The organism is Marinobacterium mangrovicola, assembly GCF_004339595.1.
GTDB lineage: Bacteria > Pseudomonadota > Gammaproteobacteria > Pseudomonadales > Balneatricaceae > Marinobacterium_D > Marinobacterium_D mangrovicola.
Genome location: NZ_SMFU01000012.1, coordinates 1 through 57671 on the forward strand (window position 1 = coordinate 1; position 57671 = coordinate 57671).

The 57671-nt window shown below is 58.3% G+C and carries 53 protein-coding genes (1 of these 53 running past the window's edge); 26 read left to right on the plus strand and 27 right to left on the minus strand.

Annotated elements, in window-relative coordinates:
• Positions 1 to 187, plus strand: a 187-nt coding sequence (locus CLV83_RS22715; protein ID WP_207894953.1) for a hypothetical protein, incomplete at its 5' end; no start/stop codon positions are given.
• Between the two features lie 4 nt (positions 188 to 191).
• Here CLV83_RS22715 and tatC read toward each other — a convergent pair.
• The 9 genes from tatC to CLV83_RS18535 all read right to left on the minus strand — a co-directional run bounded on the left by tatC (position 192) and on the right by CLV83_RS18535 (position 7239).
• The gene (tatC, locus tag CLV83_RS18495) at positions 192 to 953 is read right to left on the minus strand and encodes a twin-arginine translocase subunit TatC (RefSeq protein ID WP_132296091.1); all 762 of its coding nucleotides are present in this window, start codon (positions 951 to 953) and stop codon (positions 192 to 194) included.
• Positions 946 to 1314: a Sec-independent protein translocase protein TatB gene (gene tatB, locus CLV83_RS18500; RefSeq protein ID WP_132296094.1), complete on the minus strand. Its 369-nt coding sequence runs from the start codon at positions 1312 to 1314 to the stop codon at positions 946 to 948. Before tatB ends, tatC begins: the two co-directional genes overlap by 8 nt.
• A gap of 9 nt (positions 1315 to 1323) precedes the next feature.
• Positions 1324 to 1578: a Sec-independent protein translocase subunit TatA gene (gene tatA / locus CLV83_RS18505; protein ID WP_132296097.1), complete on the minus strand. Its 255-nt coding sequence runs from the start codon at positions 1576 to 1578 to the stop codon at positions 1324 to 1326.
• Between the two features lie 50 nt (positions 1579 to 1628).
• Positions 1629 to 1961, minus strand: coding sequence for a phosphoribosyl-ATP diphosphatase (locus CLV83_RS18510; RefSeq protein WP_132296100.1), 333 nt, complete (start codon positions 1959 to 1961; stop codon positions 1629 to 1631).
• On the minus strand, positions 1954 to 2415 hold the full coding sequence (gene hisI, locus CLV83_RS18515) for a phosphoribosyl-AMP cyclohydrolase (RefSeq protein ID WP_279387538.1): 462 nt from the start codon (positions 2413 to 2415) through the stop codon (positions 1954 to 1956). The genes CLV83_RS18510 and hisI overlap by 8 nt, the downstream gene beginning before the upstream one ends.
• Positions 2416 to 2455: 40 nt before the next feature.
• Positions 2456 to 4087, minus strand: a complete 1632-nt coding sequence (gene ubiB / locus CLV83_RS18520; protein ID WP_132296106.1) for a ubiquinone biosynthesis regulatory protein kinase UbiB — start codon at positions 4085 to 4087, stop codon at positions 2456 to 2458.
• A 62-nt stretch (positions 4088 to 4149) separates the two neighbouring features.
• On the minus strand, positions 4150 to 5715 hold the full coding sequence (locus CLV83_RS18525; RefSeq protein ID WP_132296109.1) for a GGDEF domain-containing protein: 1566 nt from the start codon (positions 5713 to 5715) through the stop codon (positions 4150 to 4152).
• A gap of 138 nt (positions 5716 to 5853) precedes the next feature.
• The gene (locus CLV83_RS18530) at positions 5854 to 6477 is read right to left on the minus strand and encodes a thiol:disulfide interchange protein DsbA/DsbL (RefSeq protein ID WP_132296112.1); all 624 of its coding nucleotides are present in this window, start codon (positions 6475 to 6477) and stop codon (positions 5854 to 5856) included.
• A 159-nt stretch (positions 6478 to 6636) separates the two neighbouring features.
• Positions 6637 to 7239, minus strand: a complete 603-nt coding sequence (locus tag CLV83_RS18535) for a c-type cytochrome (protein ID WP_132296115.1) — start codon at positions 7237 to 7239, stop codon at positions 6637 to 6639.
• 189 nt (positions 7240 to 7428) lie between these two features.
• On the opposite strand from CLV83_RS18535, the gene yihA reads away from it, so the two are divergent.
• On the plus strand, positions 7429 to 8058 hold the full coding sequence (gene yihA / locus CLV83_RS18540; RefSeq protein WP_132296118.1) for a ribosome biogenesis GTP-binding protein YihA/YsxC: 630 nt from the start codon (positions 7429 to 7431) through the stop codon (positions 8056 to 8058).
• Positions 8059 to 8323: 265 nt separating this feature from the next.
• On the opposite strand, the gene polA is transcribed toward yihA, so the two are convergent.
• Entirely contained in the window at positions 8324 to 11062 is a 2739-nt protein-coding gene (gene polA, locus CLV83_RS18545; RefSeq protein WP_132296121.1) for a DNA polymerase I, read from the minus strand.
• A gap of 127 nt (positions 11063 to 11189) precedes the next feature.
• On the opposite strand from polA, the gene CLV83_RS18550 reads away from it, so the two are divergent.
• The 3 genes from CLV83_RS18550 (at position 11190) to uvrD (ending at position 14780) form a co-directional block, all read left to right on the plus strand.
• A complete protein-coding gene (locus CLV83_RS18550; RefSeq protein ID WP_132296124.1) occupies positions 11190 to 11471 on the plus strand; it encodes a DUF2782 domain-containing protein in 282 nt (93 codons plus the stop codon).
• Between the two features lie 9 nt (positions 11472 to 11480).
• Positions 11481 to 12455 (plus strand): homoserine kinase, encoded by a 975-nt coding sequence (locus CLV83_RS18555; RefSeq protein ID WP_132296127.1) that lies wholly within the window; start codon positions 11481 to 11483, stop codon positions 12453 to 12455.
• 105 nt (positions 12456 to 12560) lie between these two features.
• Positions 12561 to 14780 carry a DNA helicase II gene (uvrD, locus tag CLV83_RS18560; protein ID WP_132296130.1) on the plus strand — a complete coding sequence of 740 codons (2220 nt, stop codon included), beginning with the start codon at positions 12561 to 12563 and terminating at the stop codon, positions 14778 to 14780.
• A 358-nt stretch (positions 14781 to 15138) separates the two neighbouring features.
• Here uvrD and urtE read toward each other — a convergent pair whose 3' ends face one another.
• The 5 genes from urtE to urtA all read right to left on the minus strand — a co-directional run bounded on the left by urtE (position 15139) and on the right by urtA (position 20790).
• Complete coding sequence (gene urtE, locus CLV83_RS18565) at positions 15139 to 15837, minus strand: urea ABC transporter ATP-binding subunit UrtE (protein WP_132296133.1); 699 nt, start codon at positions 15835 to 15837, stop codon at positions 15139 to 15141.
• Positions 15837 to 16661 (minus strand): urea ABC transporter ATP-binding protein UrtD, encoded by an 825-nt coding sequence (gene urtD / locus CLV83_RS18570; RefSeq protein ID WP_132296136.1) that lies wholly within the window; start codon positions 16659 to 16661, stop codon positions 15837 to 15839. The genes urtE and urtD overlap by 1 nt, the downstream gene beginning before the upstream one ends.
• Positions 16658 to 17818, minus strand: coding sequence for an urea ABC transporter permease subunit UrtC (gene urtC / locus CLV83_RS18575; RefSeq protein WP_132296139.1), 1161 nt, complete (start codon positions 17816 to 17818; stop codon positions 16658 to 16660). The genes urtD and urtC overlap by 4 nt, the downstream gene beginning before the upstream one ends.
• A gap of 3 nt (positions 17819 to 17821) precedes the next feature.
• The gene (gene urtB / locus CLV83_RS18580; protein ID WP_132296142.1) at positions 17822 to 19423 is read right to left on the minus strand and encodes an urea ABC transporter permease subunit UrtB; all 1602 of its coding nucleotides are present in this window, start codon (positions 19421 to 19423) and stop codon (positions 17822 to 17824) included.
• Positions 19424 to 19551: 128 nt separating this feature from the next.
• Entirely contained in the window at positions 19552 to 20790 is a 1239-nt protein-coding gene (gene urtA / locus CLV83_RS18585) for an urea ABC transporter substrate-binding protein (RefSeq protein ID WP_243642450.1), read from the minus strand.
• 337 nt (positions 20791 to 21127) lie between these two features.
• On the opposite strand from urtA, the gene CLV83_RS18590 reads away from it, so the two are divergent.
• The gene (locus CLV83_RS18590) at positions 21128 to 22003 is read left to right on the plus strand and encodes an ankyrin repeat domain-containing protein (protein ID WP_165900352.1); all 876 of its coding nucleotides are present in this window, start codon (positions 21128 to 21130) and stop codon (positions 22001 to 22003) included.
• Between the two features lie 15 nt (positions 22004 to 22018).
• Positions 22019 to 23746: a hypothetical protein gene (locus CLV83_RS18595; RefSeq protein WP_132296151.1), complete on the plus strand. Its 1728-nt coding sequence runs from the start codon at positions 22019 to 22021 to the stop codon at positions 23744 to 23746.
• Positions 23747 to 23764: 18 nt separating this feature from the next.
• On the opposite strand, the gene CLV83_RS18600 is transcribed toward CLV83_RS18595, so the two are convergent.
• Positions 23765 to 24676, minus strand: coding sequence for a response regulator transcription factor (locus tag CLV83_RS18600; protein WP_132296154.1), 912 nt, complete (start codon positions 24674 to 24676; stop codon positions 23765 to 23767).
• On the minus strand, positions 24673 to 28062 hold the full coding sequence (locus CLV83_RS18605) for a hybrid sensor histidine kinase/response regulator (RefSeq protein WP_132296157.1): 3390 nt from the start codon (positions 28060 to 28062) through the stop codon (positions 24673 to 24675). The genes CLV83_RS18600 and CLV83_RS18605 overlap by 4 nt, the downstream gene beginning before the upstream one ends.
• A gap of 247 nt (positions 28063 to 28309) precedes the next feature.
• Between CLV83_RS18605 and CLV83_RS18610 the strand changes: the two genes are divergently transcribed.
• Complete coding sequence (locus CLV83_RS18610; RefSeq protein ID WP_132296160.1) at positions 28310 to 29644, plus strand: DASS family sodium-coupled anion symporter; 1335 nt, start codon at positions 28310 to 28312, stop codon at positions 29642 to 29644.
• 121 nt (positions 29645 to 29765) lie between these two features.
• Here CLV83_RS18610 and CLV83_RS18615 read toward each other — a convergent pair whose 3' ends face one another.
• Positions 29766 to 30173, minus strand: coding sequence for an acyl-CoA thioesterase (locus CLV83_RS18615; protein WP_132296163.1), 408 nt, complete (start codon positions 30171 to 30173; stop codon positions 29766 to 29768).
• A gap of 220 nt (positions 30174 to 30393) precedes the next feature.
• Between CLV83_RS18615 and CLV83_RS18620 the strand changes: the two genes are divergently transcribed.
• From CLV83_RS18620 to phoU, 6 genes are all read left to right on the plus strand, one after another.
• Complete coding sequence (locus tag CLV83_RS18620) at positions 30394 to 31437, plus strand: substrate-binding domain-containing protein (protein ID WP_243642441.1); 1044 nt, start codon at positions 30394 to 30396, stop codon at positions 31435 to 31437.
• Positions 31438 to 31600: 163 nt separating this feature from the next.
• On the plus strand, positions 31601 to 32989 hold the full coding sequence (gene pstC, locus CLV83_RS18625; protein WP_132296166.1) for a phosphate ABC transporter permease subunit PstC: 1389 nt from the start codon (positions 31601 to 31603) through the stop codon (positions 32987 to 32989).
• Positions 32982 to 34253, plus strand: a complete 1272-nt coding sequence (gene pstA, locus CLV83_RS18630) for a phosphate ABC transporter permease PstA (protein WP_132296169.1) — start codon at positions 32982 to 32984, stop codon at positions 34251 to 34253. The genes pstC and pstA overlap by 8 nt, the downstream gene beginning before the upstream one ends.
• A gap of 11 nt (positions 34254 to 34264) precedes the next feature.
• On the plus strand, positions 34265 to 35164 hold the full coding sequence (gene pstB, locus CLV83_RS18635; protein ID WP_243642442.1) for a phosphate ABC transporter ATP-binding protein PstB: 900 nt from the start codon (positions 34265 to 34267) through the stop codon (positions 35162 to 35164).
• 110 nt (positions 35165 to 35274) lie between these two features.
• Positions 35275 to 36882 (plus strand): methyl-accepting chemotaxis protein, encoded by a 1608-nt coding sequence (locus CLV83_RS18640; RefSeq protein WP_132296172.1) that lies wholly within the window; start codon positions 35275 to 35277, stop codon positions 36880 to 36882.
• Positions 36883 to 37042: 160 nt separating this feature from the next.
• Positions 37043 to 37804 carry a phosphate signaling complex protein PhoU gene (gene phoU / locus CLV83_RS18645; protein WP_132296175.1) on the plus strand — a complete coding sequence of 254 codons (762 nt, stop codon included), beginning with the start codon at positions 37043 to 37045 and terminating at the stop codon, positions 37802 to 37804.
• 51 nt (positions 37805 to 37855) lie between these two features.
• Here the strand turns inward: phoU and CLV83_RS18650 are convergent, their stop codons facing one another.
• Positions 37856 to 38437 (minus strand): DUF1415 domain-containing protein, encoded by a 582-nt coding sequence (locus CLV83_RS18650; RefSeq protein ID WP_132296178.1) that lies wholly within the window; start codon positions 38435 to 38437, stop codon positions 37856 to 37858.
• Positions 38438 to 38525: 88 nt separating this feature from the next.
• Here CLV83_RS18650 and CLV83_RS18655 point away from each other — a divergent pair, with 88 nt between their 5' ends.
• From CLV83_RS18655 to phoR, 4 genes are all read left to right on the plus strand, one after another.
• On the plus strand, positions 38526 to 39047 hold the full coding sequence (locus CLV83_RS18655; protein ID WP_132296181.1) for a chorismate--pyruvate lyase family protein: 522 nt from the start codon (positions 38526 to 38528) through the stop codon (positions 39045 to 39047).
• A 76-nt stretch (positions 39048 to 39123) separates the two neighbouring features.
• The gene (gene ubiA / locus CLV83_RS18660) at positions 39124 to 40008 is read left to right on the plus strand and encodes a 4-hydroxybenzoate octaprenyltransferase (RefSeq protein ID WP_132296184.1); all 885 of its coding nucleotides are present in this window, start codon (positions 39124 to 39126) and stop codon (positions 40006 to 40008) included.
• A gap of 105 nt (positions 40009 to 40113) precedes the next feature.
• Positions 40114 to 40809 (plus strand): phosphate regulon transcriptional regulator PhoB, encoded by a 696-nt coding sequence (gene phoB, locus CLV83_RS18665; RefSeq protein WP_104005290.1) that lies wholly within the window; start codon positions 40114 to 40116, stop codon positions 40807 to 40809.
• A gap of 84 nt (positions 40810 to 40893) precedes the next feature.
• Complete coding sequence (phoR, locus tag CLV83_RS18670; RefSeq protein ID WP_424399132.1) at positions 40894 to 42153, plus strand: phosphate regulon sensor histidine kinase PhoR; 1260 nt, start codon at positions 40894 to 40896, stop codon at positions 42151 to 42153.
• Between the two features lie 15 nt (positions 42154 to 42168).
• Here phoR and cysZ read toward each other — a convergent pair whose 3' ends face one another.
• Both cysZ and CLV83_RS18680 read right to left on the minus strand, forming a co-directional pair.
• Entirely contained in the window at positions 42169 to 42945 is a 777-nt protein-coding gene (gene cysZ / locus CLV83_RS18675; protein WP_132296190.1) for a sulfate transporter CysZ, read from the minus strand.
• Between the two features lie 9 nt (positions 42946 to 42954).
• Positions 42955 to 43188 (minus strand): hypothetical protein, encoded by a 234-nt coding sequence (locus CLV83_RS18680; protein ID WP_243642443.1) that lies wholly within the window; start codon positions 43186 to 43188, stop codon positions 42955 to 42957.
• An 87-nt stretch (positions 43189 to 43275) separates the two neighbouring features.
• Here CLV83_RS18680 and CLV83_RS18685 point away from each other — a divergent pair, with 87 nt between their 5' ends.
• Entirely contained in the window at positions 43276 to 44217 is a 942-nt protein-coding gene (locus CLV83_RS18685) for an NADP-dependent oxidoreductase (protein WP_132296193.1), read from the plus strand.
• Between the two features lie 15 nt (positions 44218 to 44232).
• Here the strand turns inward: CLV83_RS18685 and CLV83_RS18690 are convergent, their stop codons facing one another.
• From CLV83_RS18690 to CLV83_RS18700, 3 genes are read right to left on the minus strand one after another with little or no spacing between them, the layout of a single operon-like run.
• The gene (locus CLV83_RS18690) at positions 44233 to 44709 is read right to left on the minus strand and encodes a hypothetical protein (RefSeq protein WP_132296196.1); all 477 of its coding nucleotides are present in this window, start codon (positions 44707 to 44709) and stop codon (positions 44233 to 44235) included.
• 19 nt (positions 44710 to 44728) lie between these two features.
• Entirely contained in the window at positions 44729 to 44989 is a 261-nt protein-coding gene (locus CLV83_RS18695; protein ID WP_132296199.1) for a hypothetical protein, read from the minus strand.
• The gene (locus CLV83_RS18700) at positions 44989 to 45597 is read right to left on the minus strand and encodes a YjaG family protein (protein WP_132296202.1); all 609 of its coding nucleotides are present in this window, start codon (positions 45595 to 45597) and stop codon (positions 44989 to 44991) included. The genes CLV83_RS18695 and CLV83_RS18700 overlap by 1 nt, the downstream gene beginning before the upstream one ends.
• A 303-nt stretch (positions 45598 to 45900) precedes the next feature.
• On the opposite strand from CLV83_RS18700, the gene CLV83_RS18705 reads away from it, so the two are divergent.
• The 7 genes from CLV83_RS18705 (at position 45901) to CLV83_RS18735 (ending at position 55601) form a co-directional block, all read left to right on the plus strand.
• Entirely contained in the window at positions 45901 to 48153 is a 2253-nt protein-coding gene (locus CLV83_RS18705; RefSeq protein ID WP_165900353.1) for a putative bifunctional diguanylate cyclase/phosphodiesterase, read from the plus strand.
• Positions 48140 to 50071, plus strand: a complete 1932-nt coding sequence (locus tag CLV83_RS18710) for a sensor histidine kinase (RefSeq protein ID WP_132296208.1) — start codon at positions 48140 to 48142, stop codon at positions 50069 to 50071. Before CLV83_RS18705 ends, CLV83_RS18710 begins: the two co-directional genes overlap by 14 nt.
• A gap of 3 nt (positions 50072 to 50074) precedes the next feature.
• Positions 50075 to 50656, plus strand: coding sequence for an LOG family protein (locus CLV83_RS18715; RefSeq protein ID WP_132296211.1), 582 nt, complete (start codon positions 50075 to 50077; stop codon positions 50654 to 50656).
• Between the two features lie 45 nt (positions 50657 to 50701).
• Positions 50702 to 51628 (plus strand): phosphate/phosphite/phosphonate ABC transporter substrate-binding protein, encoded by a 927-nt coding sequence (locus CLV83_RS18720; RefSeq protein WP_165900354.1) that lies wholly within the window; start codon positions 50702 to 50704, stop codon positions 51626 to 51628.
• Positions 51625 to 53760: a putative bifunctional diguanylate cyclase/phosphodiesterase gene (locus tag CLV83_RS18725; protein ID WP_132296217.1), complete on the plus strand. Its 2136-nt coding sequence runs from the start codon at positions 51625 to 51627 to the stop codon at positions 53758 to 53760. Before CLV83_RS18720 ends, CLV83_RS18725 begins: the two co-directional genes overlap by 4 nt.
• On the plus strand, positions 53757 to 54683 hold the full coding sequence (locus tag CLV83_RS18730) for a hypothetical protein (protein ID WP_132296220.1): 927 nt from the start codon (positions 53757 to 53759) through the stop codon (positions 54681 to 54683). The genes CLV83_RS18725 and CLV83_RS18730 overlap by 4 nt, the downstream gene beginning before the upstream one ends.
• Positions 54684 to 54746: 63 nt before the next feature.
• A complete protein-coding gene (locus CLV83_RS18735) occupies positions 54747 to 55601 on the plus strand; it encodes a DNA ligase (protein WP_132296223.1) in 855 nt (284 codons plus the stop codon).
• A 175-nt stretch (positions 55602 to 55776) separates the two neighbouring features.
• Here the strand turns inward: CLV83_RS18735 and hisF are convergent, their stop codons facing one another.
• The 3 genes in view from hisF to hisH are tightly spaced (at most 41 nt apart) and all read right to left on the minus strand, a layout consistent with a single transcriptional unit that may run on beyond the window.
• Positions 55777 to 56550 carry an imidazole glycerol phosphate synthase subunit HisF gene (gene hisF / locus CLV83_RS18740; RefSeq protein ID WP_132296226.1) on the minus strand — a complete coding sequence of 258 codons (774 nt, stop codon included), beginning with the start codon at positions 56548 to 56550 and terminating at the stop codon, positions 55777 to 55779.
• Positions 56551 to 56582: 32 nt separating this feature from the next.
• Entirely contained in the window at positions 56583 to 57320 is a 738-nt protein-coding gene (gene hisA / locus CLV83_RS18745) for a 1-(5-phosphoribosyl)-5-[(5-phosphoribosylamino)methylideneamino]imidazole-4-carboxamide isomerase (RefSeq protein ID WP_104005306.1), read from the minus strand.
• 41 nt (positions 57321 to 57361) lie between these two features.
• On the minus strand, positions 57362 to 57671 hold the 3' portion of the coding sequence (hisH, locus tag CLV83_RS18750) for an imidazole glycerol phosphate synthase subunit HisH (RefSeq protein WP_132296229.1). The gene runs 341 nt beyond the window's last position; the window shows 310 of its 651 coding nt (coding positions 342-651); its start codon lies off the right edge, out of view; it ends in the stop codon at positions 57362 to 57364.

Sequence of the window (57671 nt, forward strand, 5' to 3'; positions counted from 1 at the left end):
TTGGAAAACCGCCTCGCTGGTCGTCTGCAGCCCCGAAGGGTGTGTCGTCTCAAGCGAGGAGGCGCATTCTACAGACCTGCCGGAGGGAGTCAACAACCTTTTTGAAAAAACTTTCAAAAAGGTTAAAACAACAAAAAACGGCCGGATCCTGAAAGGAATCCGGCCGTTTTCTCAATCTGCCTTTTAAGCGATCAGCTATCAGCTTCCGGTTCCGTTTCGCCCTGGGGACGACGACCTGTGAAGCGGGCCATCAACAAGCCCAGCTCAAACAGCAACCACATGGGACCTGCAAGCAGACTCTGGGAAATCACATCCGGAGGAGTCAGCAGCATACCCACAACAAAACAGCCAACAATCACGTAAGCGCGCTTCGATGCCAGGGACTTCACGTCGGTAATACCGGACCAAACCATCAACAGAGTGGCGATGGGGATTTCAAAAACGATACCGAACGCGAAGAACAGCTTGAGCACGAAGTTCAGATAGCTGCTGATATCGGTCATCATGGCCACGTTTTCCGGCCCGGTACTGGTAAAGAAACCAAAGATCAGCGGAAAGACCACAAAGTAAGCGAACGCTATGCCTGCATAGAACAGCAGAATACTGGAGAGCAGCAGCGGGATCGCAAGACGCTTTTCATGCTGATAGAGGCCGGGTGAGATAAACGCCCAGGCCTGATGCAGAAGAAAAGGAATTGCAATGAAGATCGCCGCCACCAGCGTCAGCTTGAACGGTGCGAAGAACGGTGAGGTTACATCCGTTGCGATCATACTGGTGCCTTCCGGCAGCAGTGCGGTCAACGGTGCAGACAGCCATTCGTAAAGATCGTTGGCGAAATAAAACAGTGCCAGAAAGATCAGGAGAACAAGAAAAACACTGTGCAGCAGTCGTTGGCGCAGCTCGACCAGGTGCGAAATCAGCGGCTGCTCTGGATCATGGTGGGTGTCAGTCATCGGCGGGGGACTTCTTCACGCTATTCGCTTGTTCGGCATCATCGCCTGTTGATTTCGCTTCAGGAGCGGACTGGCCAGAGGTGGCTGACGCTGACTTGGTCTCTGCCTCATTAAAGGCGAACGGCTTGCGCATCTCCGCCAGCTCTTCGTCGAGCTTTTCTTTTTCCATGGCGGTGGTGCGCCGCAGCTCCTCAACACGCAGCTCTTCGTTGATCTCGCGCTGAATGTTGTTAACGGAGCGGCGAATACGACCCAGCCAAAGGCCACAGGTTTTAGCTGCCAGCGGTAGCTTCTCGGGCCCAAGCACCAGCAGGGCCACTACACCTATTACCAGCAGCTCGGCAAAGCCGATATCAAACATGCGTCGGCCTTATTTGTCTTCAGACTTCTGCTCGGTTTTAGCTGCGGTCTGATTGTTGTCGGTAAAGTTTGCATCATCCTTATCAAGCGACTTCTTGGCCTCGTCCTGCTTCGCGGACTCATCGTCATTCATCGCCTTCTTGAAACCTTTCACCGCGCTGCCGACATCGCCGCCGAGGTTACGCAGTTTCTTGGTGCCGAACAGAAGGATGATAATTCCCAGTACGATTACCAGCTGCCAGATACTGATTCCACCAAAACCCATAACTACTTCTCCACTGTCGAGCGGTTACTCGAACCTTGATAATTAAACCGTTACTTGTCTGTCCTGGAGGCTTTCTCTTCCAGCCCGGATAGATCGAAGCGGCGTGCCAGTTCGTTTAGCACCGCTTCCGGTGTTTCACCGAGATGCGAGAGAGCAACCAATGAATGAAACCACAGGTCAGCGGTTTCATAAACCAAATCGCTGTTATCTCCGGACAGTTTTGCATCCTTGGCGGCCAGAATCGTTTCGGTCGCTTCTTCGCCGACTTTTTCCAGAATCTTGTTCAGCCCCTTGGCGTGCAGGCTGGCCACATAGGACGAATCCGGTGCAGCCGATTTACGCTGTTCAAGCACTTCGCCAAGCTGCTTCAGAACATCACTCATGGTTACTACCCTGCTTGTCATAGATGGCGCTCGGATCTTTGCGAACCTCGTCGGTGACCTGCCACTCTCCCTGCTCATCGAGTTTACGATAAAAGCAGCTTTCGCGGCCGGTATGACAGGCGATGCCTCCAAGCTGCTCAACCTTAAGCAGAATCACATCGCCATCGCAGTCAAGACGCAGCTCATGGAGTTTCTGCACATGCCCGGACTCTTCGCCCTTGCGCCAGAGTTTAGCGCGGGAACGTGACCAGTAGATGGCGCGCTGCTCCTGATAGGTCAGCGACAGTGATTCTCGATTCATCCACGCAACCATCAGTATACGCCCGGTATTCACATCCTGAGCAATAGCTGGCACCAGACCCTTCTCGTCCCACTTGATCTCTTCCAGCCAGTCGTTATTCATCTGTTTTTCCGTGTCTCTGTCGTTCGCTGTGAACGGCGAAGGATAACCGATGATCCCAACCCCGACCACTATTCGTACAGTAGTGACAGCTTCAGCTACGCCAGAGCACTATCAATCCCAGTGCGCCGCTGAGCCAACCATACCAGGGCAGCTGTTCAATCAGCACCTGGCCTTCCGGCAGCGCGCTCGCCACCCCAAAACCGAGCAGTACCGCAGCAGCCAGAAAACCTCGCCGGGTGCGTTGCCGGCCACTCTTATCCTTTTCGACCTGACGCTGCAGCAGTAACTGTTGTGTTTCATCCAGGCGGCGCATCTGCTGCAGGCTGTCATATACCAGCTGCGGCATATGCGGCAGCTTATCGAGCCAGTCCGGCGCCTGCTGCTTCATCTTTCTATAGACCGCCTTCACCCCCATCCGTTCGCGCATCCACTTCTCGAGGAACGGCTTAGCGGTCTTCCACAGATCCAGATCAGGATAGAGCTGACGCCCAAGACCTTCGATATTGAGCAGGGTTTTCTGCAACAGCACCAGCTGCGGCTGCACCTCCATATTGAACCGTCGCGCCGTCTGGAACAGGCCCAGCAGTACCATGCCGAAGGAGATATCTTTCAGTGGCTTCTCGAAGATTGGCTCACAGACACTGCGGATCGCCGTTTCGAATGCGTTCACATTGGTATTCGCCGGTACCCAACCGGAGTCGATATGCAGCTGGGCCACCTGACGATAGTCACGCTTGAAGAACGCCAGGATATTGCGCGCCAGATAGCTCTGATCTTCCGGCGACAGCGCACCGATAATACCGAAATCGATGGCGATATAGCGTGGGTTATCCGGGTCTTCGCAGGCCACAAAGATGTTGCCCGGGTGCATATCCGCGTGAAAGAAGCTGTCACGGAACACCTGGGTAAAGAAGATCTCCACACCCCGCTCCGCCAGCAATTTCATATCCACATCACGCTGCTTAAGCTGTTCCACATCGGCCACCGGCACACCGTAGATCCGCTCCATCACCAGCACCTGCTGGCGGGTCAGATCCCAGAACACCTCCGGCACATAAAGCATTTCCGAGCCTTCAAAGTTGCGTCGCAGCTGAGAACCGTTGGCCGCCTCCTTACGCAGGTCCAGTTCATCGAAGATGGTCTGTTCATACTCGTTAACCACCTCGACCGGACGCAGGCGGCGCCCTTCAACCCAGAGTTTTTGCACCAGGTGCGCCAGCATGTAGAGAAGCCCCACGTCCTGACGAATCACCGAGGATATGCCCGGGCGGATCACCTTAACGACCACTTCCTGTCCGTTATGCAGGCGTGCGCCATGTACCTGGGCTACCGAGGCTGACGCGATGGGGTCGACCCGAAATTCGGCGAACAGCTCTCCCACCGGCTTGCCCAGAGAACGCTCAATGATCTCCCGCGCCTGCTCACTGGCAAAGGGCGGCACCCGATCCTGCAGACGAGCCAGTTCCACCGCGAGGTCATCCGGTAAAAGATCACGCCGCGTCGACAGCATCTGACCAAATTTGATAAACACAGGCCCCAGGGCTTCGAGTGCGAGACGCAGGCGCTCACCACGAGGAGCTCGCGCACGGATAAACCAGCGCGACGGCAGAAACAGCAGGAAGAAACGCAGATAACGCGGTATCGGCGCTTCCTGAATAAAGGTGTCTAGACGGTAGAGCGCGATGACGCGCGCGATCCTGATCAGGCGAAAAACGGTTCGCACGAAGAAAACTCCGGTAAAGGCGAAAAACGAAGGGGATTATCCAACACCCGGGGTGGTCCAGGCTAATCGATCGACTCAACGACCTGATTACGCCCCCTTTCCTTGGCTTGATAAAGGGCGGTATCCGCCCGGGAAAACAGCGATTCAGGCAGATCCCCGGTGTGAACCTCTGCCACGCCCAGCGATATTGTCACCCGCACAGGCTCTCCGCGAAAGTTAAAAGGACTCGCGGCAACCGCTTCACAGAGTTTCTCCGCCGCTGCTCTCGCATCCGACAGTCCGGTGGAGGGAAACACAACGACAAACTCTTCACCGCCGTAGCGGGCGATAAAATCGCTGCTTCTGAGATTTTTCTGCAGTACCTTGGCGACCAGACGAAGAACCTTATCTCCTGCCAGGTGGCCATACTGGTCATTAATCATCTTGAAGCGATCGAGATCGATAACGGCGACCGAAAATTCGGTGACATAACGATCCCAGCGCTGCAGCTCCGCCGCGATACGATCATCATAGGCCGCACGGTTGGGCATTCCGGTAAGCGGATCGGTGCGTGCTCGCAGCTGCTCCTCTTCCATACGGGATTTCACCCGACCGGTCTCGACCTCCATCTGATCGACTTTCTCAAGCAGCGACTGATAGCGCAGCTGCATGCGCTGCTCTCGGGCGATCTCCTGCTCCCGAAACTCATCCATGGTCTGCACAATCGAGGACAGCTGCTGCGAAACTTCCCGCTTCAGCTCGGCTAACTCAGTGGAGGTACGAACGCTCTGGTGCAATCGATCGACATCATCCCGTACCCTGACGTCCATCGCCTGCTGGGCAGCGAAAGCGCCTCCCTCCTCGGCATGGCTCTGGGTCAGGAAATCCTGAACATACGCCAGCTGCTCGTTGAGGTTCAGCAGGTAATGCTCAAACTCTTCATGTTCAATACCGGTCGACAGCCTCGCGAGCTGAACCAGCTCCGCCATCACTTCCGGTATGTCCGCGGTTTTAACGCCCTGCTCCACCCGCTCGATCAGCTTGCGTGCCAGTGCGATCCCCGAGGACTCAACATTGAGGGCCTCAATCAACTGCAGCATTTCCGCTGCCACACGGCTTTCCAGCAGTTCGAAGTCGATATCCGATACATCCTGCCTGTCGCTCAGTGCATAAGCACCGTCAGCCGTTTCGGGTAGCAGACCTTTCTGCAGTTCTACGATTTCAAGTAGCAGCGTGGAGAGTTTATGGAGGTGCAGCGTCGCTTCGGGAATCCGCCGCTCAGTACTCTTTAGGACATTGATAAACGGTTCGCTATCGCTGAGCTTGCGCAACTGCCCAAGCCAGCGTTCCAGCCCTGCCCGCAGCTCCCGGGCAACCGAGGAACGCTGACCCTCGAGGAGATTGACCTGTTTTTCGATCTGTCGAAAAGTCCGGTCAATACGCTGATCCTGATTATTGGCTGAAAGCCGTTCGCTAAGCTGCAACAGCTCCTGGTCGAGAGCAGGCACCTGCCCTTTGAGGCCTTGCGCTAGCTGAGTCGCCAGCCATTGACCACGTTGCTCAGCCTGCTCCTTCGACTGGGTAAGCTGCGCGTAGTCTTTAGCCAGCGCCTCGTATTTCTCTTTCCAACCGTCCTGCTCTGAAGTCACCGAGCTGCTCCAATTTAAAACGACCGCCGCCGCCAGTCCCAACAACGCTCAAGCAATATATCATGGCGACTTTGTAGAAAAGAAAAAACCGCTCACAAAGGAGCGGTTTTCTGCGTTGGATCAGTGCTCGAAAAGCGTTTAATCGCGCTCTTTGTTCACCAAGTAGTCAACAACTTTCAGCATCTGCTCATGGCCACCGGCACTACCCGCTGTGATCAGGTATTTGCCATCAACGATCATGGAAGGAACACCTTCAATCTGGTAGCCGCGTGCTTTAGATTCGCCCTGCTTCAACTTCATGTTGACCGCGAAGGAGTCGTACTGCTTGCGGAATTCATCCGGATCTACGCCGTAATCTGCGTAGAAATCGGCCAGATCATCCACAGAGCGCATACGTTTGCGCTGCAGGTGAATCGCGTCGAACATCGCCTTGTGGGTTTCGTCGACCTTACCGAGCAGCTCGGCAGCGTAGTAAGCGCGCGCCAGCGGCTCCCAGCTGCGACCGAACACCACAGGAATAGTGACCAGCTTCACATCTTCAGGCTGTTCCGCCTTCCAGTGCTCAAGCAGCGGTTCGAAGTTGTTACAGTGCGGACAGAGGTAACCGAACATCTCGACCACTTCCACCACGCCATCATCAGTACTGGTCGGAACCGGCTGTGCCAGCCGCTTGTACTGAACACCTTCCTGGTAAGCTGGGTCAGCTGCCCAGGCGGTAATAGAGAAACAAGCCGCAACAATCGCAAGCACCCATTTCTTCATAAGTCATGATCTCCGGTTAGAAAAGCTTGAAAGCAAAGACTGACATCGGCGACATAAGTTCCCCAGCCTTTAACTTCCAGTACTTTTCTTGCAGTAAGAAAGAGCTAAGGCAGCCGAAGCTGCCTTAGTGTAAATGCCGAATGCTGACCAAGCTATTAATCAGTGCAGGCCCTGAACGTACTGGGAAACGGCTTTCATTTCCTCTTCGTTCAGCTTAACAGCGATATCCTGCATCATGCCGGACGGGTCGTTGTTGCGCTCGCCCGATGCAAACTTGTTCAGGCTGCTTTCAACATAAGTGGCGTGCTGACCGCTCAGGGACGGGAAGCCAGCCGCATTGTTGCCTTTACCGTTCGGAGAATGGCATGCGGTGCAGGCGGCTACGCCCTTATCGGCGATACCGGCACGGTAGATCTCCTGACCTGCCGCTACCTGATCAGCTGCTGCCTGACCGATCTGAACATTCTGGCTTGCAAAGTAGGCAGCGATGTCTGCCAGGTCCTGCTCGCTCATGGCATCCAGCATACCGGTCATTTCGACCACGGTACGCGCACCACCCTTGATATCGTTCAACTGCTTGAGCAGATAATTTTCGTTCTGCCCGGCCAGTTTCGGAAAGTTGGGTGCAGGACTGTTGCCGTCAGCGCCGTGGCATGCAGCACAGACTGCGACTTTCTGCTGACCTGCCGCTGCATCGCCTGCCGCATGGGCAACGCCGGTGATACCGAGGCTTACCAGTAAACTGATCAGAATTTTGTTCATGGATTAACCCAGACCCCTGTAAGACAAATTGTGTTAGTTTTCGCCGGTAATTTCGGCGAAAACATCCATAGTCGTGTTATCCCTGACTGGAGCGCAAGCCAGATCGCGGGTAAAATTGGCGGCATTATAAACCAATAACCCTACAAACTGGAACGTATATGTTCGTAGGGGGCGAGACAGCGAATCCAAATGTCCTCCACCGAACCAGTCATCCGTTACAACTCCGCACGCTACCTCACCAGCGCATCCAAACTCAATCAGTGCCCGGAAGATGAGGGTGCCGAAGTCGCCTTCGCCGGACGTTCAAACGCAGGCAAGTCCAGCGCCATTAACGCGCTGACTCATCAGGGGCAGCTGGCACGCGTTTCGAAGACACCCGGGCGCACCCAGCTGATCAATTTTTTCGATTTGAACATTGAGGGAATGCGCCTGGTCGACCTGCCGGGTTACGGTTACGCCAAAGTACCGATCGCCCTGAAACAGCACTGGCAGAAGCATCTCGACGCTTATCTGCAGCACCGTGAATGCCTCCGCGGCGTGGTGCTGGTGATGGATATCCGCCATCCGATGAAAGAGTTCGATGAGATGATGGTGAACTGGTGCGAGGCCACCGGTGTGCCCCTGCATGTACTACTGACCAAGGCTGACAAGCTGAAGAAAGGGCCAGCACAAAGCACCCTGCTGTCGCTGAGAAAATCGCTCAAGGAAGCGCTGGGCGACAAGGTCTCTGTGCAGACCTTTTCATCGCTGAAAAAGAGTGGCGTTGACCAGTTGAGAGAGCGCCTGGACAGCTGGTTTCTGCCCGACGAGGCCGAATAAAAACAGCGCTTCGGCTGATTCAGATCAATCAGCCAATCGCTGATCGGGCCAACCTGAATTTCAAACAGTCTCAGATAAAAGAAAACCCCGGAACCGTGAAGGGGAAGAACGGTGCCGGGGTCAGTCGATTTGTCATGACAGGGAAGCCACTTTTCTAACTCGCTACGTCCTGAACTCGCGCGACTTCCAATTACTGAGAGCGTGCAGCGACAGTAAAGTTCCGCCGCTGATCAAAAAATTGATAAATTTGTTCAAAAAACAGGCATCAGTGTGCCTGTTCCCAGTTCTCGCCCGCTTCAGCCTCCACCAGCAGAGGCACATCCAGACTCGCCGCCTGCTCCATCAGCGGATGAACCTTGGCCATAAACGCCTCAACTTCTGACTCGCGCACCTCGAACACCAGTTCATCGTGTACCTGCATGATCATGCGGGCATCGAAGCCGCTGTCGGTGAGCCAGTCATCCACTTTGACCATCGCCTTCTTGATGATATCCGCTGCGGTTCCCTGCATGGGGGCGTTGATCGCGGTACGCTCCGCCGCCTGACGGCGCATCGGGTTACGCGCGTTGATCTCCGGCAGGTAGAGACGACGGCCAAAGATCGTCTCGACGTAGCCCTGTTCACGGGCGCGTTCACGAGTGTCATCCATGTAGCGCTGCACACCGGGATAGGTTTCGAAGTAGTGATCGATATAGGTCTGGGCATCTTTACGGCCTACACCGATCTGCTTCGCCAGACCGAAGGCGGACATGCCGTAGATCAGGCCGAAGTTGATCGCCTTGGCGCTACGGCGCTGATCGGTGGTCACCTCGTCCACCTTCACCTTGAACACCTCGGCCGCCGTGGCCCTGTGGATATCTTCGCCCTGGGCAAAGGCATCCAGCAGCCCCTTGTCACCAGAAAGGTGAGCCATGATACGCAGCTCGATCTGTGAGTAGTCCGCCGCGACGATCTTGTAGCCTTCAGGGGCAATAAACGCCTGGCGAATACGACGCCCTTCGGTGGTACGCACCGGGATGTTCTGCAGGTTCGGGTCGGATGAGGAGAGTCGCCCCGTCGCCGTGTTAGCCTGATGATAGGAGGTGTGAATACGGCCGCTGGCCTTGTTGATCATCAGCGGCAGCTTGTCGGTGTAGGTGGACTTAAGCTTGGACAGGCCACGATGCTCGATAATCACCTTGGGCAGTGGATAGTCCAGCGCCAGCTCCTGCAGCACCTCTTCCGCGGTAGAGGGAGCACCTTTGGGGGTTTTCTTCTTCACCGGCAGGCCCTGCTTCTCGAACAGGATCTCCTGCAGCTGCTTGGTGGAGCTGAGATTAAACGGGCCGCCCGCCAGCTCATGGGCTTCCAGCTCCAGCTCCGCCAGACGTTTTTCGATCTCCTTGCTCTGCTTCGCCAGTAGCGTCGCATCCACCAGCGCGCCGTTGCGCTCGATACGCGACAGCACCGGTACCAGCGGCAGCTCGATATCGTGCAGCACCTTGATCAGGTCACCTTCGGCTTCCAGTTTCGGCGTCAGGGTTTCATGCAGGCGCAGTGTAATATCGGCATCTTCCGCCGCGTAGGGCGAGGCCTGTTCCAGATCGATCTGGTTGAAGGTGAGCTGTTTCTTGCCCTTGCCGGCGATGGTCTCGAAGCTGACCGTCTCATGATTGAGGTAACGCTGCGCCAGGGAATCCATATCGTGACGGCTGGCGGTGGAGTTCAGCACGTAGGACTCCAGCATGGTATCGGAACCGAGACCACGGATCTCGATGCCGTATTTCGCCAGCACATTCATATCGTACTTGATGTGCTGGCCGATCTTTTTCAGCTCTTCATCTTCGAGCAGCGGTTTCAGCTGCGCCAGCACGGCGTTGCGATCCAGCTGATCCGGCGCGCCGACATAATCATGGGCCAGCGGCACATAGGCGGCCTTGCCCGCTTCCACGGCGAAGGAAACACCGACCAGTTCCGCTTCCATATAGTTGAGGCTGGTGGTTTCGGTATCGAAAGCGAAGCTGCCCGCTGCGCGCAGTTTGTCCAGCCAGCGATCCAGCTCCGCCTGCTCCAGCACCGTTTCATACTCGGTCTCGATAGCGGCAACCGGTTCCTCGGCTGCAGCCAGACCTTCATCTCCCGCCTCTTCCAGCTCACGCACCCAGGTCTTGAACTCGAAACGTTTAAACAGCTCGATCAGCTTGTCGCTCTGAGGTGCCGGCAGGGTGATATCGCCCAGGCCCACATGCAGCTCCACATCGGTCTTGATGGTGGCCAGCATGTAGGAGAGCTCCGCCATCTCGCGATTCTCTTCCAGCTTTTTCGGCATCGACTTGGCGCCACGGAAACCGAGATCCGGAATCGTATCCAGATTCTCGTACAGATCCTTGATGCTGCCGATCCCCTGCAGCAGCGCCAGCGCGGTTTTTTCACCCACGCCCGGTACGCCCGGAATGTTGTCCACCTTGTCACCCATCAGGGCGAGATAGTCGATAATCAGCTCCGGCGGGATACCAAACTTCTCCTTCACCCCATCCACATCCATCAGGGTGTCGGTCATGGTGTTGATCAGCGTGACCTTGGCGTCAACCAGTTGCGCCATATCCTTATCGCCGGTGGAGATCACCACGTCACAGCAGGAGGCTTCCGCCTGGCGCGCCAGCGTGCCGATCACATCGTCGGCCTCGACCCCCTCTTCAACGAACATCGGAATACCCATGGCGCGGATAATGTCGTGAATCGGCTCGATCTGGTCGCGCAGATCATCCGGCATCGGGGGGCGTTGCGCTTTATACTCGGGGTACACTTCGTCGCGGAAGGTTTTGCCCTTGGCATCAAACACCACTGCCACCGGGCTGTCCGGATACTGTTTAAGCAGACTGCGCATCATCGAGGTCACAACACGTACCGCGCCGGTGGGGAAACCCTCCGCCGTTCTCAGGTCCGCCTGCTGGGAAGCAAAAAACGCCCGGTATAAATAGGAGGAGCCGTCAACTAGAATAACGGGTGGTTTCTGTGCGCTCATCGGTGTATCCATCGCCAGTTGGGTGTAGATCGGGACTTGTTCGGCCCGTCGCAAAGGCCCACAATCATAGACAAATCAGGCCGCTTCGACCAATGCGGGACGGCCACAGCTAAACAGGAAGATAGCGATGAAAAAAGCGATTCTACTGGCAGGTCTGCTGGCATTGGCGCCGGTGGCCCATGCGGAGGTCGTCACCGATACGGAAACCACTGAGCCTGAAATCAGCATCTCCCACGATGGTGACGCTACCTATTACGAATACTCCGTGAATGGAGAGATACGTGAAATCAAGGTTGTACCCAAGGTGGGCAAACCCTACTACCTGGTACCGGCCGATGGTTCCGATGAATTTATCCGAGCTGGCGAGTCTCAGCTCCTGATCCCTAAATGGGTTATTTTTCGCTGGTAATTATCCACTGTGGCAGTCTATACCCCCGTATCCGAGGCACAGCTCGACAAGCTGCTGGCCGACTATGACCTGGGCCGCTGTATCGACCTGAAAGGGATCGACGGCGGGATCGAAAACACCAACTACTTTGTGACGCTGGAGGCTGACGGAAAGCAGACCCAGTACGTCCTCACCCTGTTTGAGGAGTTCAGTTACGAGGAGATGCCTTTCTTCGTCGAGCTGGGCAAATGGCTGGCGGAGCGCGGCGTGCCCGTGCCCTATGCCATTGAGGACCGCAACGGCATCGGCCTTAAGCAGTTAAACGGCCGTCCGGCGTTTCTGCAGCCGCGTTTCCATGGCGGCCACGTAGACCAGCAGGACCTGACCCCGGCCCACTGCGCCAGTATCGGCGCCGCGCTGGCCAAACTGCACCTGGCCGGCAAGGACTTTTTCCTCACCCGCCAGGCACACCGTGGCGTGTTCTGGTGGCGTCGGGAAAGCGCCAACATCCTGCCGCGTCTGAGCGCCGAGGATGCCGCGCTGCTGAGCGAAGAGGTTCGCCTGTTCGATGAACTGCGTGAACAGCACGGTGAAGAGATGCCGATGGGTATCATCCACGGCGATCTGTTTCATGATAATGCGCTGTTTGTCGGCGAAAATGTGGATGCGATCCTGGATATCTACAACGCTGCCACCGCTTACCTGCTGTTCGATCTGGCCATCGTCGCCAACGACTGGTGCGTCAACCCGGATGGCAGCATCGATGCCGCCCGCGAGCGTGCACTGCTCGACGCCTACGCGGCGGTTCGCCCATTCGAAGCGATCGAAAAGCAGGTCTGGCCGCAGCTTTGCCGTACCGCTGCCATGCGTTTCTGGCTTTCCCGCCTGATCCCCTGGCTCGGCATCAGCCAGGCTTCGCGTCAGGGTGGCGAGATGAAACTGAAGGATCCGGATGAACTGAAACGGATTCTGCTGGGTCGCATCAAGCAGCCTTCCAGCCTCTGAATCGGGCCCTTCGGGGCCCTTTTCCTGTATACTTAGCCAGTATTTCACAACTTCGTTATACTGCGCTTTTTCCTTTCTACTCTCTTACAAAGCTGCACAGACCCAATGGACGTTACCCACATCATCGACTCGCTCAACGATGCCCAGCGCCAGGCGGTCACCGCCGACGTCAAAAACCTGCTGGTGCTGGCCGGTGCCGGTTCCGGCAAGACCCGCGTACTGGTGCATCGCATCGCCTGGCTGATCGAAGCCGAAGGCATCTCGCCCTACTCCATCATGTCCGTGACCTTTACCAACAAGGCCGCCCGCGAGATGCGTGGACGTATCGAACATCTGCTGGGTCTCAACACCCATGGCATGTGGGTGGGCACCTTCCACGGACTGGCGCACCGCCTGCTGCGGGCTCACTGGCAGGATGCGGGCCTGAGGGACAACTTCCAGATCATGGACAGCGACGACCAGCTGCGCCTGATCAAGCGTCTGTGCAAAGAGATGAACCTGGACGAAACCCGCTGGCCTCCGAAGCAGATCCAGTGGTACATCAACGCCCAGAAAGATGAAGGTCTGCGCAGCCACCATATCGAACGTAGCGGCGATATGTTCCAGGACACCATGGTGCGCGCCTACGAAGCCTACGAGCAGGCCTGTGATCGCGGCGGCATGATCGACTTCGGCGAACTGCTGCTGCGCGCGCTGGAACTGCTGCGCGACCGGGCACCAGCGCTGCTCAAGCATTACCGCGAGCGCTTTCGCTACGTGCTGGTGGACGAGTTTCAGGATACCAACGCCATCCAGTACGCCTGGCTGCGTCTGCTCTGCCAGGGTGAAGACAAGCTGATGGCGGTGGGCGATGATGACCAGTCGATCTACGGCTGGCGTGGCGCCCGGATCGAAAACATCCAGAACCTGCCGGAGCATTTCCCCGGTACCGAAACCATCCGCCTGGAGCAGAACTACCGCTCCACCAGCAACATCCTCAACGCGGCCAACGCCGTGATCAGCAACAACTTTGGCCGCCTCGGCAAACAGCTCTGGACCAGCCTCGGCGATGGCGAAGCGCTAAGCCTCTACGCCGCGTTCAACGAGCAGGACGAGGCACGCTTTATCGTCGATCAGATCAGCAAATGGGTCGAGGATGGTAACCGTCGCGACGAAAGCGCGATTCTCTACCGCTCCAACGCCCAGTCGCGCGTGCTCGAGGAGATGCTAATCCGCGCCGGGATGCCCTACCGCATCTACGGTGGTCAGCGCTTTTATGATCGCCTGGAGATCAAGAACGCCCTGGCCTACATGCGCCTGCTGGCCAACCGCGATGACGATACCGCCATGGAGCGGGTGATCAACGTGCCTACCCGTGGCATCGGCACCCGCACCATCGAGCAGATCCGAGAGCACGCCCGCGCCGAGGGGGTCTCCATGTGGCGCGCCGCCAACGAGATCATCGAGTACGGCAAACTCGCCGCCCGTGCAGGCAATGCGCTGCAGACGTTTATCGACCTGATCAACAGCCTCGACTCCGACACCACGGAAACCGAACTGCACGAGCAGACCGAACACGTGGTGAAACACTCCGGGCTGATCGAGCATCATGAGAAGGAAAAAGGCGAGAAAGCCCAGTCCCGCATCGAGAACCTTGAGGAACTGGTCACCGCCGCGCGCCAGTTTGCCGGTCAATGGCAGGAAGACGAGACACCGGAAGGCTTCAACTCCGTACTCGCCGCCTTCCTCGACCAGGCCGCGCTGGATGCCGGTGAAGCCCAGGCCGATGTGCACACCGACAGCGTCCAGCTGATGACCCTGCACTCCGCCAAGGGCCTGGAGTTCCCGCTGGTGTTCCTGGCCGGTATGGAGGAGGGTCTGTTCCCGCACAGCATGTCTGCCGAGGACCCGAACCGCCTCGAAGAGGAGCGCCGCCTCTGTTACGTGGGCATCACCCGCGCCATGCAGAAGCTCTATCTGACCTATGCCGAGTCCCGTCGTCTGCATGGCCAGGAAAACTACAACCGCCCCTCCCGGTTTATCCAGGAGATCCCCAACGAGTACATCGAAGAGGTGCGCCTCAACGCCAGCGTGCGTCGCCCTTACGGCAGCAGCGGTTATCAGGATGAAGGGGGATCACTCTTCGGCAGCTCTTCAAGCCTGAGCAGCAGCGAGATCCCGGAAACCAGCCTGAGCCTGGGTCAGCGCGTGCGTCATCCGAAGTTCGGCGAAGGCTTTGTCACCAACTTCGAGGGCAGCGGCCCGAAAGCGCGGGTGCAGATCAACTTCGATTACGAAGGCAGCAAGTGGCTGGTGGTGGGTTTCGCCAAGCTTGAAGCGATCTGATTTGTAAATACTCACGAACGTCAAAGGGCCGCGATTGCGGCCCTTCATGCTTTTACTTAAGTGTTAATCCTACCCGGGTCAGCTATCGCACCAGACTCCCCTTCTGTGCAGCCGAGCATCGCAGACTGAAAGAGAAACAAGGGAAGGGCTGTCTGAGTGCCGCAGGCCGAGTTTCCCTTCCCGCTCTTTCAGACGAGAAGCACAGGGCAGTCGGCGCAGCCGACCAAACGGCAGGGGCGGCTTGGGATTGTTAAGGGCCTTGTCCGTTACAAGGCCCTTAACTCGCCAGCAGGTGAAACCTGCATCGATATATGCAGTACTGTTTAAGACGTTTCCATGAACGGTGCAGGCTTCAGGATCACACCGCCAGATACTGACGAATCAGCTCATCACTCAACTTATCCATGCTGTCCGCTGCCATGATGCGGCCACGGTCGAGGATGGCGAAGCTGTCGGCGTATTTACGTGCGAAGGGCAATTTTTGCTCTACGAGGATAACGGTGAGTCCATCCTCCTCCATCAGGCGGCGGATAACCTCGCCGATCTGGGCCACGATGTTGGGCTGAATCCCCTCGCCGGGCTCATCCAGAATCAACAGCTTCGGTTCGATCACCAACGCACGTCCGATCGCCAGTTGCTGTTGCTGACCGCCGGAGAGGTCGCCGCCACGGCGGTTTTTCATCTCCTTGAGCACCGGGAAAAGTTCGTAGATACGCTCGGGGATGGTTTTCAGGCCATCCTTACGCACCGCCAGACCGGTACGCAAGTTCTCCTCCACCGTCAGCATCGGGAAGATCTGCCGTCCCTGGGGCACGTAGCCGATGCCGTGGCGGGAGCGCTGTTCGATGCTGAGCTTGGTAAGCTCGGCGCCGTCTTCCAGCTTGATCGAGCCGCTTTTCACCGACTCTTCGCCCATGATGCACTTCATCAGCGTGGTTTTACCCACGCCGTTACGGCCCATGACACAGAGACACTGCCCCTTGGGAATCTCAAGGTTCAGATCCCAGAGCGTGTGGCTTTCGCCGTAAAACTGATTGAGTTGTTCAATGTTCAGCATCAGTCATCCTCTCCCAGATACACCTTGATAACCTCCGGGTCTGCGGAGACCTGATCCATGCTGCCCTCGGCCAGTACACTGCCCTGGTGCAGCACAGTCACCTTGCGGGCGATGGAGCGGACAAAACCCATATCGTGTTCAACCACCACCACCGACTGCTTGCCGGCCAGGCCAGTGAGCAGCTCGGCGGTGCGTTCCATCTCCTGCTCGGTCATACCAGCCACCGGCTCATCCACCAGCAGCAGACGCGGCTTCTGCATCAGCAGCATGCCGATCTCGAGCCACTGTTTCTGGCCGTGGGAGAGAATACCGGCCTGGCGTGTTTCCAGCGCCTTGAGGCCGATGATCCCGAGCACTTCATCGATACGGTCATAATGCTCACCGGCCAGGCGCGAACGCAGCGATGGCAGCACCCGCTTGTCCGCGGCCATGGAAAGCTCCAGGTTTTCGAACACTGTCAGCGCCTCGAACACCGTTGGTTTCTGGAACTTGCGGCCGATACCGAGGGTGGCAATCTCCGGCTCGTTCATAGTCAGCAGGTTGTGGCGGCTGCCGAACCAGACCGAGCCCTCATCCGGCGTGGTTTTACCGGTGATGATATCCATCATGGTGGTTTTACCGGCACCGTTGGGGCCGATGATGCAGCGCAGTTCGCCATCATCGATGGTCAGGTTCAGATTGTTGATCGCCTTGAAGCCGTCGAAGCTCACGCTCACGCCTTCCAGGTAGAGGATCGGGCCGTGGCGCACATCCACCGGGGATTGCGTCGGCGCGAGGAAATCAAAGACCCGGTCACGACGGGTCAGCTCCGTCATCAGGTTCATGCCGTAGCCTCCTGTTCAGTACCGCCGCTGGCGGGGCTATCCGCTTTTTTCTTTTTACCCAGGTTTGCAAACAGACCGGCAATCCCTTTCGGCAGGAACACGGTCACCAGCACGAACAGGGCGCCGAGGGCGAACAGCCAGGCGTCCGGCATCACACCGGTAAACACGGTCTTGGCGTAGTTGACGATCAGCGCACCGATCACTGCGCCATACAGCGTTGCACGACCACCCAGGGCCACCCAGACCACCACTTCGATGGAGAACAGCGGCGAGAATTCGCTGGGGTTGATGATGCCGACCTGGGGCACATACAGCGCACCGGCCACACCCGCTAACATTGCAGATACCACGAATACGAACAGCTGTACCCGCTCTACGCGATAGCCGATAAAGCGTGTCCGCGCTTCGGCATCACGGCAGGCCACGCTGACGCGGCCCAGCTTGGAACCGACGATGGCGCGGCAGATGATGTAACCCAGCGCCAGCGCAATACCGGAGGCGATAAACAGGCCGAGTCGGGCGCCGTCGGTACGCAGATCGAAACCGAGGATATCCATGAAGTCGGTCAGACCGTTGTTGCCGCCAAAGCCCATCTCGTTGCGGAAGAAGGCCAGCATCAGTGCGAAGGTCAGCGCCTGGGTGATGATCGACAGGTAAACGCCGGTCACGCGGGAGCGGAACGCCAGGTAACCGAAGACGAAAGCGAGGATGCCCGGCGCCAGCAGCACCATGATGAAGGCGAACCAGGCCATATCGAAGCCGGACCAGTACCAGGGCAGCTCCTGCCAGTTCAGGAACACCATGAAGTCGGGCAGATCCGGGTTACCGTAAACACCGCGATCACCGATCTGGCGCATCAGGTACATGCCCATGGCGTAACCGCCCAGGGCAAAGAAGGCGCCGTGGCCAAGGCTGAGGATACCGAGATACCCCCAGACCAGATCCACCGCCACCGCCAGCAGCGCGTAGCAGAGGTACTTGCCCATCAACGTGACGGTGTAGGTGCTGACGTGCAGTGCGCTGTCCTGCGGCATCGCCAGGTTAAGGAAGGTTACCAGCGCCACCGCACCCAGCAGCACGCCGAGGAAGGTCAGGGTGGAGCGTTCGGTGAACGGTCGGGTCAACCAGGACTGGCTGTAATTAACTGCATGCGCCATGGATCAACCCTCCGCCGCACGGCCCTTCTGCGGGAAGAGTCCGCGCGGGCGTTTCTGAATGAACAGGATGATGAACACCAGTACCAGGATCTTGGCGAGAACGGCGCCCGCCCAGGGTTCCAGCAGCTGGTTGATGGTGCCGAGGGTCAAACCCGCCACCAGGGTGCCCCAGAGGTTACCCACACCGCCGAATACCACCACCATGAAGGAGTCGATGATGTAGTTCTGGCCCAGGTTCGGACCCACGTTGGTGATCTGTGACAGCGCCACGCCGGCAAGACCGGCCACACCGGAGCCCAGGGCAAAGGTCATAATATCGACGCGGGTCGCCTTGATCCCCATGGAGCGCGCCATGGCGCGGTTCTGGGTTACGGCGCGCACTTCCAAGCCGAGACGGGTCTTGCGCATGATCAGCATCAGGCCGAAGAACACCACCAGCGCAAAGCCGATGATGTAGAGGCGGTTCAGCGTCAGGCTCAGGCCTTCGTTGATCATGATGGAGCCACTCATCCACTCCGGCGTAATCACGGTGCGGTTCAGCGGAGAGATGACGGTACGGACCAGCTGCTGCAGAATCAGGCTGATACCGAAGGTCGCCAGCAGGGTTTCCAGCGGACGCCCCTTGAGGTGCTGGATAACGCTACGCTCGATCGCCACACCGGCCAGCGCGGCCACCAGGAAACCGGCGGGGATAGAAAGTATCAGCGCCAGACCCGGCTGGCCCGGCAGCAACTGCTGCATGCCCCAGGTGGTATAGGCACCGAGCATGATCAACTCACCGTGGGCCATGTTGATAACACCCATGACACCGAAGGTGATCGCCAAACCGATCGCGGCCAGCACCAGCACCGAACCCAGCGAGATACCGAAGTAGAGCGTCTTCGCCGCATCGTTGATCTTCAGCTTCTGCTCGATGCTCTCCAGCGCCTGCTTGGCCGCAGCGGCCAGTTCGGCGTTATCGCTGTTGGCGGCGCTGTTCAATGCCGCGCGGGCATCGGAATTCAGGCTGCCGGACAGAACTTCCACCGAGGCCAGGTCACCCTGCTCGACAACACGGTAGATCGCCACAGCTTCCTGCAGCGCGGCTTTTACCTCGGCGTTCTCTTCAGCGTTCATGATGTCGCTGATGCGCTTGATCTGGCTTTCGCCGACGCTGCCACGCAGGTCGCGGGCGGCGGCCAGTCGCTTCGCCGGATCCTCCACGGTCAGGTCGATGACAGACAGAATGCCATCAAGCTCGCTACGCAGAGAGTTGTTGATACGGATGCTGTCCAGGTCACGCCGGGAGACTTCGCCGAGCTCTTCGCCAGTCAGTGCATCAGCCACGGTCCAGTTGCGGCCGCGGTTGGTCAGCACGATGACAAACGCACCGGTCTCTTCGTTGCGTGCCAGCTTGCCATCAGAGAAGGCTTCCAGCCATTGCCGCGCACGTTCGTCGCCGCTGGCCGCGATTTCACTGATGATGTCACCCTTTTTAGCGTTGGGCACATCGGCCAACTGCTGTAAAAGGGATTGCGCCTGCGCATCGTCCGCCTGGGCGGAAAACGCAAACAGGGAGAGCAGACAGGCAGTCAGAAGCAGTCTGAGCGACCGGGTGATCCTCATGGTTGCATCCTATCTTTGAGTTAATTCGAAATGGATCTGTCCCAGACGGGACGGAGGGCGCAGGCACCGGGCCGGTATCGGCCGGCGCCCGCGGGTATCGCTATTGCAGCCGGTTAATCAGCCGCTCCTCAGTTGGAAGCGACTTTTTCGGCACCACCGCAGGTCTTTTCGACCACGTTGTAGTTACCGCAGAACAGCGGCTTACGCCAATCGCTGATCAGGTCCTTGGAACCCGGCAGGAAGTCGGACCAGGCATCGCCAGCCACGGTGGACGGGGTTTCCCAGACTACGGAGAACTGGCCGTTGTCCTGGATCTCACCGATCAGCACCGGCTTGGTGATGTGATGGTTCGGCATCATGGTGGCGTAACCACCGGTCAGGTTCGGTACAGAAACGCCGATGATCGCGTCTTTGACCGCATCAACGTCGGTGGTACCGGCTTTCTTGACCGCCTCAGTCCACATGTTGAAACCGATGTAGTGCGCTTCCATCGGGTCGTTGGTGACGGCGTTTTCGTCATCCTTGTACGCAACCCACTGATCGATGAAGTCGTAGTTGGCGTCGGCATCCACGCTCATGAAGTAGTTCCAGGCGGCCAGGTGACCCACCAGCGGTCCGGTATCGATACCGGAGAGTTCCTGCTCACCCACGGAGAAGGCGACGACCGGGATATCGGAAGCTGAGATGCCCTGGTTACCCAGTTCGCGGTAGAACGGTACGTTGGCATCGCCATTGATAGTGGAAACCACGGCGGTCTTCTTGCCCTGACTACCGAACTCCTTGATGTCCGCCACGATAGACTGCCAGTTGGAGTGACCGAACGGCGTGTAGTTGATCATGATGTCTTCTTCGGCAACACCGTGGTCCTTGAGGTAAGTTTCCAGGATCTTGTTGGTGGTACGCGGGTAGACGTAGTCGGTACCGGCCAGTACCCAGCGCTCAACACCGATCTCGTTCATCAGGTAATCCACCGCCGGGATCGCCTGCTGGTTAGGCGCTGCACCGGTGTAGAACACGTTTTCAGAGGATTCTTCGCCTTCGTACTGAACCGGGTAAAACAGCAGGCCGTTCAGCTCTTCAACCACCGGCAGTACGGACTTACGGGAAACCGAGGTCCAGTTACCGAAGATCACGTCGACTTCTTCCTTGGCCAGCAGCTCACGCGCCTTCTCGGCAAACAGCGGCCAGTTTGAAGCGGGGTCCACAACCACCGGCTCCAGTTCGCGACCCAGCAGACCGCCTTTCTCATTCTGCTCTTCAATCAGCATCAGCATGGTGTCTTTCAGTGTGGACTCACTGATAGCCATGGTGCCAGACAGAGAGTGCAGGATACCTACCTTGATCGGATCCGCGGCCCAGGCCGCCATGGAAAAGCCAGCTGCACCAACGGTCAGAGCGACACTTGCGGCCAGTGATTTGATCTTCATTGCATGAACCCCCTTGGGATTAGATGAAAAGTTCTCAGCACAGGACCGATTATTCTTCCCACTCTTATTGCGCGGTATGCGCGTAATGACGCAGTGGACTACGTCATTTGACGTAGTGGGCGTTCAGCGCGGTGGCAAAATCGTGAAAAACCCTGCGTATCACTGCATCCAATCTCTGCAGACAAGTTAGGCGAACATGCAAAAGATACGGTTAACTTGCAGCTATCTGTTAAAAAAACTAGTCTCTTTACTCACATTACTGTCATGGAATAGAGTCATGTTGAAACCGCTGGTGATCGTCTGCCTCGCCCTTCTATTGGGAGCTTGTTCATTTACTCCCCATCAGAACATCGCCCTGGAGCGTAATGAGCTGGCCAAGCGGCAGCTAGCTCAGAGCGGTAATCTAAACGAACTCGATTTTGACGGTACGCCGCTTTGCGCCGCAGCCCTTACAAACAATATGGAAATGGCACGTTACCTTTTGGATAAAGGTGCCAAGGTCAACTTCGGTAATGCTGAAGGCTACCGATCCAAGACCGCACTGCACTCTGCAGCAGCGGTGGGCTCAATTGAAATCGCCAAGCTTTTGATGGCCCACGGCGCTGACCTGAGCATTCGTAACCGTGAGAACATGACCCCCCTTGAACTCGCCAGAGCAGAGGGCCAACCCGCAATGGTTGAACTACTGACCAGGTACGAATCCGCACTCACCGACTGGGAAGCAACGAAAAACAGCAACAGCGTTACGGCTTACCAGCAGTTTTTGCGCGACCACCCCGGTTCACTGTATGAACAAGAGGCACAGGCGCAGCTGCAAACCCTGCAGGCAGAAGCGCAGAAGCAGGCTGCTCTGGATGCCATGGAGGCACAGCTGCCGGTTAGTGTGCGTCGCGACAAATATATGCTGCAGCTCTCCAACTACCTGAAACAGCAGGATTATCAGAAAGCGCTGGAGATCTTCCCTAAGCTTGAGGCACTGCCTACGGCAATCGATCCATCGTTCAACTACTTCTATGGCGAAGCACTGCTGAGAACCAACCAGCCGCAGCGAGCGCTGGAAAAACTCTATCGCTACGTTAACCAGCAGGGGTCGGGCGCCACTCACTACACCCCAGCGCTGCAGCTGATCAACCAGGCTGAGTCCAGGCTTTAACGGCAAGGAGGCCAGATGTTCAGCAAAGCACTCCCGTTGAATACAACCCTGCTGGCACTGTGCCTGCTGCTGGCAGGCCTGTTCAGTCTACCGGCCCGGGCAGAGCTGAGCACCGAGGCGTTCGAGAAGCAGCTGGACCTCAGTATCCGCAGCGCCTGTCACGGCTACATGGTCGATGCCCTGCCCGACTTTCTCTCCGATGCCAGAGACTGGCTCAATGAAAGCTCGCCCTTCTGTCAGACGGTACGCACCCTGGGGCAGAACCGGTCTGCATATGCAGAACTCAAACGCCAGAACAGCAGCCTAGATTACCGTCAGGACCCTGAATACCGGATCAAATACCTGAGCGGCTATAACGCGGATCTCTATCGTCACAGCGACTGTAACGACTGGATGTGTGAGCAGGTGCGTAACCGCGCCTACTCCGCCGGGCACCCGATCAGCCTCAGTGACTACAAGCAGGTGGAACAGTATTGCGGCGGCCGCTACGGCTGTATCGAAAGCTGGTTCAAGAGCTGGCCTCGTGCCCTGCCTCAAGCCAAGCCACAGAACAACGGCATGTCCCTGGACCAGCTGATGGCTGGCGGTGGCACATCCGGCACCGCCAACAACAGCCAACCGGCAACGGGCGGTCTCAGCCTTGATTCGATGCTGGGCACTCCTGAGACCTCTGCCCAACCGGCAGCCCAACCCAGCGCGGGTTCCCTCGATGCCAGCCTGGCGCTCGAGCAACCCGCCAAACGCGCCCAGGATGCCACCAGCGGCTCTGTAAGCCTCGACAGCGTCTTTGAGGGGCGGGAACAGATGGCAATGGAGGAGCTGAGCGTCGATCTGAACTACTTCAACGACCAGATGCAGAAAGCCTGTACATGTTCACTGGGCAACAGCGGCTGTTACCAGCTACCGGCCGAATCCCTGCTTGCCAAGGCCAACGAAACCGAACAGCAGCGCTACGCAGCCTGTACCGAGTGGCAACAGGCCCGCCAGGAGCAGCCGGCCAACTCCGACCTTCTCAACAACCTGCTGACCCGGGTCGTGCATCTGAACGAAAGGGTCGACGACCTGGATGAGGGCATGGAAAAACGGATCGCGGCCTGGCAGGAAGAGCGCCGCCAGATGATCGCGCAACAACAGCAGGAAGCGGAAGATCGCTCCAACTCGGCATTTTTCGCCGGTGTTGCGACAGTGCTGCTGCAGACAGGAGCGGTCGCCAACGGCAGCCTGTCTGCCGAGCAGGCTGCGCAAAACGCCTTCAACGTCACCCAGAGTATCGAAAACGGTGAAGACTGGGCCTCCAGCATGGGCAGCGCTCTGACCTCATCGATACCGCAATACTCCTCACCTCAGATAGACAGCAACATCGGCTCCGGTATGCCGGCGGCGTCTGGCACTCAGGCTCAAGCGGCCCAGCCCAGGGCGGTCGCCCAGGCTCAATCCCTCGCCAGCAGCCGCTACGCGGTTTGTACCACCGAACGCTCGGGTACCGCAGTTACGGCTGGCTGCATAGGGTTCAGGGAGGAAAATAACGGCAGCAGCGCCTGTTCCGGCCCAAACTGCGCCGACAGCCTGGCAGAACTCTGTCGTCAGGTCGGCGCCAGAACCGGCACTCCGCTGCAGTGGTGGGCATCGGGCCTCGGCACTTTCGCCAGCATGGGCCAGTGCATCGCCAAGTGTGAAAACGATTACGGCGTAGCGAACTGGGGGCAATACGGCAGGAAGTGTCTTGGTTCGGTCAGCCAGTAAGCTCGCTGCAACAGAGGCTTAATCGCTGACGAGTATCCGCAGCGCCACTCCCGCTGCAGCGGTGCGGTTTTCCACACCCAGTACCGGATAGACCAGCTCAAGGTGCTTGTTCACCGTGCGCGGGCTCATGCCGAGGATCTCGCCGATCTCCTTGTTGGTTTTGCCGTTGGCAACCCAGTAGAGCACTTCGGCGGCGCGTGGTGTCAGATCCAGGCGGGCCTGCAACAGCGTCGGGCCCGTGCCGTCTGACTCATCCACCAGCTTGAGCAGGTAATCGCCGTTCTCCTGGCGGCTCACCAGGCGCACCGCCAGCGGCTGGGGCAGGCCTTTCAGCGACAGCCTTTCATTCAGCCCCGGTATGCTCTGTAACCACTGCGCCAGCTGCGGCTCCAGTTTGTCACGCACCCGGCTCTCATCCACATCGGCTCTGGCCAGCAGCGCATGAGCCTGGGGCGTAGCCCAGCCGAAACGCCCTTCCGCCGTTACGGTGATCAGATGCTGGCCGGTGGTATCCAGCGCAGAGTAGGCGTTTTGCGTCATTCGCGCGTTGCTCAGGTGCACCCGCATCCGCGCCAGCAGCTCATCCGGATTGATCGGCTTGGTGAGATAGTCGACGCCACCGGCGTCGAGGCCGCGCACCACATCCTGGGTATCGGTCAGGCCGGTCATGAAAATTACCGGTATCGCGCAGAGATCCGGGTCCGCCTTCAGCGCCTCGCAGGTTTCGAAGCCGTTCATATGCGGCATCATCGCGTCCAGCAGGATGATATCGGGCCGCATGCGCCGGGCGATGCTCAGTGCCTGCCGCCCCTCCAGCGCCACCAGCACGTCGAGCCCCGCGACTTCCAGCGTATCGTTGATCAGACTCAGGGCGTCCGGCGCATCGTCGACCACCAGCACCAGATCCTGTCGTTCACTCCATTCACTCATTTGGCCTGCCCCAGATATTCGGCCAGCCGGCCGAACTGCATTCCATCAGATAACTGTGTCAGGTGCGCCAGCTGCGCGCTGCTGAGCAGCTCAGCCTGCTGAATCTGCTCCAATACCTGCCGCACACCGCGGCGATAGCCGATCTCCGCATAGCCGCGCAGCTCACGGACCAGCGGATGATCCGGAACCTCCTCGCCGGCCGCTGAGGTCAGCGGCACCAAGGTCTCAGCCTTCACCGGCTCAGGCGCTTTCGCCTGTTTGCGGGCCCAATCCAGCTTTAAAAAATGGCCAATCCGGTCCAACAGCAGCTGACTACTCACCGGCTTCACCAGGTAATCGTCATACACGGCGCTGCCCGCTGGCTGACGACGCTGCTCCTGTACATCGGCGGAGAGCATCAGAATCGGCTCTGAATGACCCTGGCGGCGCAGCTCGGCCGCCAGATCCAGGCCATTCATTCCCGGCATCGATATATCGAGCAGGTACAGGTCCGGTTTGACCTCCTCTATCAACTCCAGGCAGGCCTGAGCACTGCGCGCCTCGTAAACTTTAAAGCCCAGAGGTTGCAGCATATCGGAGAGCAGGCCGCGCAACACAGGATCATCATCCACCACACAAAACGTTTTACGCTCACCGGCATAGCCGATGACTGGTTCCTGCACCGCCACGGCCGCCGGCGTATCCACCCAGGGCAGCATCAGCGATACCTTGAAACGGCTACCCTCACCAGGCGTACTGGTAGCCTGGAGGTCGCCACCCATGATCTCGGTGAGCAGCTTGACAATGGTCAGCCCCAAACCACTGCCCGGCAGATCCGCCGTGGAGGCGGTGCGCACCCGCTCGAACGGATCGAACACCCGCTCCAGGTCGGCTTTGTCGATCCCGACCCCGGTATCCTCGATCACAAACTCCGCCACCTGGTTGCGGTATCTCAGCCGGAAGCGTACTTCGCCCTGTGGGGTGTACTTCACCGCATTGGAAAGCAGGTTAATCAGAATCTGCCGCAACCGCTTTTCATCGGTCATCACCACCTGGGGCAGACGTTCCGGCACCTCGGAGATAAAGTTCACCCCTTTCTGCGCCGCCTGAAAGGCAAACATCTGCTCCAGCTGCACGATCAGCTCCGGCAGCAGCACCGGGCCGCGGCAGAGCTCCAGCCTGCCCGCCTCGATGCGGGAGATATCCAGCAGCCCCTCGATCAGATCCGCCAGGTACTGCCCGCTCCTGTGGATAATTTTAAGCCCTTCGCTATCGGCCTTCTCCAGCGAATCGCGGCCCTGGATCAGTTGTGCATAACCGATGATCGACTGTAGCGGCGTTCGCAGCTCGTGGCTGATTCCGCTCATGTAACGGCTTTTGGCTTCACTGGCGCGCTCAGCCACCTCTTTCGCCGCCTGCAGCTCCCGGTCGGTCTCTTCGTGGGCCTCGATCTCCTGCAGCAGCTTCAGCGTCTGCCGGTTGGATTCCTGCTGCGCCACCACCCGACTCTCATGGGCCAGCAGGAACAACCAGGTCACCACACCGGCAACGATCAACAGTACGAAAAACAACGTTATCAGCGCCTGCGCCAGCAACTGCGCCATCTGCGGTGTCACCGGGTCCATCTGCCGGTAGACGATCGCCATCAACCCCGCCAGCAGCAGCGTGACGGTCAACAACAGGCTGACAAAGCGTCCGAGACGGGAATCGATCCGACGAATCCACTTCGGTGAGAAGAACAGCCGCAGGAAACCCACCACCTGATGACCAAAACGCGCCTCGGGTTTGCAACTATCGAGACAGCGAGAGTCCAGCGAGCAGCAGAGCGAGCAGATCGGCAGTTCATAGGCCGGGCAGTAGCTCATATCCTCATGTTCAAACTGATTTTCGCAGACCCCGCAGGTGTGGCGGTTCGCCTTGCCCTCGGGCAAAAGTTCCAGGGTCAGCGAGTCCCTGGCGAGGTAATAACGTCCGCCGGTGGCCCAGCCGATCAACGGCACCATGACAAAACAAACACCAAGGCTGATAAAGTGACTCAGTGTGCGGGCAACTTCGCCGAAAAGGCCGAGATAAGCGAGCAAACCGATCAATACGGCCGTGGCCATGGAGCCCACGCCCACCGGGTTTACGTCATAAAGGTGGGAGCGTTTGAACTCTACCTTTTTCGGGCTCAGCCCCAGCGGCTTGTTGATCATCAGATCCGCCGACAGTGAACCCAGCCAGCTCACCGCAACGATGGCAAAAACCCCGAGAATCGCTTCCAGCGCCTGGTAGATCCCCAGCTCCATCAGGATCAGCGCGATGGTCACGTTAAACACCAGCCAGACCACACGGCCGGGGTGGTTATGAGTCAGCCGCGAGAAGAAGTTGGACCAGGCGATGGATCCGGCATAGGCGTTAGTCAGGTTGATCTTCATCTGCGAGATAATCACCATCACTCCGGCAATCAGCAACGCGGCCCCTTCCGAGTGGGTCAGATAATTGAACACCCGCTGATACATCAACGTGGGGTCCGTTGCCGCCACAAAAGAGGCGGTTTCAGAGAAGATCAGGTAGGCCAGGAACGAGCCCAGCAGCATCTTGATGACACCGATCACCACCCAGCCCGGCCCGGAGAGCAGCATCCAGAACCACCAGCGCTTGCGGTTCTCACGGGTTTTCTCCGGCATGAAGCGCAGGTAGTCCACCTGCTCGCCGATCTGCGCCACCATGGCGAAAAACACCGACGCCGCGGCGCCGAATAGCATCAGGTCAAAGCCTGCGCCATGCTCTAGGCCGCGTGGCACGAAGGCGGTCCAGCCCTCGTAACGCTCCGATTCATGCACGATCACCAGTCCCAGAGCACTGACCTGCAACAGCAGCCAGATCGGCTGGGTTCCCACCTGGAAACGACTGATGGCGGTGATACCGTGGGTCACCACCGGGATCACCGCGATGGCACTGAGCAGATACCCCAGCGCCATCGGAATACCGAACAGCGCTTTCAGCGCGGCGGCCAGAATAGCCGCCTCAATGGCAAAGAAGATAAAGGTGAAACTGGCGTAGATCAGCGAGGTGATGGTGGAGCCCAGGTAACCAAAGCCGGCCCCGCGGGTAAGCAGATCGATATCCAGGCCGTTTTTGGCGGCGTGGTAGACGATCGGTACGCCGGTCACAAAGAAGAGCGAGCAGACCACCAGGATGGCGACCAGCGTATTGGTGAAACCGTAGGCCAGGGTCACGGCCGCGGCGATACCCTCCAGCGCCAGAAACGCGGTCGCGCCAAGCGCTGTCATCGCCACGCGCTCGATGCTCATCTTGCGACCCTGGCGGGCAGTAAACCTGAGGGCGAAATCTTCCAGCGTCTGATCCGCCACCCATTTGTTGTAGCGGCGCCTGACCTTGTATATGCGTTGCGTCGCGCTCATGCCGGTGCAAACTTCCCCGATTCGCCGCCGGACATCAAACCTCGCCCGCCGGTAAAAATGACGATCTTACATCATAAAGGAAGCCCGCTCCGGCGACAGGTGCTTTCTTCATCTATATATAAGCATCTACTAAAAACGATATACCCCGTCTATACGTGCGGCAATACTGGTTGTGCTACAGAGAGCGCTGTAGAATCCTCCCTCCACCCGACCGGCAAGCCCAATTCGTTTTCAAAGGAGTTTTACCGTGCCCGGCAGCAAAATCACCTTCCTGATCGCCGTGCTCGTCGCAGCCGCGATCTACTTCCTGACGCCGTTTGACCCGGCCCTGCGTACCGGCCTGGCCGTCCTGGCGCTGGTCGCAATCCTGTGGATGACAGAAACCTTCCACATTACGGTGACCGCACTGCTGATACCGGTTCTGGCGGTATTAACCGGCATATTTTCGACGGCAGATGCGCTGAAGAACTTCGCCAACCCGATCATCTTCCTGTTCCTGGGTGGCTTTGCGCTGGCCGCTGCGCTGAATGAGCAGGGGCTGGACCGCTACATCTCTACCCATGTGCTGCGGATCGCCCGCGGGCGCCTCGGTGCTGCGGCGATGCTGCTGTTCCTGACCGCAGCGGGTCTTTCGATGTGGATCTCCAACACCGCCACCACCGCGATGATGCTGCCGCTGGTACTGGGTCTGCTGAAGCAGCTGCCCTATGAAGGTAACAAGCGCACCTACTGGTTTATCCTGCTGGGTCTGGCTTACTCCGCCAGCATCGGCGGTATCGGCACCATGGTCGGCAGCCCGCCCAACGCCATCGCGGCCGCCGCCGTTGGCTTGACCTTCCTTGACTGGCTGAAGATCGGCCTGCCGATCGTGATCGTCGCCTTCCCGCTGATGATCCTGATCCTCTGGCTGGTAATGCGTCCGGACCTGAACCACCACTTCGAACAGGCGGAAGATCACGAAAAACTGAGTGGCTCACAGTGGGCGACCCTGGGCGTGTTCGGTCTAACCGTCTGCCTGTGGCTGTTCAGCAGCCCGATCTCCAAGCTGGTGGGCGTCACCAAGGGCTTTGACGCTCTGGTCGCAGTCTTCGCTATCCTGATGCTCTGCATGCTGAAACTGGTGACCTGGAAAGCGGTTGAGAAGTCCGCCGACTGGGGTGTGCTGCTGCTGTTCGGCGGTGGTCTGACCCTGTCCGCCATGCTGAAAGAGACCGGCACCAGCCTCTACCTGGCGAACTCCATCAGCGACATGCTGCACGGCGCGCCGATGGTGCTGTTTATCCTGGTGGTTGCGGCCTTTGTGGTAATGCTCACCGAGATCGCCAGTAATACCGCCAGTAGCGCCCTGCTGGTGCCGATCTTCGTCGGTATCGCCGGCGCCATGGGTATGCCGGAAGTGGTGATGGCGATGGTAATCGCCGTGGCGGCGTCCTGCGCCTTCATGCTGCCGGTGGCCACACCACCTAACGCTATAGTTTATGGCTCCGGTGCCGTGCCTCAGTCACAGATGATGCGGGCGGGTGTGGTGCTGAACGCGGTTATGACGTTTGTCATCACCGGCGCCGCGATGATGATGCTGTAAACCTGGAAAGGCTGGGTTTGCAGATCCGGGCGGCGTAATCGACCGCCCGTCACTCTGACCAACCGCACTGCTGCCACAGCGGTGCGGTTATCTCTTCTGAAGTCACAGTCCCGAAGGGCTGTCACTCCTCTCCCGGCGGCAGACGACGGATATGACCGTCCGCATCGATCGCCACCTGCACACACTCACAGGCAGTGACCTTGCGCGGCACCTTGCCATCCGGACACAGCCCCCAGCATTCGACCTCAATGCGCAGCGAGCTGTGGCCACGCTCCAGCACCCGGGTGTAGAAGGAAAGAATGGTCCCCTGTAGCACCGGAGACATAAACGTCATGCGACCCACCGATACGGTGGCAATACGGCCCTGGGCTTCCTGACCTGCACGGATCTCACTGGCGAGCACCGCCTGAGAGCTGACCCAACCACCATAGACATCGCCAAACATGTTAACGGCGTCATGTCCGGCAGGCAGCTGAAGGCTGAGTTCGCCTTCCGGTCGCAGCAGATGATCGTTCTCGTCAGTTCCCATATCACCTCCAATTAATATAAAGCTGGCTCTCGCTCCGACCTCCAGGGTCTCCCTGCGACCAACTGGCCCTATGATAATCGATTCGACGATTAACCAAAGAGGGCATTAAAAAAATCTCTATACCCAATCGGCGACTGTAACAAATCAGTCATCTTTCAGATCTATAGTGCCGCCCTATCAAGCTTCGATTCAAACACTAGAGTTTTAAGAGGGAATCAGAATGACTATGCGTAACAAGGCACTTGCTATCGCACTGACCGCTGCATCCGGTCTCGGTATGGCAAACGCCGCCGTTGCTCGCGACACTATCAGCATCGTTGGCTCATCCACTGTATACCCGTTCGCGACTGTTGTAGCAGAGCGCTTTGGTACCAACACTGACTTCAACACTCCGAAGCTGGAATCTACCGGTTCAGGCGGTGGCATGAAGCTGTTCTGCGCAGGCATCGGTACTCAGCACCCGGACATCACCAACGCTTCCCGTCGCATGAAGACTTCTGAGTTCGAACTGTGCCAGAACAACGGCGTTGAAGAGATCACTGAATTCCGCATCGGTTCTGACGGCATCGTTATCGCCAGCTCCAACGAAGCAGAAAACCTGGACATCACCCTGGAACAGCTGTTCCTGGCTCTGGGCGCCAAGATCCCGGTTGACGGCAAGTGGGTTGCTAACCCGAACAAAAACTGGAGCGACGTTGACTCCAGCCTGCCGAACAAGCCGATCCGTGTAATGGGTCCGCCGCCGACTTCCGGTACCCGCGACTCTTTCAACGAGCTGGCTCTGGCTGCTGGTTGTGACGAACTGCCGGAAACTGCAGAGCTGAGCAAGGACGATCACAAAGCGAACTGTGAAAGCATCCGTGAAGACGGCGCCTTCATCGAAGCGGGCGAGAACGACAACCTGATCGTACAGAAACTAATCAGCGATCACGGCATGTACGGTGTATTCGGCTTCAGCTTCCTGGAAGAAAACGCTGACCGTCTGCAGGCTGCCAAGCTGAACGGCATGGTTCCGACCGCTGAAGACATCGCTGCCGACAAGTACCCGGTTGCCCGTTCCCTGTTCTTCTACGTGAAGAAAGCACACATCGGTGTTGTTCCGGGCATCCAGGAATACGTTAACGAGTTCACCAGCAACGGCGCTCTGGGCCAGAACGGCTACCTCAAGGATGTGGGCCTGATCATCCCGCCGCGCGAACAGCTGGCTAACCTGATGGACAAGGCTGAAAACCTGACCAACCTGACGATCGAAGATCTTCAGTAAAACGTCAGGATCAACCTGGTCCCACAGGGTGTGGTCCTGCTAAAGGCCCACACCCTTTTGCACGTCTGGAGCGAGAAAAATAAACTCTCCTTTTCAAGCCGTGCAGGCGTCTCAAATCCACTGATTTGGTCGCCCCACAGAAACATCGCAGACAGGTAGATACATGCAACCGGCAAACCTGCTTCTTATCACGCTGGCATTCGCCGCCATCGCTTACGGGTTCGGCTATTTCCGCTCCCGCGCACTGGCAATGCCTCTGGGTGGGATCCGACATCTCAAGTCGCTTCCTTTTTACTATGGCGCACGCGCCGCACTCTGGTGCGGTATTCCGGCTCTGATCGTTCTTGGACTTTGGGCGGCCTTTCAGGGGCACGTTATCCAGACGCTCGTCATTGGAACGCTGCCGGAAAATCTGCTGCCGAGTAATGAGGGCGAGGCCAGTCTGCTGCTCAGCAAGATCAGCAACATCGCTTCTGGCGCTCTGCCCAGGGATTTTGCGGATCCGGCCATCGTCAAGGCTGCAGATCTGCTGATCCGCCTGCGTGAACAGAGCCTGATGTACATGACCGCGCTGGTAGTCGCGGTAGCTGTGCTTGCCGGTTTTATCGCCTGGGTTCGCATTCGTCCGACGCTGAATGCCCGTGTTCAGGTTGAAGCCACGCTGAAGTGGATATTCTTCTCCTGCGCCGCACTGGCGATTCTGACCACCGTCGGCATTATCTTCTCTGTGGCGCTGGAAACCTTCCGCTTCTTCCAGAAGATCTCGTTTATCGACTTTATCTTCGGTAGCCACTGGAGCCCGCAGACCGCGTTGCGCGCCGACCAGGTCGCTGCCGAAGGTGCCTTCGGCATGATTCCGCTGTTCACCGGTACCCTGCTGATCTCCGCGATCGCTATGCTGGTGGCAGTACCTGTGGGGCTGATGTCAGCGGTCTACCTGTCCGAATACGCCAACCCGCGCGTACGTGGCATCGTCAAGCCGCTGCTGGAGATGCTCGCCGGTGTTCCCACCGTGGTTTACGGCTTCTTCGCCGCCTTGACCGTGGCGCCGTTTATCAGCGATCTGGCCGCCAGCCTGGGTATCGAAGCCTCATCGCAGAGTGCACTGGCAGCCGGTGCGGTCATGGGCATCATGATCATCCCGTTCGTCTCCTCCCTGTCGGATGACGTAATCAACGCCGTGCCTCAGTCACTGCGTGACGGTTCCCTGGCACTGGGCGCGACCCAGTCGGAAACCATGAAGAAGGTGATCTTCCCGGCGGCACTGCCCGGCATCATGGGCGGTATTCTGCTGGCGGTATCCCGTGCCATCGGCGAAACCATGATCGTGGTGATGGCGGCTGGCCTGGCGGCCAACCTGACCGCCAACCCGCTGGAAACCGTGACCACCGTAACCGTTCAGATCGTGACCCTGCTGACCGGCGACCAGGAGTTTGACAGCGCCAAGACTCTGGCTGCATTCGCCCTGGGGGCAATGCTGTTCCTGTCCACGCTGGTGCTGAACATTCTCGCCCTGCATATCGTGCGCAAGTATCGGGAACAATATGACTAATCACACTCAGGCGGAGATCGTCCGCCAGTCACTGAAAAAGCGCTATCGCAAGGAAAAGCGGTTCCGCGCCTACGGCATCCTGGCGATCGCCATTGCCCTGTCGGCACTGGTGGTGCTCTTCACCGATATCATCGGCAAGGGCTACACCGGTTTTATGAAAACCAGCCTGAACCTGGAAGTCGAGCTCAACCAGGAGATGATGTTCCTGGATGATGCCACCGATCCCAAGCAGATCCGCATGGCCGACTTCGTCGAACCGCTGGTGCAGGCGCTGATGAAAGAGATTCCGGGCGCCACCGAGGCTGACCGGGATGAAGTACGTACGCTAATCAACCCGTACGCATCCGCGGACCTGCGTGAAGCCCTGGTCAACAACCCGGAATGGCTGGGTACCACCCGTGAGATGAACCTGCTGGCTCACACCGACGTGGACGTTTACGCCAAACACGCCGGTGACAGCGCCTACTCCATCAAACTGTCTGAACAGCAGCGCGAATGGGTCGACCAGCTGGTGGAAAAAGGCGTGGTTGAAGTGGGTTTCAACGATACCTTCTTCAAGGGTGGTGACTCCCGTGATCCTTCCCGTGCCGGGATCCTCGGTGCCGTTGTCGGTTCACTGCTGACCATGTTCATCACGCTGATCCTGTCCTTCCCGATCGGGGTGGCCGCAGCGATCTACCTGGAAGAGTTTGCGCCGCAGAACAAGCTGACCGACTTTATCGAGGTCAACATCAACAACCTGGCAGCGGTACCGTCGATTATCTTCGGTCTGCTGGGTCTTGCGGTGTTTATCGGCCTTTTCGGTATGCCGCGCTCGGTGCCGGTGGTGGGCGGTCTGGTACTGACCCTGATGACCCTGCCGACGATCATTATCTCGAGCCGCGCAGCGATCAAGAGCGTACCGCCCTCCATTCGCGAAGCGGCTTCAGGTATCGGTGCATCCAAGATGCAGGTTGTACTGCATCACGTCCTGCCGCTGGCCCTGCCGGGTATGCTGACCGGCTCCATCATCGGTATGGCGCAGGCGCTGGGTGAAACCGCTCCGCTGCTGCTGATCGGCATGGTCGCCTTTATCGTGGATGTCCCGAACGGCTTCCTCGACTCGGCTACCGTCCTGCCGGTCCAGGTCTTCCTGTGGGCAGGCAGCCCGGAGCTGGCCTTTATAGAACGAGCGTCAGCCGCCATCATGGTGCTGCTGAGCTTCCTGATCAGTATGAATGCATTAGCCATCTGGCTGCGTAAACGCCTTGAGCGCCGGTGGTGAGGAGATCTGAGATGACAAGTATTCCTGCAAATGCAAATATGTCCGAAAAAACCCTCCACGATGAGAATCAGGAGCTGCCGACCTTGGCCGAAGAAGCAAGTCATACCGGCGAATCGATCGTCGAAGGAAAAACCGTCGGCACTCCGTACGCAGACGACGCCAAATTCAAGCTGCGCGACGTGGAAGTGTTCTACGGCGAAAACCGTGCTATCAAAAACGTAAGTCTGGATATCGCCACCAACGAAGTGATCGCCTTCATCGGCCCTTCAGGTTGCGGTAAGTCCACCTTCCTGCGCAGCCTGAACCGCATGAACGACAGCGTCGAGAGCTGCCGCGTTAAAGGTACGCTGGAGCTGGACGGCCAGGATCTGTATGACCCGCGCCAGGATGTGGTTGAGCTGCGTGCCCGCGTGGGCATGGTGTTCCAGAAGCCGAACCCCTTCCCGAAGTCGATCTACGATAACGTTGCCTACGGCCCGCGTATCCATGGCCTGGCCAACCGTAAATCTGACCTCGATGACATCGTCGAGAGCAGCCTGCGCAAGGCCGGTCTCTGGGATGAGGTGAAAGATCGTCTGGATGCGACCGCAACCGGCATGTCCGGCGGTCAGCAGCAGCGTCTGTGTATCGCCCGTACCATCGCCGTGAGCCCTGAAGTGGTTCTGATGGATGAGCCCTGCTCAGCACTGGACCCGATCGCTACCGCCAAGGTGGAAGAGCTGATTGCAGAACTGTCACAGAGCTACACCATCGTGATCGTGACCCACTCCATGCAGCAGGCGGCGCGTGTTTCTCACCGTACCGCCTACTTCCACCTGGGTCACCTGGTCGAGGTCAACGACACCAGCACCGTGTTCACTGCTCCCGAACACCAGATGACCGAATCCTACATCACCGGCCGCTTCGGCTGAGCTGGTGCAGAGTTTCGATCCTGGGGCGCTCATTCGAGCGCCCTTTTTTGTAACTTAAAAGTAACAAATTCTCATTACCCTGCCGGATTCATAGTCCCGCAGGAGTTATTATGTTTGGTACTGTCCGCTTTCGGATACTATTTTTTGCTGGTCTCTGTCTGCTGGCGCTGGCGGGCCTTGCCGCTCTCTCCTGGAGCATCATCGTTAAGGCCGAAACGGCGTCCAATAACCTGATTGAGCAGCAGCTCAAGGAAAGCTGGTTATTGAGCGACCTGGGCCAGGATCACCATCGGCTGCAGGATCTTGCCTACAAGACCAAGGGCCAACTGCTGCTCTGGGATGAGATCAACCCCACCTTTACCGAACTCCAGGAATCTCTGCCTAGGGAATGGCAGGCTGTCAGCGAGAATCCTGGGCTGCGCGAATGGGCGGCGGCACACCAACCAGACTTTGAGCGCGTGATCACGCTGATGGAGCGGATGGTCGAAGGGATCGAGGCCAAAAGCTATTACCAGGTCGGCAAGGTGGTCGATTTTGATCTGGTACCCGCCATGGAGCCTATGCTGACAGCAATCAGCGAACGCCAGCGCACTAACCGTGAAGAGTTGTCAGGCGCTGCCCAGGGCCTGATCAGTTTTCTCGCCGACCAGCAGAACTTTCTTTTCATCGGCTCCGGCATTTTCCTGATCATCGTGGTCGGCATGACGCTCTGGCTCAACCGGACTGTGATTATCCATCTACTGACCATGGAACGGGGCCTGATTACCATGGAGCGTGATGCGGACCTGCGCACCACTCCAGAGCTCAAGGGCAAGGATGAGGTGGCCAGTGTCAGTCAGGCGATCCGTCGCCTGGTGGAGCGTTTCCGCCACTTTATCGCTGACATTCAGCAGGCGGCGACCGCCCTGACCGAGCGCTCCACCCAACTGGATGCCGAGGCGGAATCATTGCAGAGCACCTCAGGTAAAACCCTGCAGCTGATCAATGACGTGAATACCTCGATGGAAAGCATCATCGATCAGACCGAGTCGATCGAAACCGCGATGGGCCACTCACTGGCTACGGTCAATGAAGCGATCGCCGCCAATACCGAAGCCCAGAAAGGGATGGCCAGCAGCGCCCGGGCCGCCGAAAATACCGTGGAGATCATCGCTCAGGTGGGCGACTCGATCACCTCCCTGACCGAATCCAGCGGCAAGATCAGCCAGGTGATCGATATCATCGCCGAGATCGCCGAACAGACCAATCTGCTGGCACTTAACGCGGCCATCGAAGCGGCCCGCGCCGGCGAGCACGGCCGAGGCTTTGCGGTGGTGGCCGATGAGGTTCGCGTGCTTTCCCAGCGCACCGCAGATTCCACCCGTGATATCCGCCAATGGGTGGGAGACCTTTCCGAAGGTGTCGAGGGCGTGGGCCGACAGCTCGATTCCATGCGCGCGGCCGGTAACGAAAACCGCGCCCACATCACCACACTGCACAGCTTCCTCGAACAGCTACAGGGACGTTTCATCGAAATGGAGCGTCACAGCGAGGGTGTCAGCAACGCCATCGCCACCCAGCGCGATGAAAGCGGCCGCATCGGCCGACGCGCTCAGGCGCTGCGCGAGAGCGCCGACTCCCTGGGTCTGTGCGTAGAGAATACACGTTCGGTCAGCGATGCCCTGCGGCAGGAATCGGGTTCCATGCAGACGCTGATCTCCCGCTTCAAAACCTCTTGAAACGCACTGATTTCTTGTGGTTTTTCACGAAACTGTCATAAATGCAATGTACGTTGGCAGCCTCTATAATTTCGACTGACGTTGAAGCAGAAGTTGAACCCGAAGTTTACCCAATTCCCCAGTTTCCAGGCTGCCACAGACCCCGACGGAGAGCGTAACCGTGCAACACGAAGAGGATAGTTACTCCAATCATATTTCCCACCAGTTCAACGAGGAACTGGAAACGATCCGCACGCAGATGCTGACCATGGGTGGTATCGTGGAGCGCCAGGTCTACGACTCTATTGAGGCGTTGCTGACCAGCGATGAGGAGATGGCTGAGCAGGCTCGTTTGATCGACCGCCAGACCAATGAAATGGAACTTCTGATCGATGAGCAGTGCACCAAAACCATCGCTCTGCGCCAGCCAGCGGCTTCCGACCTGCGTCTGATCATCTCGATCAGCCGTGCGGTGGCGGACCTTGAGCGTATTGGTGATGAAGCGACCCGCATCGCCCAGCAGGCCCTGGAAATGGCCGGCGAAGGCAGCTCATCCAAACATGGCTTCCAGGAAGTGCGTCATATCGGCAACGTGGTGCGTGACATGGTGCAGGACGTACTCACCGCCTTTGCCCGTAACGACCTTGAACTGGCTTACCGCGTGGCCAAGCAGGATCGTACCGTCGACCAGGAATATCGCACTGCCATGCGCACTCTGGTGACCTTCATGATGGAAGATGTACGTTCAATCTCCAGCATCATGAACGTTATCTGGGTGCTGCGTAGCCTTGAGCGTATTGGCGACCACGCGCGCAATCTGGCCGAGCACCTGATCTACCAGGTCAGCGGTACCGACGTGCGTCACCAGAGCCTGAAAGTGATGAAGAAAACCGTGCGTGAGGAAACTCAGCCGCAGGGCGACGACGACAGCGAAGAGGAGTAAGGCCCGACCTTACTCCCGCGCCAAAGGGATATACCGCTTCAACAGCAACGGCTAGGAAGGCCAGTAGTCAGCCAGTGGCGGGAAGCGGGCAATCAGTCCCTCCCGCCCGATCTCACGCAGGCGTGCGATATTGCGCTCCGGAATCTGATCCGGGTCGGGGTAGTTGGCCAGAGCACGGCTCATCTCATCCTGACGGATCAGATGCAGCGCCGGAAAAGGCGCGCGGTTGGTCCAGTGGCTGATGTCGTCATCATCCACCCCCTCAAACAGATAGCCCGGATGGAAGCTGGCGATCTGGAACAGATCCTCCACACCCGCCTGCTCCAGCAGTGCCTCGGCATCCGCCACCAGGTCGAGAAACTCATCGAACTCCTGCAACAGCCAAGGTGTGATCACCAGCGTTGTGGATAACTCATTTTCCGGAGTCTCCACCAGATCGGACAGCTGCTGTAGGAAGTCCCTCAGCAGATCATCCTCGTTGGCCGCGGTAGATACGTGATAGCGAATGGTTTCATTGCGTACCACCGGCGCTGCGAACGGGCAGAGATTCAATCCAACCACCATCGATTCAACCCACTCTTGGGTCAGTGTCCGTGCCTGCTCGACCAGGCGCTCATCGCTTGTTGTACTCATAGGGCAGTCCTAACTCAGGTGTGCTGATGATACACTCTTGCGCGCACTGGAACCTACGGAACCTGCGAACACGTCCCATGAGGCTCACTTGAAACCGAACCGCCCACAGCCCGAAAAAGCGCGCCACTGGCAACAGCTGAAGCACCCGACCCGGGCGCCACGCCATCTGCGTCGCTGGCTCACCGACGAGGGCTCGCTGACCCGACTGCTCAAGCGCGCCAGCCGAGGCCGCTTCTCCGTGCGGCTGGTACACCAGGGGTTTGGCCGCCCCGGTCCCGCCGAGGCGGCAGCACTGCGCCTTAAGGCCAGGCAGCAGGCACTGATCCGCGAGGTTTACCTCTGCGGCGCCGGTGAGCCCTGGGTGTATGCCCGCACGGTGATACCGGTCTCCACGCTGACAGGCCGCCACCGTACGCTGAAGCTGATCGGCACCCGCTCCCTGGGCTCCCTGCTGTTCCGTGATCCGGGCATGCGTCGCCAGCCGCTGCAGATCGCGCGTCTCGATGCCGGGCTTTGGGCGCGACGCTCGGTCTTCCACCTGGACCGAAAACCGCTGCTGGTATGCGAGGTTTTTCTGGCGTCGCTGGAACACATACAATATCCGGCCTGATAACACCTGCTGACCGGGTGTACGGCTAACATTTATCTGGCGTCATCCAGTCAGGCGCGTTTTTATTAGAGGCTTTATGGCGATGTCGAACACTAACAGCCAGCAACCGGGCAAGCTCGGCCTTTACATTCAGCTGATGCGCGCCGACCGCCCTATCGGCACCTACCTGCTGCTCTGGCCCACCCTCTGGGCCCTGTGGATCGCCGCCGAGGGCGTGCCGCCGCTGCATCTGCTGGTGATTTTCTCGCTTGGGGTCTGGCTGACCCGTTCAGCTGGCTGCGTTATCAACGATTACGCCGACAGACATTTCGACCGCCACGTAAAACGTACCAAGGACCGACCACTGACCACGGGCCGCGTCAGCGAGCGCGAAGCACTGAGCCTGTTTGCCGGACTGATGCTGGCCGCCTTCGTGCTGGTACTCTTTACCAACGGCATGACGATCCTGATGTCTTTCGCTGGCCTGGCGCTGGCATTCGTCTATCCGTTTATGAAACGCCACACCCATCTGCCCCAGGTGGTGCTGGGCGCCGCCTTCGGCTGGGCGATCCCCATGGCCTTTACCGCCATTCAGGAGCAACTACCGCTGATCGCCTGGCTTATTTTCCTGGCGAAAATCTCCTGGACCGTAGCCTACGACACCATGTACGCCATGGTGGATCGGGACGACGACCTGAAGATCGGCATTAAATCCACTGCCGTACTCTTTGGCCGTCATGATCGTCTGATGGTGGGCCTGCTGCATATCATCGCGCTGGGACTGCTGATCGCTGTCGGTCACCTGGCGGGGCTCGGACTCTGGTTCCATCTGGGCCTGGCCGGCGCCACGGTGCTGTTTATCTATCAGCAATGGCTGATACGTCATCGCGAGCGTATGCCCTGCCTGAAGGCCTTTCTAAACAACCACTGGGCTGAACTTCTGGTATTGCTGGGCATCATCGCTGATTACGCAGTGAACTGATCACGCACTTTAGTCGCCTGATTCTGCTATTGTCATATTTGTGTAACCTAAACGTCTTGTAATAGTCGCGATTAATAACAGCAGAATTTTTAGAGGCAGAGACAGATGTCTGCATCAAAACGTGTGTTGATCGTTGACGATGAAGCTCCGATCAGGGAAATGATTGCCGTGGCCCTCGAAATGGCAGGCTACGAATGTCTGGAAGCGGAAAACGCGCAGCAGGCCCACGCCCTTATCCTGGATAAAAAACCGGATATGGTGCTGCTGGACTGGATGATGCCGGGAACCAGCGGCGTCGAGTTCGCCCGCCGCCTGCGCAAGGATGAGGTCACCGCCGATGTGCCGGTGATCATGCTGACTGCGAAAACAGACGAAGACAACAAGGTCAAAGGACTGGAAGCCGGCGTCGACGACTACATTATCAAGCCGTTCTCTCCACGTGAGCTGGTCGCTCGTCTGAAGGCCGTGCTGCGCCGCGCCACCCCCAAGGGCGTCGAAGAGCCGGTCACCGTTGATGGCCTGCGACTGGATCCGGTGTCCCATCGCGTCACCGCCGACGCTGCACCGATCGAGCTGGGCCCTACCGAATTCCGACTGCTGCAGTTTTTCATGACCCACCAGGATCGTGCATACTCGCGCAGCCAGCTGCTCGACATGGTCTGGGGCGGCAATGTTTACGTCGAAGAACGGACGGTCGACGTGCATATCCGCCGCCTGCGCAAGGCGCTTGGCGAGCGGCATGATTATCTGGTACAAACCGTCCGCGGTACCGGATATCGCTTTTCTTCACAGGTCGCCTGAACCTTATCAGCGACCTTAGGGACATGAGGTCTTATGCGCCACTCCAGTAACCCGATGATTTTACCCCTCGCGGGAGTGGCTCTTGTGGGAGTGGTAATCGGTAGCCTGGTTTCCTATCCAGGCTGGGGCCTGGGTATCAGCCTGCTGGCATGGAGCCTGCTCGAAGCCCGCCATTACAACCGGCTGATGAAATGGCTGTCGAAAGAGGAGGACGACGCTCCCCCGGAGGACACGGGTCCCTGGGGCGACCTCCTTGACCAGCTCGCCCGCCGGCACAAACGCGGGTTGGCCCGCGAGCAGCGCCTGCAATCGGTGATCAGCCGATTCCAGCAGTGTACTGCCGCCCTCTCCGATGCCATTGTCATTATCGACCGCGAGAACCATCTGGAATGGTGGAACCGCGCCGCGGGCAAACTGCTCGGCATCGACGACCGCGACCGCGGCAAATCGATCTTCAACATCATCCGCGATCCGCGTTTTATCCGTTATTACCGCAAGGGTCTGTATCAGGAATCTCTGCAGCTGGTCTCACCGAGCAATCACGATATGCACCTGCAGTATCAGATCAACCGTTTCGGCGATGACGACCGCGTACTGGTTGCCCGGGATGTCACCCGACTGGTGAAGCTGGAGCAGACCCGTCAGGACTTTGTCGCCAACGCCTCCCATGAATTGCGCACGCCGCTCACCGTGATCAGCGGGTATCTGGAAACCTTCCTCGACCAGGAGATGCCCCGCCCACTGCAGCGCGGCATGAGCCAGATGCAACAGCAGGCGAAGCGGATGGAAAGTCTGGTGGCGGATCTGTTGCTACTGTCACGTCTGGAGGCCACCCAGCACGCCAGCGATGAGCAACCGATCCGTATCCAGTCACTGATCTCACAGATTCACCACGACGCAGTCGATCTCTCGGGTGAACGCGAGCACAGTTTCCAGCTGGAGGTAGATCCGGATTACGACTTGAGCGGCCAGGAGCTGGAGCTGCAGAGCGCCTTCTCCAATCTGGTGTTTAACGCCGTACGCTACACGCCGGAAGCCGGCAATATCGAAATCAGCTGGCGAGTGGACGCCAAGGGCGGGCACTTCAGCGTCAAAGACAATGGTATCGGCATCGATCCGATCCATATCCCACGTCTGACCGAGCGCTTCTACCGCGTTGATGAGAGCCGTTCATCAGCCAGTGGCGGTACCGGCCTGGGCCTGGCGATCGTCAAACATGTGCTGATGCGCCATGGCGCCCAGCTGACGATCGAGAGCAAGAGCGGAAAAGGCAGCCTTTTCAGCTGCCACTTCCCGCCAGATATGATTCGCAGCATCAAGCAGGTCGCCAACGACCTGCCCTGATCAGCTATGCCCTAATCAGCGAGTGACTACCGCACCGGTGGCGCCCGGCGTTTTGATGTGGCTGTGTTCTTCCACCCAGTAGATCGTCGCGCCCACGACTGCTGCAGGCATGATCAGCAGGTTCACCAGCGGTATCAGCATGCCCAGCTGCACCACCGAACCAAAGCCTACCGCGGTGAAGCGATGCGATTTCAGCAATCGTTTCATCTCGGGGAAACTGACCTTGTTGTTATCCATCGGATAATCGCAATACTGAATCGACATCATCCAAGCCCCGAACAGGAACCAGACAAAGGGCATCACCAGGTTGATCACCGGGATAAAACTCAACACCAGCAGGACCAATACCCTGGGCAGGTAATAGAGCAGTTTCTGCACCTCACGCTGCAGCGAGCGGGGTATCATTTTCACCAGCTCCGCCCAGCCTTCATCGGTACTCACCGTGCCGCGCAGCTTGCGCTCCACCATCTCCGACAGAAAACCGTTGAACGGTGCGGCGATAAAGTTCGCGACGATAGAGAAGCTGTAATAGACCACCACCAGTATCACCAGCGCCAATAGCGGCCAAAGCAGGTAACGCAGAAAGTCCAGCCACTCCCAGGCGGGCAGCCAGGCGTTCATCATATAATCGATCCAGTTGCCGAACTGGTTGATCAGTAGCCAGATGGCGCCGCCGAACAGCAGCACGTTGATAACCAGGGGAATTAGTACGAAACTGCGGATACCGGGCTCCGGCAGCATCGCCAGTCCGCGCATGAAATAGCTAGCGCCCCTGACGGGATTGGCACTCATAGACCCTCCTCAGGCCATAAAATAAACGGTAAAACGTAAAGCGACGGCGACCAGCATCAGGGTCAGCCCGATGCGGTTGATTCTGAACTCCAGCGGTGTGAAGCTGATCAGCGGCTGCCAGAAGCGCATTACCGCCTGCCAGTCACTGGTTCGTTTGACGTAGAGACCCAGAGAGGTCACAAACACCAGCAGTCCGCCCCAGAACAGGAACGGCTCAATCATGGCCAGATAGATCATCGTCATCCTTCTCAAGCACTTGGGTTGGATACGGGCCTAGCGGACCTGATCGCAGCCTCCACTACCCCGGCTTTTCAGTGAACGGAGATTAACATGAAAGCGATACGACTCCACGCCTTCGGCACAGCGGAAAACCTGACCCTGGACGAGGTGGAGACCCCGCAACCAGGCCGCGGTGAAGTGTTGATTCGCAACCGTGCCGCCGGCATCAATCCGATCGACTGGAAAACCTGCGCCGGCGGCGGCGCCAGTGCCGCTATCGGCGAGCTGCCATTCATTCCCGGCTGGGAGTGCGCCGGCACTGTGGATAAGGTCGGCCAAGGCGTCAGTGACTTCAAGCAGGGCGACGAGGTGTTCGCCTTTGTCCGCTTCCCGGAAGCGGCGGGCTGCTACGCCGAATACACCTGTGCACCGGCGAATCAGATCGCGCTGCGTCCCGAGTCCCTGAGCGCAGAGGCAGCAGCCGGTCTAGGTCTTGCTGGTCTGACCGCCTGGCAGGCGCTGCATGACAAGGCGCAGGTCAAAGCGGGACAGAAAGTACTGGTACTGGCCGCCGCCGGTGGCGTCGGCCATATCGCCGTGCAGCTGGCCAAAGCGGCCGGCGCCTATGTGATCGGCACTGCATCCGCCGCCAACCAGGACTTTATCCACAGCGTCGGCTGTGACGAGTGCGTCGATTATTCCAGCGCCAACCTGGCAGTCAGCGTCAATGATGTGGATATCGTTATCGACGGCGTCGGTGGCGCCACCGCCATTGAAGCGCTGCAGTGCCTCAAATCGGACGGCATTCTGGTGACCCTGCCATCGGTGACGGCAGCCGAGGTGATGGCAGCGGCAGAGAAGGGAGGTTATCGGGTTATGGGTATCCGGGTAGAGCCCAACGGTACCCAGCTGGCGGAGTTGGCCGCCCTTGCCGAGACAGGCCAGCTGAAACTGTCACTGGGCGGGGCCATTCCTCTGGCTGAGGTGGCGCGCGCCCATCAGCTCAGCGCCAGCGGCCACCAGCGTGGCAAGCTGGTACTAAGCATCGGCTAAGCTGTTCGATCCAGATTACTCACCGGCAGCCGTGCTGTCGGTGAGTCGCGCCTGCTGGGACGGATTATTGGTGCAAAAATACTGCTGCTGACGCAGTAAAACACGACAACCCTCACCACGGATATCCCGATCCCAGCAGGTTTCCCGCGCCCAGACTTTCTCCTCTTCGGTTTTCTCGTCCTGGTAAGCGGGTACGTTGTCACAGAAGGTCGCTGAGTCTGAAGCGGTCTCCAGACAGGCATTCAGAAACTTGCCGTAGCGGACGGTACAGCTGAAACCGGTACACTGGGTATCAAACTCCTGCAGCGCCTCATCCAGACACTCCTGCTGATCATGAGTGCGGCCAAACTCGAGTCCCGCCTCACGGTAAACCACCGCATCTTCGGCGCGCTCCCGGTTGAACTCTTCGACAATAGAATCTTTCTTGAGCCAAAGATAACCCGCGCCCAACACCGCGATCGCCAACAGCGCCAGCAGGATCTTTTTCATCATTGCAGAGACTCCAGAAAACTCAGGAACGGCCCTTGTAAAGACCGATAAGACAGAAGAAAAGGCCCACCACAGACAGCAGCATTCCGCCATTGACCAGCAGCGGATGACGCATCATGAAAGGAACGAAGGGATACTCGCCGGAGGAGACGCACTCGGCTTCGGCGTAATGCCAGGCACCACCGCTATCAAGGCAGGCATCCACTTGAGCCTGCTCGATCATATAACCGGCCATCAGCGCCAGCGGCGGAACAATCAGCAGTAGAAGACCCAATCGTAACATTAAGCGTCTTCGTCACTGATACCGATATTGCTGACGCCTTCGTTTTCCGCCAGGGCACGAAGATCGCGGATAAAGGCCGCATTGGGCTGACGCTGGGCGCGCAGGCGCTCCAGCACCTCATCGCGAAACGACTCTTCATTCAGCATCAGCTCGTGGGTGTTGATAAAGCGAACCAGCTCCTCATCGGACATCTGGTCATCGCCTTCGCTGATTTCGATGAAACCGGCCACACATTCGTGAGACAGGCTGGCCACCTCCAGCGCCTCGGCCATATCGCCTTCGATCACGCAGGTGAGGGTAGAGTAGAGTGCAACCACCGCCGCATGGGCCGGCGTGGCGCCGTACATATCGAACTCTTCCAGATCCGGAATGTTCGCCTCGACATTATCAAGCTGAACCTCAGCGTTGATGCGCGAGCCGGTGCCGGCGAGCTGATTCCAGACACCGTCGAGAATGCTGCGCAGCTGTTTATGATCACCAAACTCCATCAGTCGCGAAAACAGCAGGAAGTTGGGGAACATACGTTCGCTCAATGCGGCGCTGAAAGCAACGAGCTGCCAGCTTTCCAGTCCATTGAGTTGTTTGTCGAGTTTCAGCGGCTCACTCATTTTGTCTCCGGTCTTATCAGATCGATCGGGCTTGGTCCCATATTGTACGGCCTGAACGAGGATACCAACAGGCTGATACCTGCTTAATCGACACCCAGATAAAAAAGACTCTGTTTTGGCACAATTTCAACCAATATTTGCTTAGTCAGAATCTACTGGCTAACTTAAAGGTCGAACCTGGTCGCACAGTCCTAGGTCAACTGCGCGAACCTCACGGACCCGGTGACTTCAAGCGTTAACGTCGCTTTTATCCTGCGTTAACACAAGGATAAGCACTGCACTGAAATGTGGAAGGACTCGCCTATGAGCACTGCCTTCGAACGGCTGGCCATTCCGGGACGCGAACCTGCCGGTGGCAATATTGCTCAGCGCCCCGCTTGCTGGAAACTCCTCAGTGTCGAGGACGATCCCACGTATCAGGCATCTCTGTTGTACAGCCTGGGAAAACTGGAATACGACGGTATCCCGGTCGAGATTCTGACTGCCGGTTCCGCCGCCGAAGCCGCCACGCTACTAAGCGCTCACCCCGATATTGCGGTCGTTCTGCTCGATGTGGTGATGGAGGATGATGACAGTGGCTTGCGCCTGGTCAATACCATCCGCGAACGCCTCGGCAACCACCAGATCCGCATAATTCTGTTAACCGGGCAGCCAGGCATGGCGCCGCGCAAGGATGTGATGCGCCAGTACGATATCGATGACTATTGGCAGAAAGCCGACCTCAAGGCTGACCAACTGATCACGCTGATCACCGGCAATCTGCGTACCTGGGTCTATATCACAGAGCTGGAGCGCGCCCGACAGGGGCTGCAGCTGCTGGTCGAAGCAAGCAGGGCGCTGACCAGCAAGCGTGACCTGCAAAGCTTCAGCCACACCCTGCTGGAGCAGATAGGCAACATCATCGGCGCCGGTGAAGGCGGCATAGTCAGTGCCGTCTCCAACGAGAGCGACTCCCTTGAAGAGGCCGAGGTGATGGCCTGCAGCGGTTGCTATTCAGGCCAGGCATCCAAGGTGCCCGGGCTCATCGACGACAACGCCATACACACCGATATCGGCAACGCCCGCGCCGAAAAGCGCCATATTTTCCGTGACAGCTACAGCGTGCTCTACTTCGGCACCGCCGAAATCGATCCGCGTGAATATGTCACCGTGGTGAAAGCCGATACCCGGCCTTCCCGCTACCATATCAGCCTGCTGCAGGTATTTGCCGAACAGGTCAGCGGCGGTTTCGCCAACATCGCCCTCAACAACCGCCTCAGCGAACTGGCGTACTACGACGACCTGCTCAATATCCCCAATCGCAACTGGCTGGTCTGGGAGATGAAGCGACTGAGCCGCCGGGAGCGCGCCAGGCTGCAGCTAACGCTGCTCGACCTGGATCGCTTCTCCGATGTCACCGTGACCCTGGGAACCGCATTCAGCGACAAGCTGATCGAACAGATGTACAGCCAATTGAAAGCGAAGCTGGATGACTACATCAGTATCGCCCGCACAGGGCTCGACTCCTTCGCTATTCTCGGCCACCGCGATACCGCCCCCACCGACGCCACCATCAAATCCCTGATTGGCCAGCCCCTGAATATCGATGGCGCCGAGCATTCCCTGTCTATCACCGCCTCATCACTGCCGCTTTCCGAGCTGGACCACCTGCAACCACGCGAGATACTGCGTATCGCCGAGTGCTGTATCGATACCGCACGGCAACAGCACCTCAACTTTCTGGAATACAGTGCCGGCTTCGATGAGGAGATACGCCATCGCTACGCCCTGATGAGCGATCTGCGTCAGGCCCTGGCCCAGCGCGCGCTGCATATCGAGCTACAACCCAAGGTCAGCCTGAGTGATAACCGCCTGATTGGCTTTGAAGCCCTGGCCCGCTGGGAACGGGAGGATGGCAGCCGGGTAAGGCCGGATCAGTTTATTCCACTGGCAGAAACCGCAGGCCTTATCGGCGAGCTGGACCAGCTGGTTGTAGAGCTGGCCTGTAACGCGATCAAACAGCTCAACGCGGCGGGAATCGATGTGCCGGTGGCCTTTAACGCCTCCAGTGACGAGCTGTTCGACCCGGACTACTTCGACACCCTGGTCGGCACACTGAAAAAATATGGCATCAGGCCGGAACAGCTGAACCTGGAGATCACCGAGTCCCGGGCGATGGAAAGCTACGAGAAGATCGCACCGCAACTCAAGCGGCTGATCGATATGGGCATGGCCGTCAGTATCGACGACTTTGGCACCGGTTATTCTTCGCTGTCACATATCACTCACCTGGCCGCGACCACGTTGAAAATAGACCAGGTGTTTGTGCGCCAGATGGGCGAATCACCCCAGGCGGCTCATGTCGTCGACATGATCCTGCGCATCAGTGAACGCTTTGGCCTGAACACCGTAGCCGAGGGTGTGGAAACCCTTGCACAGCGGGAGCAGCTGCTAGCCAAGGGGTGTCTCGCAGCCCAGGGTTATCTGTTCTCACGCCCACAAAGGCTTGAAGTGCTGATCGATAAACTCGCAGCGAACCCTGTCTTCACGCTGCCAACCGACGATGAACACCGATAACAGCGCGGTTGCACAGCTGCAGGAGCAGGAACACAGACTACCCCAGGGCCAGTCTCCACGTCGGCTGGCAACAGGCCTTACGATTCTGCTGACGCTGCTGGTGACCAGCGGCAGCTATTTCGCCTACCACCAGCTACTCGACCTCTATACCCAGCCGATCATGACCCAACAGAGTGCAGACCTGAACTTCGGCGCTGCCACTCTGTCCCGGGAGCTCGGACACCTGCGTGATCTGACCCTGATGATCAAACGCAGCCCGCCGGTCAGAATTGCGCTCAACCCCTACCGCGCCCTGGATAGCAATCTGCTGCATCGGGAATTTATCCGTTTCAGCCAGGATCATGCGCTTATCTCACAGGTGCGCTGGATCGACGCATCCGGCGAGGAGCAAGTAAGAATCAACTTTGTCTCCGGCGAAGCCGAGATCGTCCCCCCGGACGAATTACAGAACAAGGCCGACCGCTACTACTTCCAGCAGGCGATGGCCTATCCGCTGGACCAGGTCTATATCAGCCCGCTGGATCTGAATATCGAGCGTGGCCAGATCGAACGGCCGCTTAAACCCACCCTTCGCGCAGCAGTCCGCACCACCAATACGGAAACGATGCGAGAGGGGGTGATCGTCATCAATTACGACCTGCGGGAGTTGTTTAATGCGATTCGCGCCACCTACTCCCGAGACTCCGCCACCGAGCTGATCAACACCTCCGGATTCTGGCTGGTAAGCCGTTCACCGGAGCAGGAGTGGGGTCATCTGTTCGATAATCCCGAGGCGCAGCTGGGTAACAAGTTTCCCGAGCTTTGGCGGCAGATCAAAGCACGCCCCACAGCCAACGATGTGCACGCGGAAGGAAGGATCTGGAGCTGGGAAAAGCTGGCCCTGATTGAACGGCCGGGAGAGGGGCGCGAAGTTTTAATTCTGCTGACATCATCCTCGGTGGACCTGGTATCAGGCATTACCGGCAAACTCTGGCTACTCGTTACTCTCTGCGCGCTGACGGTAATCGCCCTCGGGAGCTGGCTGATTACACTGTTCCTGCGCTCCGAAGCACGCCAGCGCGTGCTCTACCAGCGCATCAACCAGGAACACCTGAAACTCCAGACGGTACACCACTCGCTGGTCACGGCTCATGAGCAGCAATCTCTGCTGCAGGAGGAACTGGTCGAAACCCGTAAACTCTCCTCTCTCGGTATGATGGTTGCCGGCGTCGCCCATGAGCTGAACACCCCCACCGGCGGCGCGTTGATGGTACTCAGCAGCGTCGAAGGACAGCTGAAAAGCCTGAAACAGACACATACATCCTCACAACAGCAGGCCGCACTGACACACGCCGAGGAGGGCATGGGCCTGGCGATGCGCAACCTGAACCAGGTCAGCCGCCTGATTACGAGCTTCAAGCGCCTCGCACTGGATCGTGCCGATGATGAGCTTCGGCATGTCTATCTGAACGATCTGGTCACGGATCTTGAGCTCACGCTTTCGCCCCTGTTCAGAAAACAGCCGATTAGTCTGACAACCGAGATTCCGCCCGATACTCACCTCTATACCCATCCTGGGATTATTTCGCAGATACTGCAGAACCTGATCGAGAATGCGCTGACCCACGCCTTCGCCCCGGGACAGAAGGGCTGCATTCAGCTCAGCGCAAAGCCACTGCCAGGCGCAAAACTGGAGCTGGCCGTCACTGACAACGGCCGGGGGATCGACCCAGACCTGCGCAAAAGCCTGTTTGACCCCTTTGTTACCTCAGGCCGGGGCCGCGGTCACACAGGTTTAGGACTTCATCTGGTTCACCAGTGGGTTCACCGACTGCTCCATGGTAGCATCGAGGTCCAATCCGAATTCGGCCGGGGCAGCTGTTTCATATTGCGTATCCCCGTTGATTGCCGGCTCAGCACGGAACAGGAAAAGGACTGAAGAATGGCGACAACGCTGTGCGTTTTCTGTGGTTCCCGAAAGGGCGCCAACCCGCGTTTCGAGAAGGTTGCGTTCGAACTTGGTACGGCAATCGCTGCCCAGGGTTCTTCGCTGGTCTATGGCGGCGGTTCCGTCGGCCTGATGGGTGCAGTCGCTGACGGCGTGATGAGCGCTGGCGGCGAAGTCACCGGCGTGATTCCGGAAAGCCTGTTCAAGGCCGAAGTCGCCCACCAGCAACTGACTTCGCTGGAAGTTGTACCCGATATGCACGCCCGAAAGGCCCGCATGGCCAGCCTGGCCGATGCGTTTATCGCCTTGCCCGGCGGCATCGGCACCTTCGAAGAGCTGTTCGAAGTCTGGACCTGGGCCCAGCTGGGTTATCACGACAAGCCCGTCGCGCTGCTCAATGTGGATAACTTTTACGACCCGCTGCTCGGTTTTCTGGATCACACCCGCCGCCAGGGATTTATCCACGACCAGTGCCGCTCACTGCTGCGGGTTGAAGAGGAGATCCCGGCACTGCTCGACCTGTTGAACCAGGCCATAGACCGCTCCGGCAGCCTCTGGGCGCCGGAAAAAATATAGACACTGGCCATGAGATGGCTCAGTCCATCGGTTTTTCCTGACCTTATGTCCCGGCTCGTCGCCCACCGACGAGCCGCCATACTGTTTTTCTTCGTCCTGTGCATAGTTTTGCCCGTTAACGGCGTTGTTCTGCCAGCCACGGCGGGCGCCGAACCCCTGGTGCTCGCCCAGGTCAGTGACCGACCGAAGAAAGACTTCAAACAGCTGCTACCGATGGCGCGCTATATGGCTGACCGGTTGCAAGCCTATGGCTTTAACGGCGCCCAAGTGCAGCTGTACGACAGTGCCGAAGCGCTGATCGGCGCGGTAAGGCAGGGAGAAGTACACTGGATCAGCGAAACGCCCTATACCTCGGCGCGCCTGATGCAAGAAACCGCGAGTACCCCTTTGGCCAAAAAGTGGAAAAACGGTCAGCAGCAGTATCAAACGATGATATTCACCCTGAAACGGCGCGAAATACTATCCCTGCAGGATCTGGTGGGTCAGCGCATCGCGTTTGAACACCCGGACTCGTTCAGCAGCTATTTTCTGCCCCGGCGTATTCTGGAAAACGCCGGGCTTTCGCTGGTCGAGCTGGAACGGCCTGAGGATCCGGTGCCCGAAGGGCAGGTGGGCTACCTGTTCAGCCGTAACGAGAAAAACAATGCGCTCTGGGTCGACAAGGAGATCGTGGCTGCCGGCACATTGAATAACGGCGACTGGCTCAATCCGGATCGAGTCATGCCGGAAATGCACGAGCGCTTCCACGTTATCCACCGCTCCGCCTTTTACCCCCGCGCCTTCGAGCTGGCGACGCCGGCATTATCGCCTGAGGCCGCACTTGCACTGCGCGAGGAACTGCTCGCCCTGAGCCAGGAAAACCATGCAGGATTACTGGCGCGTTACGAGCAGACGGAACAATTCAGCCCATTGGAACTACAGGACCTGAACTTTCTTCAGGAGCTGACCGATACGGGAGGCCGGGCACCATGAAGCGGCGTTTTTCGGTCATCTGCCGACTTTCTTTACTACTCACGCTACTCTCTGCTCTCATCCTGCTTGCCTTGATGATGGCAGTGGATGACTCGCTGAAAACCTACCTCAGAGAATCCAACCGCGCGGATCAGGACAAACTGACCGAGGTGGCACGGCGCCAGCTCGAACATGACGCCCAGCTGCTGCTGCGCTCCCTGAGCGACAGCCTGCGTGTGGATATCTATAACCAGGACTTCAGCGCCATCGGCGATGCACTCGAACGTCTGGGCAAATTCCGTAACCTCGACTACATCTACGTTTACGACCACAACGGTTCCATCCTCCACGATGGCAGTGCCGACGTTCCGCTCTATGGCGAACCGATCACCTCGCATACACCGCCCCAACTGCTTACCGGGCTTGTGGAAGGACGTTTCTGGAGCGGTGAACACCTGCACCTGAACAGCCGTGTGGAAGCCAGCGGAGAAGCGTTTGCGGCGATTACCGCCGGTTTTGATTTCACCTCTGCGTTCAACGAAATCAAGGCACACAGAGAAGATATGATCAGCGCCGAGTACAGTCTGTTTCAGAATGTACGCAAGGCGGTGCTGCTCACCTTTATGATTCTGCTGCCGATCTGCATGCTCAGCGCCATCTGGATCACTCGCGGCATGCTGAAGCCGCTGCAGGTGCTGACCAACCGCAGCAGTCGCTACGCCGAGGGGGAGCGCAATCTAACCTTCGAGCTGCATCGGCCCGATGAGTTCGGCCGTCTGGGAACGGCGCTGGAGCGGATGCGCCAGGCGCTCGAGGAGAGCCACGACCAGGTTCGACAGATGGCTTACGAAGATACCGTGACCAATCTGCCCAACCGGCGCTGGTTCCAGAACCGTCTCAGCGAAATGATGCATCGCAGCGCCAGCCTGGACGGGACTTTCGCGGTGCTGTTTATCGATCTTGATCACTTCAAGCAGGTCAACGACACCGCCGGCCACGAACGTGGTGACCAGCTGTTGCGGGAAGTCTCAAAGCGTCTGCAGACCTGTGTACAGGCAAACCGCCTGCAACGCGGTCCGGCGGCCGAACTGGCACGTTTGGGAGGCGATGAGTTTGTGGTGCTGCTGCCGGCCATTCAGAGCGCCGAGGACGCTGCCGAAACCGCCAGAGCACTGCTGGGGTCTCTGGCGCCGCCGTTCCTGCTCTATGGGCAGTATTTCTCCATCTCCTGCAGCATCGGCATCACGCTGTATCCTGATGATGGGATCAGCGCCAGCGAAATTCTCAAGCACGCGGATGTGGCGATGTATTCCGCCAAGCAGCACGGCCGCAACCAGTTCGCCTTTTTCCAGCCGCAGATGACCGAAGAGATTCGCGAGCACCTGGAGATCCAGCAGGGCATCAAGGAGGCGATCGACAAGGATTACCTCTACCTCGATTATCAACCGCTCTACTCCATGGAAAGCGGGCAGATGATCGGTGCCGAAGCACTGCTGCGCTGGCGGCACCCGATTAAAGGACTGCTGTCACCGGCGCGCTTTATACCGATCATCGAAGAATCGGACCTGATCGAGGATGTCACCCGCTGGGTGGCCAACCGTGCCGCTAGAGATCTGAAAAAGATCCTCGACCTGCGGGAACATTTCTCCGTTGCGATCAACATCTCAGGTGCCGCGCTGCACCAGTTGGAGATGTGCGAGTACATCTGCGAACTCAAGCAGCACCTGGCGTTGCCGGATAAAACCCTGAGTATAGAGATCACCGAAACCAGCATGATCAGCCACCTGGACAGCTGCGAGGCGGTGCTGCGCCGCTGGAAGCGGGCCGGCATCGACATCTGGATTGACGATTTCGGCACCGGTTACTCATCCCTGGCCTACCTGAACAGCCTCTCCATCGATGGGCTCAAGATCGACCAGTCCTTCGTGCACAACCTGATCGACGGCCACTCCCGACCGCTGATCGATGCCATGATCGCCCTGGCTGACTCACTGTCGATCGGAACCGTGGCAGAAGGGATAGAAACTGATCGACAGCATGAAGAACTCAAAGCGATGGGCGTAGAGTATGGCCAGGGCTTTGGTCTCGCTCGCCCAATGCGTATAGATGCATTGATGCAGCTGCTCGAGACAGAGGAAAACGTCCGGCCATGAGATCCGCAGCGCGATACTCTCTACCCTTATTGATCGGTATGGCAACGGGCATGGCGGCGCCAGTGTTCGCAGAGGTCGAGCTGAAAACCCAGCTTGAGTACAAGGATGGCCAGCGCCACAGCGAGATCAAATATGAGGATGATGGCAGCTTCGACGAGCGCGACGTAAAACGTAAAAGTCGCTGGGAGAGCGATACCCTGCTCAGCGCCGAGCTCAACCCTGATTCCGACTGGGTCTGGAGCGCGCGTCTGGGCTACAACGCCCGCCGAACGGTTGATTACAGCCGCGAATACCGCGAGGATGGATCATTAAAGAAGGATAAAACCCGCACCGAGTGGCGTCAGAGCCCCTATGTTGGCGTGGGTCTGAGAATGGATTTCGGCTCCCTGCTGGGCGGTGATGCCTGGTCTTTCCGGGCCTACCATGACCGTTTTATCGACGTGGAGTACCGCGCCACCGGGCTTGCCGAAGATGCCAAACCGATAGCCGGCCGCGGTAATGGCCGGGAAACCAAGCTGACGCTCCAGGCCGAATACCCGTCGCCCTGGTACAGTGTTTATCTACTGCCTAAACTCAGTATCAAGCATGAGCAGTACAGCGCCTGGACCAACAGCGCCCAGGATGAGCGGGAAAACGCGGAGCAGGAGCTCCAGTACGAAGCACGGCTCTGGTTGGACTGGATTATGCCGGTCGCCGGTTGGGAGTTGATGTTGGGCCCCACCTGGCAACTGGAAGACAAGGCCAAGCGCAAAGCTCACCAGCCCTGGGAATGGGAAAATGAGGAGCAGTGGATCGGTACGCTGAAGCTCGAGTACGAATCCCCCATGCCCGGCTTTGAAATGGAGCTGGCCGCAGAGCACTGGCTTAATGGTGCCGATCGGGATGACACCCGTTATAAACTTGAACTGAGCTACGAGTTTTAGAAGGACGAATCACCGCGGGGCAGGGAAGCTCCGCTGAATAATTCCAGGGAAAGGAGAAACACCATGACCACCCCGCTATTCTGGTCGGGCGCGGCGTTACTTTGTCTGACCGCTCCCAGCGTTATCGCCGCTGCCCAGGCTCCAGCCATCATGAGCGCCGAGCGACTGCAAAGCGATCAGACCATCGACAGCCCCGCCTATTTCATCAGTGAGAAACTTGATGGCGTTCGCACCCGCTGGACCGGCACCGAAATGCTGACCCGCAGCGGCTTCAGAATCACCGCGCCGGCAACACTGCTCTCGGCGCTGCCACCGGTCCCCCTGGATGCAGAACTCTGGCTCGGGCGGGCCCGTTTCAGTGAGATGAGCGGACTGATACAGAGAGCCGATCCACAGGATCCGCTCTGGCAGCAGGCTCAGCTCAAGATCTTCGATCTGCCGGCTCATCCCGGAGGCTTCAACGAGCGGCTGACAGCGCTTACCGAACTGATCGGAGCTGTGGATAACCCGCAGATCAGCCTGGTTGAACAGAAACGTGGCCTTTCCCGCGCCGAGATAGACGAGCTGCTGGAGCAGACACGCCGCGTCGGTGGCGAGGGGCTGATGCTGCACCACTTTGCCGGCCACTACGTGAACGCCCGCACCAACCTGCTGCTGAAGTACCGCGGCTACGACGACGCCGAAGCGGAAGTCGTGGGCTATACACGTGGCCAGGGCAAGTACGAGGGCATGACCGGAGCGCTGATTGTCGAAACCAGGGAAGGGCTGCGTTTTCGTCTCGGGTCGGGATTAAGTGACGAGGAGCGGGCCAGCCCGCCTGATATCGGCAGTTGGGTGACCTATAGATTCAACGGCCTGACCAGCGGAGGAGTCCCGCGTTTTGCCCGGTTTGTACGGATCTATAACCCTGAGATTTAAACATTCCGTTGGCAACGGTAAGAGGCACACCCCCGTGCCGATTGAAACCGGCATCGCGGTCATTCCGGGCATTAACGGATGATCGCGGCGGGGCGCCGCTGCTACTGGAACACCGATAAACAGGCACAAAAAAGGCCCCTTCCGGGGCCTTTCTGTATCTATCTGTGGCGAACGATCAGAGTCGGACTTCGACGCCCTTCTCGCGCATATATTCTTTCGCCTGCGGAATGGTGTACTCATTGAAGTGGAAGATCGATGCCGCCAGCACCGCATCCGCCTTGCCTTCGATACAGCCTTCCACCAGGTGATCCAGGTTGCCGACACCGCCGGAGGCGATCACCGGTACCTGCACCGCTTCGGATATGGCGCGGGTCACGCCGATGTCGTAACCGTTCTTGACGCCATCCTGGTCCATGGAGGTCAGCAGGATCTCACCGGCGCCCAGTTCAACCATCTTTTTCGCCCATTCAACGGCATCCAGACCGGTCGGTTTGCGGCCACCGTGGGTGAAGATCTCCCACTTGTCCGTTTCGCCTTCCTTGGAGACTTTCTTGGCGTCGATGGCGACCACGATACACTGGCTGCCGAAACGCTCGGCGGCTTCACGCACGAACTCCGGGTTGAACACGGCCGCGGTGTTGATCGATACCTTGTCGGCACCGGCGTTGAGCATCTTGCGGATATCTTCGCAGGTGCGGATACCGCCGCCCACGGTCAGCGGGATAAACACCTCAGCAGCCATGCGCTCCACGGTATGCACCATGGTATCGCGCTCTTCATGGCTGGCGGTGATATCCAGGAAGGTGATCTCGTCCGCGCCCTGCTCGTTGTAGCGCTTGGCGACCTCGACCGGATCGCCGGCATCGCGGATATCGAGAAACTTCACGCCTTTAACCACGCGGCCGTTCTCAACATCGAGACAGGGAATAATGCGTTTTGCCAGTGCCATGATCGTCTCCGCTCTTCTTACTTACTCAGCTGTTACTTGCTCAGCTCGTCGCTCAGTTGCTGAGCTTCGGCCACATCCAGCGTGCCTTCATAGATGGCACGACCGGTGATGGCACCGAGGATGCCCTGATCAGCCACAGCCGCCAGTTTGCGGATATCTTCGATATCGGTGACACCGCCGGAGGCGATCACCGGAATACCGGCTTCGCGGGCCAGCTCCACGGTGGCTTCCACGTTGACGCCCTGCATCATGCCGTCACGGCTGATATCGGTGTAAACGATGGCGCTGACGCCATCGTTACGGAAACGCTTGGCCAGATCCACGGCTTTCACGTCGGTGATCTCGGCCCAGCCGTCGATCGCTACGTAGCCGTCCTGTGCGTCCAGGCCGACGATGATGTGACCCGGGAACTGCTTGCACATCTCGGTGACGAACTCGGGCTCTTTTGCCGCCTTGGTACCGATGATGACGTACTCAACGCCCGCATCCAGATAAGCCTGGATAGTTTCAGCAGAGCGGATACCGCCACCGATCTGGATCGGCAGATCCGGATAGGCCTTGGCGATGGCGTTGACGATTTCTCCGTTCACCGGGTTACCGGCGAAGGCGCCGTTCAGGTCCACCAGGTGCAGACGACGGCAGCCGGCTTCAACCCACTTGGCGGCCATGTCGACCGGGTTGTCGGAAAATACGGTGGAATCGTCCATGCGGCCCTGACGCAGGCGTACGCATTTGCCATCCTTGAGATCGATCGCGGGGATAATCAGCATTGTGGATAAAACCTTGAAAGTCTGTCTCGGGGACGCAGGCCTTAGGCCTGACCGTCCCAGTTAAGGAAGTTCTTCAGCAGCTGCAGGCCTGCAGTATGGCTCTTTTCCGGGTGGAACTGGGTGGCAAACACGTTCTTGTGCGCCAGTGCCACATCGAAATCCACACCGTAATGGCAGGTTGCGGCAACCTGCTCACGCTGCGCCAGCTTCACATAGTAGCTGTGGACAAAATAGAAACGGCTGCCGTTGTCGATATCTTTCCACAGCGGATGGTCGATGCTCTGCTGCACCTCGTTCCAGCCCATGTGCGGCACCTTGAGACGATCGCTGCAGCCGGCTTCGCGAAGCTCT

Bases quoted from the DNA above. Each gene is read 5' to 3' on its own strand.
- tatC (WP_132296091.1), bottom strand. From the start codon at position 953: ATGACTGACACCCACCATGATCCAGAGCAGCCGCTGATTTCGCACCTG.
- tatB (WP_132296094.1), bottom strand. From the start codon at position 1,314: ATGTTTGATATCGGCTTTGCCGAGCTGCTGGTAATAGGTGTAGTGGCC.
- tatA (WP_132296097.1), bottom strand. From the start codon at position 1,578: ATGGGTTTTGGTGGAATCAGTATCTGGCAGCTGGTAATCGTACTGGGA.
- CLV83_RS18510 (WP_132296100.1), bottom strand. From the start codon at position 1,961: ATGAGTGATGTTCTGAAGCAGCTTGGCGAAGTGCTTGAACAGCGTAAA.
- CLV83_RS18530 (WP_132296112.1), bottom strand. From the start codon at position 6,477: ATGAAGAAATGGGTGCTTGCGATTGTTGCGGCTTGTTTCTCTATTACC.
- CLV83_RS18535 (WP_132296115.1), bottom strand. From the start codon at position 7,239: ATGAACAAAATTCTGATCAGTTTACTGGTAAGCCTCGGTATCACCGGC.
- yihA (WP_132296118.1), top strand. From the start codon at position 7,429: ATGTCCTCCACCGAACCAGTCATCCGTTACAACTCCGCACGCTACCTC.
- polA (WP_132296121.1), bottom strand. From the start codon at position 11,062: ATGAGCGCACAGAAACCACCCGTTATTCTAGTTGACGGCTCCTCCTAT.
- CLV83_RS18550 (WP_132296124.1), top strand. From the start codon at position 11,190: ATGAAAAAAGCGATTCTACTGGCAGGTCTGCTGGCATTGGCGCCGGTG.
- uvrD (WP_132296130.1), top strand. From the start codon at position 12,561: ATGGACGTTACCCACATCATCGACTCGCTCAACGATGCCCAGCGCCAG.
- urtE (WP_132296133.1), bottom strand. From the start codon at position 15,837: ATGCTGAACATTGAACAACTCAATCAGTTTTACGGCGAAAGCCACACG.
- urtD (WP_132296136.1), bottom strand. From the start codon at position 16,661: ATGAACCTGATGACGGAGCTGACCCGTCGTGACCGGGTCTTTGATTTC.
- urtC (WP_132296139.1), bottom strand. From the start codon at position 17,818: ATGGCGCATGCAGTTAATTACAGCCAGTCCTGGTTGACCCGACCGTTC.
- urtB (WP_132296142.1), bottom strand. From the start codon at position 19,423: ATGAGGATCACCCGGTCGCTCAGACTGCTTCTGACTGCCTGTCTGCTC.
- urtA (WP_243642450.1), bottom strand. From the start codon at position 20,790: ATGGCGGCCTGGGCCGCGGATCCGATCAAGGTAGGTATCCTGCACTCT.
- CLV83_RS18590 (WP_165900352.1), top strand. From the start codon at position 21,128: ATGTTGAAACCGCTGGTGATCGTCTGCCTCGCCCTTCTATTGGGAGCT.
- CLV83_RS18595 (WP_132296151.1), top strand. From the start codon at position 22,019: ATGTTCAGCAAAGCACTCCCGTTGAATACAACCCTGCTGGCACTGTGC.
- CLV83_RS18600 (WP_132296154.1), bottom strand. From the start codon at position 24,676: ATGAGTGAATGGAGTGAACGACAGGATCTGGTGCTGGTGGTCGACGAT.
- CLV83_RS18605 (WP_132296157.1), bottom strand. From the start codon at position 28,062: ATGAGCGCGACGCAACGCATATACAAGGTCAGGCGCCGCTACAACAAA.
- CLV83_RS18615 (WP_132296163.1), bottom strand. From the start codon at position 30,173: ATGGGAACTGACGAGAACGATCATCTGCTGCGACCGGAAGGCGAACTC.
- CLV83_RS18620 (WP_243642441.1), top strand. From the start codon at position 30,394: ATGACTATGCGTAACAAGGCACTTGCTATCGCACTGACCGCTGCATCC.
- pstC (WP_132296166.1), top strand. From the start codon at position 31,601: ATGCAACCGGCAAACCTGCTTCTTATCACGCTGGCATTCGCCGCCATC.
- pstA (WP_132296169.1), top strand. From the start codon at position 32,982: ATGACTAATCACACTCAGGCGGAGATCGTCCGCCAGTCACTGAAAAAG.
- pstB (WP_243642442.1), top strand. From the start codon at position 34,265: ATGACAAGTATTCCTGCAAATGCAAATATGTCCGAAAAAACCCTCCAC.
- CLV83_RS18640 (WP_132296172.1), top strand. From the start codon at position 35,275: ATGTTTGGTACTGTCCGCTTTCGGATACTATTTTTTGCTGGTCTCTGT.
- CLV83_RS18650 (WP_132296178.1), bottom strand. From the start codon at position 38,437: ATGAGTACAACAAGCGATGAGCGCCTGGTCGAGCAGGCACGGACACTG.
- ubiA (WP_132296184.1), top strand. From the start codon at position 39,124: ATGGCGATGTCGAACACTAACAGCCAGCAACCGGGCAAGCTCGGCCTT.
- phoB (WP_104005290.1), top strand. From the start codon at position 40,114: ATGTCTGCATCAAAACGTGTGTTGATCGTTGACGATGAAGCTCCGATC.
- cysZ (WP_132296190.1), bottom strand. From the start codon at position 42,945: ATGAGTGCCAATCCCGTCAGGGGCGCTAGCTATTTCATGCGCGGACTG.
- CLV83_RS18680 (WP_243642443.1), bottom strand. From the start codon at position 43,188: ATGACGATGATCTATCTGGCCATGATTGAGCCGTTCCTGTTCTGGGGC.
- CLV83_RS18685 (WP_132296193.1), top strand. From the start codon at position 43,276: ATGAAAGCGATACGACTCCACGCCTTCGGCACAGCGGAAAACCTGACC.
- CLV83_RS18690 (WP_132296196.1), bottom strand. From the start codon at position 44,709: ATGATGAAAAAGATCCTGCTGGCGCTGTTGGCGATCGCGGTGTTGGGC.
- CLV83_RS18695 (WP_132296199.1), bottom strand. From the start codon at position 44,989: ATGTTACGATTGGGTCTTCTACTGCTGATTGTTCCGCCGCTGGCGCTG.
- CLV83_RS18700 (WP_132296202.1), bottom strand. From the start codon at position 45,597: ATGAGTGAGCCGCTGAAACTCGACAAACAACTCAATGGACTGGAAAGC.
- CLV83_RS18705 (WP_165900353.1), top strand. From the start codon at position 45,901: ATGAGCACTGCCTTCGAACGGCTGGCCATTCCGGGACGCGAACCTGCC.
- CLV83_RS18710 (WP_132296208.1), top strand. From the start codon at position 48,140: ATGAACACCGATAACAGCGCGGTTGCACAGCTGCAGGAGCAGGAACAC.
- CLV83_RS18715 (WP_132296211.1), top strand. From the start codon at position 50,075: ATGGCGACAACGCTGTGCGTTTTCTGTGGTTCCCGAAAGGGCGCCAAC.
- CLV83_RS18720 (WP_165900354.1), top strand. From the start codon at position 50,702: ATGTCCCGGCTCGTCGCCCACCGACGAGCCGCCATACTGTTTTTCTTC.
- CLV83_RS18725 (WP_132296217.1), top strand. From the start codon at position 51,625: ATGAAGCGGCGTTTTTCGGTCATCTGCCGACTTTCTTTACTACTCACG.
- CLV83_RS18730 (WP_132296220.1), top strand. From the start codon at position 53,757: ATGAGATCCGCAGCGCGATACTCTCTACCCTTATTGATCGGTATGGCA.
- CLV83_RS18735 (WP_132296223.1), top strand. From the start codon at position 54,747: ATGACCACCCCGCTATTCTGGTCGGGCGCGGCGTTACTTTGTCTGACC.
- hisF (WP_132296226.1), bottom strand. From the start codon at position 56,550: ATGGCACTGGCAAAACGCATTATTCCCTGTCTCGATGTTGAGAACGGC.
- hisA (WP_104005306.1), bottom strand. From the start codon at position 57,320: ATGCTGATTATCCCCGCGATCGATCTCAAGGATGGCAAATGCGTACGC.